At 56.5% G+C, this 56,680-nt stretch carries 61 protein-coding genes (1 of these 61 only partly in view); 44 read left to right on the plus strand and 17 right to left on the minus strand.

Features of this window, described 5'->3' with window-relative positions:
* Positions 1-87: 87 nt before the first annotated feature.
* Positions 88-1,044, minus strand: coding sequence for an AraC family transcriptional regulator (locus tag AB8804_RS01450; RefSeq protein WP_371182260.1), 957 nt, complete (start codon positions 1,042-1,044; stop codon positions 88-90).
* 116 nt (positions 1,045-1,160) lie between these two features.
* Here AB8804_RS01450 and AB8804_RS01455 point away from each other — a divergent pair, with 116 nt between their 5' ends.
* From AB8804_RS01455 to AB8804_RS01465, 3 genes are all read left to right on the plus strand, one after another.
* Positions 1,161-2,348 carry an MFS transporter gene (locus AB8804_RS01455; protein ID WP_371182262.1) on the plus strand — a complete coding sequence of 396 codons (1,188 nt, stop codon included), beginning with the start codon at positions 1,161-1,163 and terminating at the stop codon, positions 2,346-2,348.
* Between the two features lie 167 nt (positions 2,349-2,515).
* Positions 2,516-3,472, plus strand: coding sequence for a fatty acid desaturase (locus tag AB8804_RS01460; protein WP_371182264.1), 957 nt, complete (start codon positions 2,516-2,518; stop codon positions 3,470-3,472).
* Entirely contained in the window at positions 3,465-4,265 is an 801-nt protein-coding gene (locus AB8804_RS01465; protein ID WP_371182266.1) for a phosphate/phosphite/phosphonate ABC transporter substrate-binding protein, read from the plus strand. Before AB8804_RS01460 ends, AB8804_RS01465 begins: the two co-directional genes overlap by 8 nt.
* Before the next feature lie 90 nt (positions 4,266-4,355).
* On the opposite strand, the gene AB8804_RS01470 is transcribed toward AB8804_RS01465, so the two are convergent.
* A complete protein-coding gene (locus AB8804_RS01470; protein WP_371182268.1) occupies positions 4,356-5,648 on the minus strand; it encodes a hypothetical protein in 1,293 nt (430 codons plus the stop codon).
* A gap of 249 nt (positions 5,649-5,897) precedes the next feature.
* Between AB8804_RS01470 and AB8804_RS01475 the strand changes: the two genes are divergently transcribed.
* From AB8804_RS01475 to AB8804_RS01520, 10 genes are all read left to right on the plus strand, one after another.
* A complete protein-coding gene (locus tag AB8804_RS01475) occupies positions 5,898-6,431 on the plus strand; it encodes a fimbrial protein (RefSeq protein ID WP_371182270.1) in 534 nt (177 codons plus the stop codon).
* 49 nt (positions 6,432-6,480) lie between these two features.
* Positions 6,481-7,038 (plus strand): fimbrial protein, encoded by a 558-nt coding sequence (locus AB8804_RS01480; protein WP_371182272.1) that lies wholly within the window; start codon positions 6,481-6,483, stop codon positions 7,036-7,038.
* Entirely contained in the window at positions 7,038-9,539 is a 2,502-nt protein-coding gene (locus AB8804_RS01485; RefSeq protein WP_371182274.1) for an outer membrane usher protein, read from the plus strand. Before AB8804_RS01480 ends, AB8804_RS01485 begins: the two co-directional genes overlap by 1 nt.
* 75 nt (positions 9,540-9,614) lie before the next feature.
* Complete coding sequence (locus AB8804_RS01490) at positions 9,615-10,373, plus strand: fimbria/pilus periplasmic chaperone (protein ID WP_371182802.1); 759 nt, start codon at positions 9,615-9,617, stop codon at positions 10,371-10,373.
* Between the two features lie 5 nt (positions 10,374-10,378).
* On the plus strand, positions 10,379-10,972 hold the full coding sequence (locus tag AB8804_RS01495; protein ID WP_371182276.1) for a fimbrial protein: 594 nt from the start codon (positions 10,379-10,381) through the stop codon (positions 10,970-10,972).
* Between the two features lie 10 nt (positions 10,973-10,982).
* Positions 10,983-11,480 carry a fimbrial protein gene (locus tag AB8804_RS01500; protein ID WP_371182278.1) on the plus strand — a complete coding sequence of 166 codons (498 nt, stop codon included), beginning with the start codon at positions 10,983-10,985 and terminating at the stop codon, positions 11,478-11,480.
* Positions 11,481-11,489: 9 nt separating this feature from the next.
* Positions 11,490-12,011, plus strand: a complete 522-nt coding sequence (locus AB8804_RS01505) for a fimbrial protein (protein WP_371182280.1) — start codon at positions 11,490-11,492, stop codon at positions 12,009-12,011.
* 9 nt (positions 12,012-12,020) lie between these two features.
* Entirely contained in the window at positions 12,021-12,575 is a 555-nt protein-coding gene (locus AB8804_RS01510; protein ID WP_371182282.1) for a fimbrial protein, read from the plus strand.
* A 10-nt stretch (positions 12,576-12,585) separates the two neighbouring features.
* Positions 12,586-13,509 (plus strand): fimbrial protein, encoded by a 924-nt coding sequence (locus tag AB8804_RS01515; protein ID WP_371182284.1) that lies wholly within the window; start codon positions 12,586-12,588, stop codon positions 13,507-13,509.
* 631 nt (positions 13,510-14,140) lie between these two features.
* Positions 14,141-14,926, plus strand: coding sequence for a transcriptional regulator (locus AB8804_RS01520; RefSeq protein WP_371182286.1), 786 nt, complete (start codon positions 14,141-14,143; stop codon positions 14,924-14,926).
* A gap of 131 nt (positions 14,927-15,057) precedes the next feature.
* Here AB8804_RS01520 and AB8804_RS01525 read toward each other — a convergent pair whose 3' ends face one another.
* The 8 genes from AB8804_RS01525 to AB8804_RS01560 are packed head-to-tail and all read right to left on the minus strand — an operon-like array spanning position 15,058 to position 19,854.
* Positions 15,058-15,555 carry a lytic transglycosylase domain-containing protein gene (locus tag AB8804_RS01525; RefSeq protein WP_371182288.1) on the minus strand — a complete coding sequence of 166 codons (498 nt, stop codon included), beginning with the start codon at positions 15,553-15,555 and terminating at the stop codon, positions 15,058-15,060.
* Positions 15,556-15,597: 42 nt separating this feature from the next.
* The gene (locus tag AB8804_RS01530; protein ID WP_371182289.1) at positions 15,598-15,972 is read right to left on the minus strand and encodes a type III secretion system protein; all 375 of its coding nucleotides are present in this window, start codon (positions 15,970-15,972) and stop codon (positions 15,598-15,600) included.
* Positions 15,959-16,651: a type III secretion protein gene (locus AB8804_RS01535; RefSeq protein WP_371182291.1), complete on the minus strand. Its 693-nt coding sequence runs from the start codon at positions 16,649-16,651 to the stop codon at positions 15,959-15,961. The genes AB8804_RS01530 and AB8804_RS01535 overlap by 14 nt, the downstream gene beginning before the upstream one ends.
* Positions 16,632-17,129, minus strand: coding sequence for a type III secretion protein (locus AB8804_RS01540; protein ID WP_371182293.1), 498 nt, complete (start codon positions 17,127-17,129; stop codon positions 16,632-16,634). Before AB8804_RS01540 ends, AB8804_RS01535 begins: the two co-directional genes overlap by 20 nt.
* A 56-nt stretch (positions 17,130-17,185) precedes the next feature.
* Entirely contained in the window at positions 17,186-17,953 is a 768-nt protein-coding gene (gene sctJ / locus AB8804_RS01545; RefSeq protein ID WP_371182295.1) for a type III secretion system inner membrane ring lipoprotein SctJ, read from the minus strand.
* Complete coding sequence (gene sctI / locus AB8804_RS01550) at positions 17,953-18,276, minus strand: type III secretion system inner rod subunit SctI (RefSeq protein ID WP_371182297.1); 324 nt, start codon at positions 18,274-18,276, stop codon at positions 17,953-17,955. The genes sctJ and sctI overlap by 1 nt, the downstream gene beginning before the upstream one ends.
* 50 nt (positions 18,277-18,326) lie before the next feature.
* Complete coding sequence (locus tag AB8804_RS01555; protein ID WP_371182299.1) at positions 18,327-18,596, minus strand: type III secretion system needle complex protein; 270 nt, start codon at positions 18,594-18,596, stop codon at positions 18,327-18,329.
* Positions 18,589-19,854, minus strand: coding sequence for a PrgH/EprH family type III secretion apparatus protein (locus tag AB8804_RS01560; RefSeq protein WP_371182301.1), 1,266 nt, complete (start codon positions 19,852-19,854; stop codon positions 18,589-18,591). The genes AB8804_RS01555 and AB8804_RS01560 overlap by 8 nt, the downstream gene beginning before the upstream one ends.
* 444 nt (positions 19,855-20,298) lie before the next feature.
* Between AB8804_RS01560 and AB8804_RS01565 the strand changes: the two genes are divergently transcribed.
* The 22 genes from AB8804_RS01565 to AB8804_RS01670 all read left to right on the plus strand — a co-directional run bounded on the left by AB8804_RS01565 (position 20,299) and on the right by AB8804_RS01670 (position 42,372).
* Positions 20,299-21,162: a helix-turn-helix domain-containing protein gene (locus AB8804_RS01565; RefSeq protein WP_371182303.1), complete on the plus strand. Its 864-nt coding sequence runs from the start codon at positions 20,299-20,301 to the stop codon at positions 21,160-21,162.
* The gene (gene sctC, locus AB8804_RS01570; RefSeq protein WP_371182305.1) at positions 21,155-22,918 is read left to right on the plus strand and encodes a type III secretion system outer membrane ring subunit SctC; all 1,764 of its coding nucleotides are present in this window, start codon (positions 21,155-21,157) and stop codon (positions 22,916-22,918) included. The genes AB8804_RS01565 and sctC overlap by 8 nt, the downstream gene beginning before the upstream one ends.
* Before the next feature lie 11 nt (positions 22,919-22,929).
* Entirely contained in the window at positions 22,930-24,048 is a 1,119-nt protein-coding gene (sctW, locus tag AB8804_RS01575; RefSeq protein WP_371182307.1) for a type III secretion system gatekeeper subunit SctW, read from the plus strand.
* A gap of 44 nt (positions 24,049-24,092) precedes the next feature.
* Positions 24,093-26,144, plus strand: a complete 2,052-nt coding sequence (locus AB8804_RS01580) for an EscV/YscV/HrcV family type III secretion system export apparatus protein (RefSeq protein ID WP_371182309.1) — start codon at positions 24,093-24,095, stop codon at positions 26,142-26,144.
* An 11-nt stretch (positions 26,145-26,155) separates the two neighbouring features.
* Entirely contained in the window at positions 26,156-26,563 is a 408-nt protein-coding gene (locus AB8804_RS01585; protein ID WP_371182311.1) for a hypothetical protein, read from the plus strand.
* Between the two features lie 17 nt (positions 26,564-26,580).
* On the plus strand, positions 26,581-27,876 hold the full coding sequence (gene sctN, locus AB8804_RS01590; protein WP_371182313.1) for a type III secretion system ATPase SctN: 1,296 nt from the start codon (positions 26,581-26,583) through the stop codon (positions 27,874-27,876).
* A complete protein-coding gene (locus AB8804_RS01595; protein ID WP_371182315.1) occupies positions 27,860-28,321 on the plus strand; it encodes a type III secretion system protein in 462 nt (153 codons plus the stop codon). Before sctN ends, AB8804_RS01595 begins: the two co-directional genes overlap by 17 nt.
* Positions 28,302-29,285: a hypothetical protein gene (locus tag AB8804_RS01600; RefSeq protein ID WP_371182317.1), complete on the plus strand. Its 984-nt coding sequence runs from the start codon at positions 28,302-28,304 to the stop codon at positions 29,283-29,285. The genes AB8804_RS01595 and AB8804_RS01600 overlap by 20 nt, the downstream gene beginning before the upstream one ends.
* On the plus strand, positions 29,282-30,208 hold the full coding sequence (locus AB8804_RS01605) for a FliM/FliN family flagellar motor switch protein (RefSeq protein WP_371182319.1): 927 nt from the start codon (positions 29,282-29,284) through the stop codon (positions 30,206-30,208). Before AB8804_RS01600 ends, AB8804_RS01605 begins: the two co-directional genes overlap by 4 nt.
* The gene (locus AB8804_RS01610) at positions 30,201-30,869 is read left to right on the plus strand and encodes an EscR/YscR/HrcR family type III secretion system export apparatus protein (protein WP_371182804.1); all 669 of its coding nucleotides are present in this window, start codon (positions 30,201-30,203) and stop codon (positions 30,867-30,869) included. Before AB8804_RS01605 ends, AB8804_RS01610 begins: the two co-directional genes overlap by 8 nt.
* Positions 30,866-31,120 (plus strand): type III secretion system export apparatus subunit SctS, encoded by a 255-nt coding sequence (gene sctS, locus AB8804_RS01615; RefSeq protein ID WP_044243276.1) that lies wholly within the window; start codon positions 30,866-30,868, stop codon positions 31,118-31,120. Before AB8804_RS01610 ends, sctS begins: the two co-directional genes overlap by 4 nt.
* 12 nt (positions 31,121-31,132) lie before the next feature.
* On the plus strand, positions 31,133-31,897 hold the full coding sequence (gene sctT, locus AB8804_RS01620; RefSeq protein ID WP_371182322.1) for a type III secretion system export apparatus subunit SctT: 765 nt from the start codon (positions 31,133-31,135) through the stop codon (positions 31,895-31,897).
* A gap of 9 nt (positions 31,898-31,906) precedes the next feature.
* The gene (locus AB8804_RS01625; protein ID WP_371182324.1) at positions 31,907-33,004 is read left to right on the plus strand and encodes an EscU/YscU/HrcU family type III secretion system export apparatus switch protein; all 1,098 of its coding nucleotides are present in this window, start codon (positions 31,907-31,909) and stop codon (positions 33,002-33,004) included.
* Between the two features lie 137 nt (positions 33,005-33,141).
* Entirely contained in the window at positions 33,142-33,696 is a 555-nt protein-coding gene (gene sicA, locus AB8804_RS01630; RefSeq protein WP_371182326.1) for a type III secretion system translocator chaperone SicA, read from the plus strand.
* Positions 33,696-35,714 (plus strand): type III secretion system translocon subunit SctE, encoded by a 2,019-nt coding sequence (gene sctE, locus AB8804_RS01635; RefSeq protein ID WP_371182328.1) that lies wholly within the window; start codon positions 33,696-33,698, stop codon positions 35,712-35,714. Before sicA ends, sctE begins: the two co-directional genes overlap by 1 nt.
* A gap of 48 nt (positions 35,715-35,762) precedes the next feature.
* On the plus strand, positions 35,763-36,995 hold the full coding sequence (locus AB8804_RS01640) for a hypothetical protein (protein WP_371182330.1): 1,233 nt from the start codon (positions 35,763-35,765) through the stop codon (positions 36,993-36,995).
* Between the two features lie 59 nt (positions 36,996-37,054).
* Positions 37,055-38,191 (plus strand): IpaD/SipD/SspD family type III secretion system needle tip protein, encoded by a 1,137-nt coding sequence (locus AB8804_RS01645; RefSeq protein WP_371182332.1) that lies wholly within the window; start codon positions 37,055-37,057, stop codon positions 38,189-38,191.
* 18 nt (positions 38,192-38,209) lie between these two features.
* Positions 38,210-38,650, plus strand: coding sequence for a hypothetical protein (locus AB8804_RS01650; RefSeq protein WP_371182334.1), 441 nt, complete (start codon positions 38,210-38,212; stop codon positions 38,648-38,650).
* 86 nt (positions 38,651-38,736) lie between these two features.
* Complete coding sequence (locus AB8804_RS01655; RefSeq protein ID WP_371182336.1) at positions 38,737-40,641, plus strand: hypothetical protein; 1,905 nt, start codon at positions 38,737-38,739, stop codon at positions 40,639-40,641.
* Complete coding sequence (locus AB8804_RS01660; RefSeq protein WP_112011594.1) at positions 40,634-40,882, plus strand: acyl carrier protein; 249 nt, start codon at positions 40,634-40,636, stop codon at positions 40,880-40,882. Before AB8804_RS01655 ends, AB8804_RS01660 begins: the two co-directional genes overlap by 8 nt.
* A 73-nt stretch (positions 40,883-40,955) precedes the next feature.
* Positions 40,956-41,750, plus strand: a complete 795-nt coding sequence (locus tag AB8804_RS01665; RefSeq protein WP_371182340.1) for a hypothetical protein — start codon at positions 40,956-40,958, stop codon at positions 41,748-41,750.
* Between the two features lie 73 nt (positions 41,751-41,823).
* Positions 41,824-42,372: a hypothetical protein gene (locus tag AB8804_RS01670; protein ID WP_371182342.1), complete on the plus strand. Its 549-nt coding sequence runs from the start codon at positions 41,824-41,826 to the stop codon at positions 42,370-42,372.
* 83 nt (positions 42,373-42,455) lie between these two features.
* Here the strand turns inward: AB8804_RS01670 and ychF are convergent, their stop codons facing one another.
* Entirely contained in the window at positions 42,456-43,550 is a 1,095-nt protein-coding gene (ychF, locus tag AB8804_RS01675; RefSeq protein WP_371182344.1) for a redox-regulated ATPase YchF, read from the minus strand.
* Positions 43,551-43,676: 126 nt separating this feature from the next.
* Positions 43,677-44,261 (minus strand): aminoacyl-tRNA hydrolase, encoded by a 585-nt coding sequence (pth, locus tag AB8804_RS01680; RefSeq protein ID WP_008499504.1) that lies wholly within the window; start codon positions 44,259-44,261, stop codon positions 43,677-43,679.
* A gap of 275 nt (positions 44,262-44,536) precedes the next feature.
* Between pth and ychH the strand changes: the two genes are divergently transcribed.
* Positions 44,537-44,812 (plus strand): stress-induced protein YchH, encoded by a 276-nt coding sequence (gene ychH / locus AB8804_RS01685; protein WP_371182349.1) that lies wholly within the window; start codon positions 44,537-44,539, stop codon positions 44,810-44,812.
* Positions 44,813-44,868: 56 nt separating this feature from the next.
* On the opposite strand, the gene dauA is transcribed toward ychH, so the two are convergent.
* From dauA to lolB, 4 genes are all read right to left on the minus strand, one after another.
* Positions 44,869-46,548, minus strand: coding sequence for a C4-dicarboxylic acid transporter DauA (dauA, locus tag AB8804_RS01690; RefSeq protein WP_371182351.1), 1,680 nt, complete (start codon positions 46,546-46,548; stop codon positions 44,869-44,871).
* Positions 46,549-46,672: 124 nt separating this feature from the next.
* Entirely contained in the window at positions 46,673-47,620 is a 948-nt protein-coding gene (gene prs, locus AB8804_RS01695; protein WP_003856663.1) for a ribose-phosphate diphosphokinase, read from the minus strand.
* 126 nt (positions 47,621-47,746) lie between these two features.
* Positions 47,747-48,616 (minus strand): 4-(cytidine 5'-diphospho)-2-C-methyl-D-erythritol kinase, encoded by an 870-nt coding sequence (gene ispE, locus AB8804_RS01700; RefSeq protein ID WP_371182361.1) that lies wholly within the window; start codon positions 48,614-48,616, stop codon positions 47,747-47,749.
* Positions 48,613-49,224 (minus strand): lipoprotein insertase outer membrane protein LolB, encoded by a 612-nt coding sequence (gene lolB / locus AB8804_RS01705; protein ID WP_371182364.1) that lies wholly within the window; start codon positions 49,222-49,224, stop codon positions 48,613-48,615. Before lolB ends, ispE begins: the two co-directional genes overlap by 4 nt.
* Before the next feature lie 232 nt (positions 49,225-49,456).
* Between lolB and hemA the strand changes: the two genes are divergently transcribed.
* The 6 genes from hemA to kdsA are packed head-to-tail and all read left to right on the plus strand — an operon-like array spanning position 49,457 to position 54,757.
* Positions 49,457-50,713, plus strand: a complete 1,257-nt coding sequence (gene hemA, locus AB8804_RS01710; RefSeq protein ID WP_371182366.1) for a glutamyl-tRNA reductase — start codon at positions 49,457-49,459, stop codon at positions 50,711-50,713.
* 41 nt (positions 50,714-50,754) lie between these two features.
* Positions 50,755-51,837: a peptide chain release factor 1 gene (gene prfA, locus AB8804_RS01715; RefSeq protein ID WP_371182368.1), complete on the plus strand. Its 1,083-nt coding sequence runs from the start codon at positions 50,755-50,757 to the stop codon at positions 51,835-51,837.
* On the plus strand, positions 51,837-52,667 hold the full coding sequence (prmC, locus tag AB8804_RS01720; RefSeq protein ID WP_371182370.1) for a peptide chain release factor N(5)-glutamine methyltransferase: 831 nt from the start codon (positions 51,837-51,839) through the stop codon (positions 52,665-52,667). Before prfA ends, prmC begins: the two co-directional genes overlap by 1 nt.
* Entirely contained in the window at positions 52,667-53,053 is a 387-nt protein-coding gene (sirB2, locus tag AB8804_RS01725; RefSeq protein WP_371182373.1) for an invasion regulator SirB2, read from the plus strand. Before prmC ends, sirB2 begins: the two co-directional genes overlap by 1 nt.
* A gap of 3 nt (positions 53,054-53,056) precedes the next feature.
* Positions 53,057-53,866: an invasion regulator SirB1 gene (sirB1, locus tag AB8804_RS01730; RefSeq protein WP_112011611.1), complete on the plus strand. Its 810-nt coding sequence runs from the start codon at positions 53,057-53,059 to the stop codon at positions 53,864-53,866.
* 36 nt (positions 53,867-53,902) lie between these two features.
* Positions 53,903-54,757: a 3-deoxy-8-phosphooctulonate synthase gene (gene kdsA / locus AB8804_RS01735; protein ID WP_006175888.1), complete on the plus strand. Its 855-nt coding sequence runs from the start codon at positions 53,903-53,905 to the stop codon at positions 54,755-54,757.
* 116 nt (positions 54,758-54,873) lie between these two features.
* On the opposite strand, the gene AB8804_RS01740 is transcribed toward kdsA, so the two are convergent.
* Positions 54,874-55,119: a hypothetical protein gene (locus AB8804_RS01740; RefSeq protein WP_371182377.1), complete on the minus strand. Its 246-nt coding sequence runs from the start codon at positions 55,117-55,119 to the stop codon at positions 54,874-54,876.
* 280 nt (positions 55,120-55,399) lie between these two features.
* On the opposite strand from AB8804_RS01740, the gene AB8804_RS01745 reads away from it, so the two are divergent.
* Positions 55,400-56,320 (plus strand): SGNH/GDSL hydrolase family protein, encoded by a 921-nt coding sequence (locus AB8804_RS01745; RefSeq protein WP_371182379.1) that lies wholly within the window; start codon positions 55,400-55,402, stop codon positions 56,318-56,320.
* A 153-nt stretch (positions 56,321-56,473) separates the two neighbouring features.
* Positions 56,474-56,680, plus strand: the 5' portion of a protein-coding gene (locus AB8804_RS01750; RefSeq protein ID WP_371182381.1) for an iron-containing redox enzyme family protein. The gene runs 1,914 nt beyond the window's last position; the window shows 207 of its 2,121 coding nt (coding positions 1-207); it begins with the start codon at positions 56,474-56,476; the stop codon falls past the right edge of the window.

Below are 56,680 nucleotides of genomic sequence, written 5' to 3' on the forward strand. Positions count from 1 at the left end.
TTGTCAATCACCTGAAAACCTTAGACGAATTTGCGCGGCTTCGCGTGTTCCATCTCCCATTTTGCGCACAACCAGACGATTTCCCGCTCAGATTTCCTCCGCGGATGGGATCGATTCCCGCAGCGCGCCCGGCGCGTGCCCGACAATTCGCTTAAACGCCCGGCTAAACGCGGCCAGCGATCCGTAGCCCAGGCGCAGCGCCACGGTTTCGATAGGCTGATGCTCGTGGCGAATGTACTGCACCGCGAGGCGCATTCTCAGCTCGCTAAGGTATTTCGCCGGGGTGGTTCCCGTAGCGGAGAGGAAGCGCTCCGCAAAGACCGAGCGCGATGTCCCGGCCTCCCTGGCCAGATCCGCTACGCTCCAGTTGACGCCGGGCTGCTGGTGCATGGCGTAAATCGCCCGGCTCAGGCGCGGGTCGCGCAGCACCTGCACCCAGCCCGCGGCTTTACCGCATCCCGCCTCTACCCAGCCGCGCACGATAAGCGCCGCCACCACGTCCGCGAGGCGCGCGAGGATGCCCGCATAGCCCACCTGGCGCGTCATCGACTCGCGCTCCATCGCGGCCAGCAGCGGGTGGATCTCCGGCCAGGTCGACATTAACCGGCTGACCAGCATCACCTCCGGCATCGCCTTGATTAACGGCTGCATGCCGCCTAGCTCAAAGTCCATGCAGCCGCTGAAAATCACCGTGTTCTCGCGCTCCGGGCACGGCTCGCAGGAGATGGCGCAGACCGTATTGCAGATGGCCTCGCTGGGAAAGGCGTTGACCGGCGTCACCTCGGCCTGTTCGTCCGAGAGCAGCACGTGGGCGTTGCCGTTGGGGATAAACAGCGAGTCGCCGCCGCCGAGCGCAAAGGTCGCGCCGCTCTCCATGCGCAGCAGCGCCGTGCCGTGGCTCACGAAGTGAAACTGCGCCCTGCCGGACGCCTGGTGAAACGCCACGCCGAACGGCGCGCTGGCCTCGATCCGCCGGTATTTCACCCCCGACAGGCGCATGCCGCGCAGAAGTTCGCTGATCAAATCGGGTGAATGGGCGGTCATGAGGGTAACTCCGGACGAATTATCAATAAGTGAAGATTATATGTCATAGATCGTCCACGGGGAACGCTCTATGCTTTTGCGACATTAGTCACATTTTTATAACGGGAGTACAACAGATGAATCAATGTGTCGCGGCGAGCGAGGCGATTGCGCCTGCAAAGCCCGCCTGGCGGGCCGTCTATTCACTGGGGCTGGGCGTGTTTGGCCTGATCACCGCCGAGTTTCTGCCCGCCAGCCTGCTGACGCCGATGGCCGCAAGCCTGGGGGTATCGGAAGGCATGGCCGGGCAGGCGGTAACCGCCACGGCGCTGGTGGCGCTGGTCACGGGGCTGCTGATTACGTCGGCGACCAAAAGCATTGACCGCCGCTGGGTGCTGATGTTCTTCTCCGTGCTGCAAATCATCTCCAGCCTGCTGGTGGCCTTTGCGCCGACGCTGCACGTGCTGCTGCTGGGACGGCTGCTGCTCGGGGTCGCCATCGGCGGGTTCTGGGCCATGTCCACCGCCACGGCGATGCGCCTGGTGCCCGCCGATAAGGTGCCGAAGGCGCTGGCGGTGATTTTCTCCAGCGTCTCGATTGCCACGGTGGTCGCCGCGCCGCTCGGCAGCTATCTCGGGAGCCTGATCGGCTGGCGCAACGTCTTTATCCTCTGCATCGTGCCGAGCATGGTGGCGCTGCTGTGGCAGCTGTGGGTTCTGCCGTCGATGAAGCCGGAGAGCAGCGGCGGGCTGGCGACGCTGTTCCGCGTGCTGCGCCGTCCGGGAATGATCGGCGGGATGCTGGCGACCATTCTGATCTTCAGCGGCCATTTCGCCTTCTTTACCTATCTGCGCCCGTTCCTCGAAACGGTGGGGCAGGCCAGCGTCGAAACCATCTCGCTGATCCTGCTGGGCTTTGGCGTGGCAAACTTTGTCGGCACCTCAATCGCCGGGCATCTGCTGGCGCGCAACCTGCGCCTGACGCTGGCGCTGGTGCCGTTCGCCATGGGCGTGCTGGCGCTGATGATGGTGGCGTTTGGTCATCTGGCGATGCTCGACGGGCTGCTGGTGGCGATGTGGGGCTTTGCCTTTGGCCTGGTGCCGGTGGGCTGGTCGACGTGGCTTGCGACCACCGTGCCGGACGAGGCTGAAAGCGCGGGCGGCCTGCTGGTGGCGTCTATCCAGCTGGCGATAAGCGCGGGCGCGGCGGGCGGCGGAGTGGTGTTCGACCTCAACGGCGCCAGCGGCGTGTTTGCCGGAAGCGGCCTGCTGCTGGTTACCGCAATGATCATCGTCTTTACGGGCGTAAAGGTCAAAGCGGCGTAAACGGCTGGCCCGGTCGCTAAGGGGGGCCGGGCCGCAGGGCGGGGCATTTCACTCGCGCGGCTTCACCGCTTTTCGGCAAAGCAACGCGATATAAGTTCGTTGTGCATTCAGGCGCGTTCCCGGATCGTCAGAGGCTATTGTCACTGACGGGAAGGGCACCTGAAGGAATGAGCCACTATGTAGACGAGCAGCAGCGCAACGAGATCCACCGGCTTTACCGCCGCTTTCTGTGGCGCACGGAGCTGCCGACCTGGGGCGTGATTATCACCGTTTACGGCGGCTGGTTTGCCACGCTCGCCTTTTGGGAAACGCTGGGGCTGCTGCCCGCCACGCTGCTGCTGATCGTTCTTACCGCCTGGTACATGGCGCTCCAGCACGAGCTGATCCACGGCCATCCGACGCGCAATCCCCGTTTTAACCAGCTGTTCGGCACGCTGCCGCTGGCGGTGTGGTATCCCTACGGGCTGTACCGCGATTCCCACCTGGCGCACCATCGCAATGAAACGCTTACCGTCCCGGAGGACGACCCCGAATCCTACTACTTCACCGAGCGGAGCTGGACGGGATTTTCCCCCTGGCGCAAGCGGCTCATTCGCGCGCGCAATACCTTCCCCGGACGCCTGCTGCTGGCGCCGCTGCTGGATATTATCCAGACGCTGGGCAGCGCCGCGGCGGCGTTTCGCCAGCGCGACGGGCGGGGGATCGCGATGTGGCTGATCCACCTCGGGCTGCTGGCGCTGCTGCTCGGCGGAATGGCGCACCTCGGCTTTTCCCCGGTCTGGTACCTGCTGGCGGTGAGCTACCCCGCGCTGGCGCTGACCAAGGTGCGATCCTTCATGGAACACCGCGCGGCGGACGATCCGCTGGCACGATCGGCGATCAACGAGGCGGGGCCATTCTGGCGCGTGCTCTTTCTCAATCTCAACTACCATTCAGTGCATCACGATCTCCCCGGCGTGCCCTGGTACGGGCTGAGAACGGTATACGAGCAAAACCGTGAGGCGTACCGGCGGCGTAACCAAGGGTTCGTCGTCAACGGCTACAGCGAATGGGCGCGCCTGTTCTGGGGAAAACCGATCGACGTCACCGTTCATCCCGGAGTGAAAAAAGACCACCATGAGTAGCGTGCTCGCCTTTCCCATGTACGCGGTGAACCGCAGCGAGACGCTGGCGCTGCGGCAGGCGGTTTTCGCCCTGCTGCGGGCGCGCGGCGTAATCATTCCCGAGCGCTCCCCGGCCTGGCCGGAGGGCGACCTGCTGAGCCACTGGCGGCAGCCGGATCTGATCCTGAGCCAGACCTGCGGCTACCCGCTGGTGACCGCGCTGCCGGATGTTCAGGTCGTGGGCTGCTTTGAATACACCGCGCCCGGCTGCGAGGGCGTTAACTACCGGAGCCTGCTGGCGGTGCGCGAGGAGGATAAGCGCCTCACGCTTGCCGACTTTCGCGGGCGGCGGGCGGTGTGCAACTCGGCGGACTCCCAGTCCGGCTACAACGCGCTGCTGAAGACGATCGCGCCGCTTGCGGTGAAGGGGCGCTTTTTCGAACGCGTTCACCTAAGCGGCAGCCACCGTCAGTCGCTGATCGACGTAATTAGCGGGCGAGGGGATATCGCCGCCGTTGACTGCGTCACCTGGGCGCTGCTGGCGCGGCATGAGCCGCAGCTGCTTGACGGACTGGCGGTGATGGGGCAAACGCCGCCCGCGCCGGGGCTGCCGCTGATTACCTCCGGGAAAACGTCGCCTGAAACGCTGGCGATCCTGCGCGATGCGCTGCATACGCTGGCCAGCGCGCCGCGGTATGAAGATGTGTGTGACTCAATGCTGATTGGCGGCTTTAGGGCGATGTCGCGCCAGCCGTACTCGCTTCTGCTCGACTGGCGCGGCGAGGCCGAAAAGCAGGGGGTGACAAGGCTTTAGCGCTTAATAAGCGCGCAGGGTAATTAACAAAAAAATCCACGCCGGGGCGTGGATTTTAAACGTGACTCTCGTGGAGAGGGTCAGGCGCGGTTAGACGTGGCTTTCGTAATCGCTACCGCTGTCGGATTCAACGTCGCTGACGTAGTTATTACCGGTTTTTGCCGCCTCAACGAGCCGCTGGTAGCTGTTTTCCAGCTTCTCTTTCTTGACGACGAGCCTGCTGATGCTGTCATCATGACGCGCGGCTGACTGTTTAACTTCAGGGTCGGCCATACGCTCGGCTTTTTCTTCGATATCCTTCTTCAGTGCGGTTGTATCCTTAATGGTGCTATCGATAATATTAATTCGCTTCGCTAACGTGTTCAGCGCGCGGCTACCGGTTTCACCCATCTCCTCGAAACCTTCCTGATATTGCGCAATTCTTGCGTCATATTTTGACTGCAGCGGCGAACGTTCTTCAGCCTTAATGGCCGCGATGCGCGTGTCTCGGGCTGATTCCAGGCGGCGAATATCCTGCTTAATGTTCGCGACCTCATGTTGCGCACTATTATATTTCTTCATGCGGGTAAGGAACGCTGAGCCGCTGTCGCTCAGCACCTCTTTTGTGGTCGTAGCAGAATAGGAGCGTCGACCCTCAACCACGATGGTCTTGGTGCCAAACATCTTTTCAGCATATTCAGGCGTAGCCATTTTCCCCTTAAGAAATTTATTGTTTTGCGCTTTGGCCAAATCATTTAATACGTCGGTTTTTCCATATTTATTCAGGAAACTAACAAGCTCAGGCTCGCGTTTATTAATTCTGCGAATGTCTACCTTCAGCCTGTCAATATCGCTGTTCATTTTTTTGGTTAATTTATCAATACGCTTTTCCTGATCTTCGGTAATCTGCTGTGGAGTGATCTGCTCTAATTTTTGCTTCTCGACAGCCACGAAATCTATTGCTTCATTTCGTTTGTCAATCATTTCATGCACCAGATTTTTATCAGATTTGGCGCTTTCTACATGGCTGTTTGCCACTTTCGTCTGGTATGCGATCTCTTTGCTAAGGTGATCAACCTCAATTTTTTGGCTAGCCTGGAAAATACGGTCGCCAATATTGTTCAGCTGGGTGAGCTTCTTGTCGTGGATCTTTGATTCCTGCTTCTCAAGCTTGACCTTAACATTTTCAATGAATGACTCGACGTTTTTAGAATCTTTAATGTCGAAGTTATTACGCATTCGGTCGCTCAGGCTGGCGAGTAATTCTTTACTGTTAGCCACGCCGCCCATTTTATCCAGCGTTTTATTAACGGTTTTAAGATCGCTTTTATGCACCCGTTCTGAAGTTCTTAGGTTATCAAGGGCAGCAATAAATCGATTTTGTTCACGTACGGTTAACGACATAATTTCCTCGCTTGGCATTAATTCAAAATATAAAACCGTTCACAGGAGCGGTTTAGCTGACGGGTTGTATAGTGTCATGCGCTATCGTGAGCTTCTTGCAAAAAACGCTTTTTACTGAAAAGGGCATATTTTTGCGGTGTCGTTTTTTGAAAGTCGTGCCAGTAAAAATTAAGTAGATTAAAGCCACTCACTCTATGCGAATAAAGTGTGTGTTGGTGTATCTATTAACTTTTACAGGAATGAACAACGATGCAATTAACCAAATGGGCCTGGGCGCTCGGCATGACGACCACCGTACTCGCCTGTCAGGTACAGGCGGCCGATCAGGGTCACGGCAAGGTCACATTTACCGGCGCTATTATCGACGCCCCTTGTTCAATTACCCCCGATACCATTGAACAGACCGTTGACCTCGGTGAAATTTCCAACAAAGCGCTGGCGAACGGCGGGAAATCGCGTCCACGTCCGTTTGATATCAAGCTGGAAAGCTGCGATCTCGCTGGCCTGACGGATAAAACGGTCACCATCACCTTCACCGGTTCAGAATCCAGCGCCCAGCCGGGCTACCTGGCGCTGGTCGGCACGGCCAGCGGCGCGGCCATCGGCATTACCAATGACAATGGCACCAGCATCCCGCTTGGCACGCCGAGCTCGGCCACCAAAACCCAGCAGGGTGATAACACCCTGACCTATGCCGCTTACCTGCAGGGGAACGGCGCCACGTCCTCCGTGGTGCCGGGCGAGTTTACCTCGGTTGCCAACTTCACCCTGGCTTACCAGTAAGACGACGTTGGCCTTGCGGCCGTCTGGTTCGGTTTTTTGCGGGAAATCTATGAAACGTAGCGCTTCATTTGTCACGCCTGTGCGGCTGCTGTGGCTGACGTTGCCCTTCGTCTGCGCGGGCGCAGCGGCGGCGAACGCCACCAGTCAGGGGCATGGCAAGGTCAGCATGCAGGGGGCGATTATCGATACGCCCTGCGCGATCAAGGTCGATAGCCGCGATCAGGCGATCGACCTCATCACGATGCCGTTGGATCAGATCATCAATGCTGGGGGCGGGCCATCAAAGCCGTTCAGCATTCACCTCGAGAACTGCGCGCTGGAGCCGATGCTGCCAAACCATCCTGACTGGTCACATTTTCGCGTCACCTTCGACGGGGCCATCACCGATGGCTCGCTCTTCGCGCTTCGCGGCGAGGCCCGCGGGATCGGTCTGGAAATTATGGACGCCGCAGGCAACCGCATGCTGCCGGGTATCGCCTCTTCGTCGGGGCAGCTACAGCCCGGCGCCATGCGCCTTGATTACAGCCTGCGGCTGGTGGGTAACCACCAGAAGCTGCGCGCGGGTGCGTACCAGACGACGGTGCGTTTCAAACTGGATTATTTTTGATGAGGCACGTTTTTAACTATTCGGGCATTGCGGTGGTGGTCAGCCTGGCCCTGCAGGGAGGAATGACTAAGGGGTATGCGGCGCAAAGCATTCAGTTTAATACCGACGTGCTGGACGTCAGCGATCGGGCGCATATCGACCTGAGTCAGTTTTCCCGCGCCGGTTTTATTATGCCGGGAAAGTACCAGATGGTGGTTCGCCTGAACAAAACCGAGCTGCCCGAACAGCCGCTCGGTTTTCTGGCGCCGGACGATGACCCAAAGGGCAGCGAGGCGTGCCTGACGCGCGACCTCGTGGCGCTGCTTGGGCTTAAATCCGCGCTGCAAAGCTCGCTGACCTGGTGGCATGACGGCACCTGCCTGCAGCTGGCGAGCCTGCCGGGAGCCAGCCAGCGCGCGGACCTGGGATCTAACACCCTGTACCTGAGCATTCCTCAGGCCTACCTCGAATACACCGCCGAGAATTGGGATCCCCCCGGCAGCTGGGACGAGGGGATTGGCGGGGCCATTTTTGACTATAACCTCAACGGCCAGTCCTCGCGGTATGCCACGGGAAGCCGCCGCGAGATGAAATCGCTGACGGGCAACGGCACCACCGGTTTTAACGTCGGCGGCTGGCGGGTGCGCGCCGACTGGCAGGGGCGCTACAGCCACAGCGACGGAATGTATCAGGACAGCCAGCGCGAGTGGGCGTGGAGCCGCTACTACGCGTGGCGGGCGCTGCCGTTGCTGAAGTCGAAGCTGATGATGGGGGAGAACTACCTCAACTCGGGGCTGTTTGACAGTTTCCGCTACACGGGAAGCAGCCTGGAGTCGGATGACAATATGCTGCCGCCCAACCTGCGCGGCTATGCGCCGGAGGTGGTCGGTGTCGCGAGGACCAACGCGAAGGTCACGATTAGCCAGCAGGGACGCGTGCTGCACGAAACCACCGTGGCGGCGGGGCCGTTTCGCATTCAGGATCTGAACACGGCGGTTTCCGGCACGCTGGACGTGGAGATACAGGAGCAGGACGGCACCGTTCGCCATTTCCAGATGGATACCGCCAACATTCCCTATCTGACGCGGCCGGGCATGGTGCGTTACAAGCTGGCGCTGGGCAAGCCGTCGGACTACCGCCACAACAGCGTGGGGCCGGGATTTGCCACGGGGGAGTTTTCGTGGGGGATCAACAACGGCTGGTCGCTCTACGGCGGCAGCCTGCTGGCGGGTGACTATAACGCGCTGGCGACCGGCGTCGGGCGTGACCTGCTGGCGCTGGGGGCGGTCTCGTTTGACTTCACCGAGTCGCGGGCGGTATTGCCGCAGACGGGCAGCCGGTCCGGCGGCTCCTGGCGCCTCAGCTACTCCAAGCGCTTTGACGAATACGACAGCCAGGTCACCTTTGCGGGCTATCGCTTCTCGCAGCGTAACTTTATGAACATGGCCGAATATTTAAACGCGCGCTATCACGGCATCGCGGGGAGTAACAACAAAGAGCTCTACACCATTGCGTTTAACAAGCAGTTTCGGCAGCTGGGGCTGAGCGCCTACGTGAACTATAGCCACCAGACCTACTGGGACCGCCCGGATAACGATACCTATAACCTCTCGCTATCGCGCTTTTTCGATGCCGGACAGCTTAAAAACCTTGGCCTGACCCTGTCGGCCTACCGCACCCTTTATAACCATACGCGCGACGATGGCGCTTATCTCAGCCTCTCGGTGCCGTGGGGCAACGGGGGCACGCTCAACGTCGACGGCCAGGCGGGTAGTTCAGGCAACGGGGCGACGGTCGGCTATTTCGACACCATTGACGCAAACAATACCTATCGGATTAAGGCCGGGGTTGTCCGGCAGGGCCGGGCGGTCAGCAGCGGGTACTTTACGCACAAGGGCGACGTTGCCGAGATGACCGCCAATACCACCTATGAGGAGGGGCGCTACCGCTCCTGGGGCGGCGCGATTCAGGGCGGCCTGACGGCGACGCCGGAGGGCGTGGCGATGCACCGGGTGAGCAGCATGGGCGGGACGCGCATGATGGTTGATACGGCGGGCATCGCCGGGGTACCCGTTCGCGGATACGGCGCGGCAACGCAGACGAACCGCTTTGGCAAGGCGGTGGTGGCGGATATCAGCAATGGCTACCGCAGCAGCGTCAGCGTGGACGTGAACAACCTGGCCGACAACGTCGAGGCAACGCGGTCGGTGGTGCAGGGGACGCTGACGGAAGGGGCCATCGGCTATCGCCGCTTTGGCATGATTGCCGGTGAAAAGGCGATGGTGCGGCTGCGTCTTGCGAACGGCAGCGTTCCGCCGTTCGGTGCGACGGTGCTCAGCCATCGCGAGGGCCAGGCCGGGATCGTCGACGATGACGGCATGGTGTGGCTCACGGGGATGGTCAGCGGGGAGTCGATGCGGGTGATGTGGGATGGGCAAACGCAGTGCGTCGTGACGCTGCCGAAGCCCCTGCCGACCGGCGTCCGCATTCTGCCGTTAACCTGCCAGCCGCTGCAGATATAGCATTTCAGCCATCCGCGATCGCGGGAAAAACAACCGGGCCACCGTACTCTGCGGTGGCCCAACAACAGCGAGTATATCCGTATGAAACATCATTTATCGCTCACGGGGATCGGGACAGCGCTGATCGCCGGGCTGGTTTGCCAGAGCGTGCAGGCTGCCGTTACGCTCGACCGCACGCGGGCCGTTTTCAACGGCGCAAACCGGTCGATGAGCCTGAACATCACCAACCAGAACAAGGCGCTGCCCTACCTGGCGCAGGCGTGGATTGAGGATGAAAAGGGGAACAAAATCAGCGGGCCGCTGGCGGCGCTGCCGCCGCTGCAGCGGGTAGAGCCCGTGGCGAAGGGGCAGGTGAAGCTGCAGCTTACCGACGATGCCCGGTCGCTGCCGCAGGACAGGGAATCCATCTTCTACTTTAACCTGCGCGAAATTCCGCCCAAAAGCAGCAAGGCCAACACCCTGCAGATTGCGCTGCAAACGCGCATCAAGCTTTTCTACCGTCCGGCCGCGCTGCAGCTCGACCGCGACAAGGCGCCGGATCTCTGGCAGAAAAAGCTGGTCCTGACCCGCCACGGCGAAGGCTACCGCGTCAGCAACCCCAGCCCGTACTACGTGACGCTGGCCGCCGCGTACAATCAGCCGGGCGGCGCGCCCATTGCCGGATTTGACCCGGTGATGATTGCCCCGTTCTCTGAATCGCCGCTCACCGTAAAGGCGGGTGCGCTCGGCAGTAAGCCCGTCATGACCTGGATTAATGACTACGGCGGTCGTCCAAAGCTGATGTTCAGCTGCGCGCACGACGTCTGCCGGGTTGTGGACAGCAGGGCTGGATAAGCACCATGAATGAAACGACAACATGCGCCGCGGTGCTGCTTATCGCCAGCGCCCTCGGCCCGGCCATGCCCGCCTTCGCCGACGCGGACAGCTGGGATGTGGAAGGGGCGCACGGCGAGCTGCACGTCTACGGCGAGTTTGTGGAGGGCGCCTGCCGCCTCGAGATGGTCTCGCAAAATCAGGTGATCGATCTGGGGCGCATTACCGCGTCGCTGCTGCAAACGGTGGGGGCACGCGGGGAAGCGCAGGCGTTTACCCTGCGGCTGCGCGACTGCGTCCACGTCGGCGGCAACATGCTTGATTTGCGCACGGGCAACCGCTCCTGGGATCGCGTGCAGCCACTGGTCAGCGTGACCTTTACCGCCCCCGCCGATCCGGATACGCCCGAGCTGGTTAAGGTCACCGGCGTCAGCGGGATGGGCCTGCGCATCACCGACAGCGCGGGCCGCGACGTGCGTCTTGGCCAGCGCGGCGTACCGCATTTTATCGTGCCGGGAAACGGTGCGCTGCTCTACCGCGTGCAGCCGGAACGCACGGCGCAGGCGCTGTCGTCCGGCGAGTGGCGCGCGACGGTAGGATTTGAACTCGACTATGACTAAGGAGCGCGTCATGAAACGTCTGAGCCGCGGCGCCAGCGCGCTGATGCTGCTGGCCACCGCCGGCGCGACCGCCGGTCCGGGGTCCAGCAACGTGGACATCGCCATTACCGGCGAGGTGATTGCGACCGCGTCCTGTACCTTCTCCAGCAGCGAGCCGATTAAGGTCGAATTTGGCGATGTGTACATTAATGAGATCGTGGGGACCGCGTATCGCCAGGCGATCCCGTATCAGGTGAGCTGCAAGGGCGACCCGGACGGCAAAACGGTGCAGATGCAGGTATCCGGCACGGCCGCGGGCGGCGATACCAGCAGGCTGCAAACCGATGCCAGCGGGCTGACGATAAAGATCCAAAACGGCAGCGCGACCCTGCCGCTTAATCGCTGGATCGATTTTGACAGCAACAGCCCGCCCTCGCTGTATGCGGTGCTGGAAAAAGAGACCGGCGCCCGGTTTCAGGACGGCCAGGCGTTCAACGCCACGGCAACCCTGAAAGTGGCCTACAACTGAGGCGAGACGATGATTCACACCCCCTTTATTCGCAGCCGGACGCGTCTGCGCGGCGCTATTTGTACCCTGGCGCTCTGCGCCTGCGGGCCTGCTTTTGCCGCCGCGACCGGGGACAGCAGCGACATCGCGTTCCACGGCACGTTGAAAATCCACCCCTGCCACATCAATAACGACCGTGACCTGAGCATTCATTTCGACAATGTCGGTATCCACAAGGTGGACGGGCAGCGCTACAGGCAGACCATTAGCTACCAGCTGGTTTGCGATGACATCGATCCGACCTGGCGTTTGACCATGATTGTGAAGGGCAGCGCCGCCTCCTTTGACGCCAGCGCGCTGAGCACCAACGCCGCGGGGCTGGGGATACAAATCCTGCAGAACGGGCAGCCGTTTGAGATCAACAAGGCGCTGGATATTACCTATCAAAATCCGCCAACCCTGGAGGCGGTGCCGGTAAAAGATCCGAACGTCGGCGAGCTGAGCGAAGGCGCGTTTAGCGCTACCGCGACGCTGCTGGCGGAATACCTGTAAGGAAACAGCATGAACACACTCTACACGCGGCGCGGGGCGCTGGGATTACTGGTGCTCATCGCTACCCACGCCGCCTTCGCGGCGGAGGGCGGCCTAAAAGAGGTGAGTAACAATCTGCGGTTTGACGGCCAGCTGGTGGCCGATCCCTGCGAGCTCGATCCCGCCTCCACGGCCGTTACCCTCGATTTTGGTACGGTAATCGACACCTACCTCTATTTACATACCCGCACCCACGCGCAGCCGTTCGTTATCAGGCTCAAAGAGTGCGACCTGACGCTGGGCAACCAGGTTGAGGTGACCTTCAAGGGCGCGGAGAGCGGGGAGCTCCCCGGCCTGCTGGCCGTGACGTCTCCTGCCGATAGCGGCCTGGCCATCGGCATGTCGCTGCCGGACGGCACGCCTTTACCGTTTAACAAGACGGTGCCTGCGTTTTCACTCCAGAGCGGCACCAGCGAGCTGACGCTGGAGGGGTACGTGATGGGTGAGCCGGGCGCGCTCGCCAACAAAACCCTGCGCCGCGGCGAGTTTAGCGCGCTGGCGACGTTTGAGCTTAATTATCCTTAGGGAAAATCTTATGAAGATAACATTGCCGCTGCTGGCGCTTCTGCTGCTGAAAAGCATGGCGGCGTCGGCCTATGAATGCGACACGATTGGCTGGCACGGCGGCGACGCCGATATCCATATTAACGTCAGCTCCGATGTGAATACCGGTAAAAACAGAATCGTCGACCTGGCGCCCCAAATTACCTGCAAAAATACGGCGGGGCAGGACGGCTGGATCGACACCATGTGGATGGGAGCCGACGGGGTAAAGCTTGAAAGCGGTATTTTTAAAAACCTTAAATATGGCGTCACGATTTCGGGAAGCGATCATCCTGCGCCGGTAGCCGAAACGAAAATCTTCGATCTGAACAATGGTGAATCCAGACAATTACCGGTGGTGCTCTATTTTGAGCTGACGTCGCTCGGGGAGGAGATTCACATCAAAACCGGCGATAAGCTGGGGAGCCTGCGATTCGTGCAGACCAATAATAAAGGCGAACGCCATAACTATACCTGGACACTCTACGCGTCAAACGATGCGGATATTAATACCTCAACCTGCAGCGTGATGTCGGGTTCGACCTTTAACGTCGATTTAGGTCAGATTGAGCGTGGGGATATTGTCTCAGGCGGGACGTCATCGCAAACGGTGAGAAAAGATTTCAATATTGTTTGTGACGCGGCGCACGCTGTGGATTTTGATGTCAAGATGAGCCTGATGTCGCCGTCGTGGAATAATAAGGCTATTAAAACCAATAATGATAATCTGGCCGTGGAAATGCGCTGGAATGGAAATGCGGTCGCCAACGGCGATAGCCAGAAGATCAGCGTCACGAATGGCAGTATCACCGTGCCGCTAAGCTTTACGCCGGTGAAACCGGCTTCGGTCAGCTACGAGAATATTTCTACCGGAACATTTTCCGCTTCGGCGACGATGATTCTGACCCAGTACTGAGAGGCTAAGTGGCGTTTTTTGATAGAGTGATTTCCTGGATATATGTTAAATTTTCGCCCATGGATTGAGTCGGGGAAAAGGAATCACGGTTAGCGACAGGTTCGACTCCGAAATGAAGTGACTATTCATGTAGCGTGAGGACATTGCTTTATTGGCGGACAGGGATGTTCCGCAATTTTTTTAAACGGCACGCGATAAGGTGCCTGCCAGCGTCAGATTTAGCTTAATTTAAAGATGTGAACCATATACTATTTTTCAGCGTGCTGAAGCAGTATATGAAGATGATTTTAATTGCCCTAAAATAAACGATGTGATTTGTTTTGACGATTAACGTATGGGCATCGATCGTTTAAATCAATTATAAAACTATGGATTTACTGTGCTAAGATAATACTTTCACAGGGTAAAATGTTATCTATAATATTCATTCTGACACCTATTAATACCGCGGGAAATTATATTGGCGAGCTGACAATGTAATTATCCGTTGAGGTATCGTTTACTAAAATTAATGTGATATGAACTAATCAGTTGTCGATTAAATGTCTAGAGGCGTGGGTTGAGGCTTTCGGCCATGCATTTTCTTGATGGTATGTTCACTCATGAAATGAAATGACTGAGGGATCTGAAATTGAAAAATAGCTCAACAAAGCAAGGAAAGATTTTCTTTCTTGATTACACTTTTAATCCAGCATTAAGAACCTTACAGCGCGATGATACAACCCTGCAGTTGAGAAAAAAACAGTCGGACGTTCTGGCCCTGCTTTGCGCGAAATATCCCTCACCGGTTTCTCAGGACGAGTTTCTTTCGGAAGTCTGGGACGGTAGCTATGTGACCTCCCAGAGTATTGCGCAAATGATTCGCTCATTGCGCATTAGCCTTAAAGATGAATCCAAGAACATTATCGTCACTATTCCAAAATTAGGCTATCAGCTCACCGCCGAACCCACCTGGGAGGCGTCGCTAACAGAGCCAGAGCTGATGCCGGATACGCTAAGCGAACGTGCTCCGGCGGCAGGCAAGCTCGAACTGGACAACATCTCTTATTCAGCTAACCCCGTTATTAACTACCAGCCCGCGCCTCCCACTACGTCAATGACGGTTGTCACCTATGCGCCTCGGCACAGGCCGGTCGAGCGAAAGCTGACGTCAAGAAAGTGGTTTTTTTTCGCCGTCGCGACGCTAAGCATTATTCTGGCGGGCGTGGCCATGGGGGCACGGGGATATGCTCAGGACCTGTTTGAAGAAAAGAAGGTATTTTTTTCTGGCGCGCTGCTGGCGCAGTACAGCAAGACCCGGCTGGTGGATAATTATTTATACTGCTGCAAAACGGATCACGGACTGGTTTGCAGCCCGAAGGCGTCAATGCTTTCAGGAAAATGCACGCTGAATACCGAAGCGATTAAAACAGAATAACCTCAGGCTCTGCCTATTTTCCCCGTTACGTCAGCCTTAATTTAAGATAAGTAACGGCGTTATTTACCCGACTATTTCCGCATACTGACTAAAACAATAACGCAGGCCAGCGCCTGCGTTATTGCTTTACCTTACCTGCATGAGAAGAGCGTTGGGACGCCGGGCGAGGGAGGAACCGCAATTTTGTCCAGGGTGGCCGTCTTATGGGCAATCAGTGAGACAATGTTCCGCACATACTTTTCACGCTGCGCCGCTGTTCGCGAATGGTAGCTGCCAATCCCGTCCCAGGTATAGCCATACTGCTCAATCTTCTGCTTCAGTATCCATGTCCCCGAGAACACGTTGGCGCAGCTGTCCCGGCGCAGGCGCTGCTCGTCAATTCCCAGGCTTTTCAGGCTGCTAAAGTGCACCGTGTTAATCTGCATGATGCCGACGTCCACGGTTTTATTCTTATTGATATTCAGCGCCTGCGGCTGATTCCTCGATTCGTGCCAGATTATCGCTTTAATAAGCAGGGGATTAACCTGGAAACACTGCGCGGCCTGCGTAATACAATCGCCGCCTTGAGCGAAAGCATGAAAAGAGAGAAGGAAAGGGCTGGCGAGGGCAATAACGGTTTTAATCTGCATAGTGTCAATACCCGGCGCTACGCCGGGTCTGGGCTGAATGAATTAGAGGGACGTGTCGTCGTCGGTTTTGGTGAAGCTTTTGTACAGCATGGTGTTGTAAAACATATTCACGCCGAGCATCTGGGTCGTCATTCTGTCGAGGGTGCTGTCGGTGTAGGTCTTATATTCCTCGTCCTTGCGCAGGGTGCCGTCAGCGATGAGGATCGCCGAGTTCAGCTGCTGCATTGAGATCTTTTCGCCCGGGTCGGCCAGCTTTTTAAGCTGCGCGATCACCTCGTTCAGCGAACCTTCAGGCTGGTTCTGCTTAAAATAATCCAGCACCTTATCGTTAAAGCTGCTGCCCGTTGCGTTTTCCTCATCGGATGCGCTGGCGTATGCGGCAAGCGCCGCGGGGGAGACCGGGTTAATCTGACTCATCGTGTTCTTCCTGTTGATGTTCTGAAAAAGTGGAGGTGAGGGGGAGTTGATTGCTGAGGCCAATAAGGTGGCTGGCGATATCTCGCAGCACGTCAGGGGCCAGATGCGCCATCACCGCTTCGGTGGGCGCGACCTGCTCATCGGCATGATGCAGCCACTGGCGGCAGAGTGATTCACTGGGAAAACGGATGGCGTCCATGTCATTTTGCACGGTGATATGGTTGTCATCGGTGAACTGATAGTTTGAGGCGTCGGCGCCTTCCGGCAGCTTCACGGCAGTGGGGATGATGATCCGCAGCGCCTTCTGGTGACCGCACTTTTCCTGCAAATGGTGAATGATTCGGTTAACGATCATCGTATCGTGCAGCGCGCTTTTCAGCGCATTGCCGACCTGCTCGCGGAACTGCGTCTGGTGCTGGCGCTGCAGGCGCTGGTAATCATCAATCAGCGCCACCAGCTGGTCGAAGAACAGGCGAAACCCGGCTTCAAAGCCCTGTTTTTCACAGCTCTCCCGCAGCCTGATGGTCTGTAATTCATATTCCGCGTGAATTTCACTGCAGCGGCTGAGGGTGCGCTCGAGCGCTACGGTCATTCGCTGATGGCGAGTCCGTTCACCGGACTTAACCACCACCTGATTATCGATATCTTCAGGCAGGGTATCAGTAGTAATGGTTCGCATAGGTCAGGGCCATTCGGAGTAGATTGATATGGTTAAGCGTTTTTCCCGTCGGCAGCGGTTCAATCGACATTCCCGCGGGGAAGTGCAGCAGCAGGCGCTGGCGAAGCGCCTGGGGCAGGCCGGGGAACTGGCTCAGAATAAACGCCAGCCCGCAGGAGGTGGTTGCCACTGAGGTCTGGCCGCCCGGATCGGGCGCGACGCCGTGAGGCATCGGCAACGAAATAAAGGCCAGAAGCCGCGGATCGGACATTAGCAGCGCCCCGCGCTTCAGCAGATGATTTCGCATGAGATAGCCGCCGACCAGGTGCGCCGTTTCCGGGATCAGATGCCAGCACGACAGCATCTGCGACAGCGTTTCATTATCGGACCGCCACGCTGGCGAAAGATGGCTGAGCTTACCCTGGCGGAGAAGCCACAGGTTACGCAGCGTCGGGCAGTCGATATCGCCACCGGCTAGCGCCGGCGGGAGATGGCTCATGTGGGCGTACCCGGCCGGCGCATACAGGATGGACATCATATGCCGATCGTCGGCTCTCATGGTTCTGCGGTCTCCGGCGTTTGCGGCTCTGGGCTGTGCTCTTTTTCAACCGGCGGGCGGCGGCTCACGCGGTACAGCATGTAGCCAGAGGTGACCGCTCCGCACAGCGCCAGCGCAACGAGAATCAGGATCCAGGTGGCCGGCAGAGTATCCGGGACCTTGGTTGGCGTGACGTACTGGATCATCGGCGCCGGGAAGAGCACAACCGAGATGTTTTCATAACGCACGTCGTCAAAGCTGTTTTTAATCAGCGACTTAATCTGCGAAATGAAGAGGTTGTCATCAATTTCACCCTTGTAGGTGATGATCACCCCGACGTGGCCGGTTGGCGCTTTGCCGCTGTCATTGTTGAACGCCGGATAGCTGACGTGAACGCGCGCGTTAACCACCTGCGCTATCATGCGCAAAGATTGCTCAAGCCTCTGCTCCTGGAGAGAGAGAACGCGCGCCTGTTCGGCGTTGGGGGAGGAGACCAGCGCGCCCTCGGGAAAGGCCTGGGCTATCTGCACGTCAGCGGACCACGGCAGCTGGTACTGGTTGATGATTGACAGCGCGGCGGTGCTTTCGGACTTGTTCACCGCAACGGTATAGCCCGCCTTGAGCGTGCCATCCTTACTGGCAGAGATGTTGTGCTGTTGCAGGACGGCCAGCACCTGATTGGCCTGTTCCTGGGTCAGGTTGAACAGCAGCTTTTCGTCATTGCAGGCGCTTAGCATCAACGCAAAAAGGACTACCGCCAGGGCGCGGAAATATTTATTGCTCATTATTGCGATTTTCCCAGGGTTTCAATTGTGCTCACCCCCTTACGCGCCAGCGTGCTCACCAGAGAGACATAGTTGCTGTACTCGCCGATATAGCTCTGCAGCATCAGTAGCTTTTGCGGATCGCTGGTGAACTGAGGCGACTGGCTGAGCGTGTTAATAACGTTCTTGAACTGCATGTCGGTGTCGCTGATCTTATTAAACGTGCTGGCAACCAGATTGTTGAAATACTGGTCATGTACCGTGACGGAGGTTGTGTCCTCTGGATTAATACCCTTTGGGCTCAGGCGAGTTAATGCTTGCAATGCTTCGATTGGCTGACTCATAAAATCTCCAGTAAAAGGAAAGGGTACGAAAAAATTCGTACCTCTTATAATTAACGGAAGTTCTGAATAATGGCTGCGCCAATATCCTTATAGGCTTTAACCGTACTGGTTTGGGCGTTACGGAACAGCGTATATTCCTGCAGCTTCGCCTGATAGTTTGCCAATACGGCGGGATCGGATGGGTCGGCTTCAAGCGCCGTTTGGGCAGCCTGAAGCTGCGTCATCATGTCGGCCGCGCCGTTTTCAAACGCGACCGAGACGTCATCAAGAAAATAACCGTTGCTCGTGGGGGTGGTTGGGTTTGGGTTTGTATCAGCCATTTATATCTCCTTGCTTTAATGGAAAGTACCAGTGACGAGGGTTTAAAAACAAATAACCGTTCGATGAGTCAAGGTAAGATTTATTCTCTAACCAATTCTCATTGAGGTTAATTGAAAAATTAATGATGTGCGTTCCCCATTGACGATTGAAATCATTGATAAAACGCTGCAGCGCCGAAAGGGCATTATCACTGAGCGCATCGCGGATCACTAAGGCGTAGCCGCTAGGCGATGATATTTGGCGATAATGAATGTGCATGCGGTCTAATCCCTGACGGGCGTCCTGCAGCAGCTGCTGTTTGCTTTTAATAAATACCTGGATATCAAGCGCAAACGGTATTTTCTGCAGGGCCAATGACGTTAGTTGCTCCCGCTGAACGGGAGAAAGATCCTGCCAGAGAATAATGACGGGGTGCTGGGGCTTGCTGTAATCAATCTGCACCACCGGATAGCCGGACTTGATCAGCGCTTCGACCGTGGCTTTCTGGTGCTGAACGAGCCATAGGGGAATAACGTTATTATTCTCACCCAGCTTGAATAAGGCCTCTTTAACCCACTCCAGCGCCTGATATTTGCTTGCCAGAACGTAAATGGTGCTGTTCTCACGGCCACGATAAATATCGATAGCCGCGGGCGCGCCGGCGAGGGCCTCATTCAGGCTAACTACCTGACGATCGCTCTCCAGCTTTTTATACCAGATAACGCCAGCGGTAATGAATAACACCAGCAGAATGGCCGCGCCAACGATCAGCGTATGGTGCTTTTTCGCATTAAACTCGGCAATCGTCTCCTGAGCGTTAAATTCTGCGTCAGCATTGGGCGGGAGGGCAAAATTACGCACGCTTTCCGGCCACTCGTCTTCGCTGCGCTTCAGGGCGAAACGAATATGCTCGCGGGTAAATATTTCGTTTTCATTAACGGTGGTCGGGAAACTGTTATTTTCATCCTGAACCTCAACCCGAAAGCTGCCCGGACCTTCGCCGTCTTCTGCTGGCGCCGAAAGGCGTAAAACCAGATTCGGCGATGGGCGATCGCAGGGTATATAGAGCGTATTATGGGTGTACGCCGCGGCATGCTCACCGCTTGATATCGCTGCGCTGCCGGCGTCATCGATAGCAATGCCTTGATTAATGATGATAAAATAGTCATCTGCTGGCAGGTTAAGTTCACAGCCAAACATAGGGCCAAACAGCACCTTCAGTGTGTAGCTTTTCTTTGTCTCTGGCACAACAGGCATCGCTTCAGTTATTTCATTCATGTCGCTGTTCATCGAAAAGGACCATTCAATATAAAAAAACAATCAAACGGATGCGGCATCCGTACGATTGTATATTTAATCTGCTACCGTTAAATTGTTTTGCTACCGGTTTCAATATACGGGCCAGTTGCTGTCAATAGACTATTGGGTCAATCAAAATATAAATGATGTTTGATTATCTATTGCATCCCGATTGCATCGCGTAACAACAGACGTCTTCGGGAAAATGAATATACGGATGCCAGGAATAATCCGCAACAATTCGTTTTGATCTTTTTTTGAAGTTTTTATAATAAAAATTATTAAAAATTTAATCTTATTTTACGCCGTTGACGGTACGGAATTTTCTGATAAGTTTACGGAAATTCTTAAAACCCGTGCTCGTTCATTTGTCTTTATCTGATTCATTAGTATTTATAGACATGCTTACTCATGTAGGGTGCAATGATGATAAATAATCATAAACAATGCCATCTGGAGCAGAAATCACAGCAGCTGTTGTCTGACGATCTGCTCAGAGGGAAAACGCATAAAATTGAGTGTAAAGATATTAAGTGTCACTCAGCGATTCTATTTGCACGGCCGGTTAATCAACATTCCGTTATGTCGCTCTCTGTCGACCAGACGGAGGAAGAGAGTGCAGTGGCGTTAGGTGCTATTCGTCATGCAGTAATAATCGCTACCCTGAGCGAAATGCATTTATGTTTTTCCGGGGAATGGCTTGTCGAAGTTATGTCAATGTCCCAGGCAACGACGTTATTCTCTTTTCTCGACTATCAGGCGAAATGCCCGGAAGCCGGCGGCGAGAATAGCGTGGGGCAGGATAACGTTATGCTGCTTACCGCATCTCATCTGGTATTACGGGTTGAGCAAGACAATAAATCGCTGATGGCGCTGCTTATTTCATCTTTATTAGATCCGCAGGACCGACGCCTGGAAAGTTTGTTTACCTTTGTGCGTAACGTTGAGAGTTACTGGATTGCGCATTTCTTGCTGTCGCAGGTCATGAATGAAGATAAAGAGAGCGAAACGCACAAAATTTATAATGCCAGTCGAATTTATGGCGTTTCAGAATCTTATTTCAGAAAGCTTTGCCATCACGCCTTTACCCGAGGCCCCAAAAAACAGCTGCGCCTGTGGCGCGCGGCGAATAGCGCATTGCAGCTGATTGAGAATGACCAGTCTATTGCCACCATTGCGGGTGACAATGGCTACGCATCGTCTTCACATTTTTCCAGCGAAATAAAGTCGCTATTTGGCATCACCCCCAGGGAGTTTAAAAAATTGGAAGGTTTGCTTCATGAATAAGTTTGTTCGCAAAACGCTGAATAGCAGAGTGCGCTGTCTCCTGCTGACGGTATTATCCTGTGCGCCAGCAGGGGCCAATATGCTGAATACCTCCTCAGCGCCCGCGACGTCCATTCAGTCGACGGCGGAAAATACCTATGTGGCGAGCAACAACAGCGTTCAGCAGCTCTTTTTTGTCGTTGGCGGCGCGCTCCACAAGCCTTTTATCGTTAGCGTCGAGGCGGCGAAAAAGCGGGTATCCGGCAATTTTGACCTCAACGATCCGAAGTCGGTGCTCGATACCGTGGCCGCCCGTACCGGCCTTATCTGGTATGACGACGGCAGCTCGGTCTACATCTACGACACCAGCGAAATACAAAGCAGCGTCGTGCGCCTGGCCTTTGCGCCCTATGACCGGCTGGTCGCTTACCTGCAGTCCTCGGGCCTGTACGATCCGCGCTTCCCGCTGCGCTCCGACGGGCGCTCGGGGTCGTTTTACGTGTCGGGCCCGCCGGTATACGTCGAGCTGGTCTCCGCCGCGGCAAAGTACATTGATGCCACCTACGCCAGGCCGGGAACCGGTGAGACGACGATCCGGGTGATCAAGCTGAAAAATACCTTCGTCAACGACCGTAACTATACCCAGCGCGACGTGCCTATCACCGTGCCCGGCGTCGCGACGGTGCTGAATCAGCTGTTAAACAACACCAGCAGCCGCGAGGGCGGGCGTTCAGCGCCAGCGGGCGCGAATATTACCGTTGATAACGATACGCGCAGCGCGCTGGAGGCGGCGTCGGCGACGCAAAAGGGCAACTTTCCACCGCTGCCGTCATTTAATTCGGCGCCTGCGGCGAGGAGCGGGGCGGTAGACAGGGATCTTCCCAGCCAGCAGACCATCAATATCGTGGGGTATTCCGACACCAACAGCCTGCTCATTCAGGGCTCCGAGCGTCAGGTAAGCTTCGTTGAGGATTTGGTGAACGCTATCGACATTCCCAAACAGCAGATCCAGCTCTCCCTGTGGATTATTGATATCTCAAAAGACGATATCAACGAGCTGGGCATTCGCTGGCAGGGCGCGGCGAAGCTGGGCAATACCGGGGTAACGTTCAACACCAGCTCCCTGACGCCGGAAAACAGCCTTCATTTCCTGGCGGACGTCACCGCGCTGGCGAAAAAAGGCAGCGCGCAGGTGGTGTCTCGCCCTGAGATCCTCACCCAGGAAAACGTCCCGGCGCTGTTTGATAACAACAGCAGCTTTTACGCGAAGCTGGTTGGCGAACGCACCTCGTCGCTGGAGAAGATCACCTACGGCACGATGATTAGCGTGCTGCCGCGCCTCGCCCAGCGTCAGCAGGAAATCGAGATGATCCTCAACATTCAGGACGGCGGCCTGCCGCTGAACGCCGATGGCTCAACCGAAAATGTCGACAGCCTGCCGATGGTCAATAACACCCAGATCAGCACCGAGGCGCGCGTGCCGGTCGGCTATAGCCTGCTGGTCGGCGGCTACAGCCGCGATCAGGATGAGCACCACAGCATCGGGATCCCGCTGCTGCGCGACATCCCGTTTGTCGGCAAGCTGTTTGACTACAGCTACACCAGCCACAAGAAGATGGTGCGCCTGTTCCTGATCCAGCCGGGCCTTCTCGCCAGCGGCGAAACCTGGCACGGACGCACGGAAAACAATCCGGTTCTGGGACGTACCTGGACGGGCAACGAGGTGACCCTGAAATCGACGGTCTCCATGCTGCGCGAAACGATGAAAAATAATTAAGGGCCGCTCTCGTGATTAATATTCGTTCTGTCCCCGGCATTGATTTTAAACGCATTGATACCCCGGCGCCGCAGAGTCACTCTGGGTCGCTGATGGCGGACGGGGGAGAGGAAGTACAGCCTCTGAACCTGCAGCAGGAGCTGAGCAATGCCGCGGAGGAGATGGCGGACATCCTCAGCGCCTTTGGTCGATTCAGCAAGATGGGGCGAAAAAACGACAGCACGGACAATGATTTCGTCTCCGCCATGCTGGAGGATCAGGCCGATGAGAAGCTGGATACGCTCATTCGTCAGGTGGCAAAACTGCGCGACGTTAATACGCTGATTAACTTTGCCCGCCAGCTGTTCCCCAACGACAGCGATTTGATGCTGGCGCTGCGGGAAATGCTGCTGAGCCGCCAGCTGTCGGAGCTGCAGAAAAAGAAAATCAAAGAGGCGATTGCCGATCTGGAGAAGTTCGGCGACAGCAAAAAGATGCAGTCCGGGATAAACGTTGGCCGTCTGGCCAGGCGTTTTAGTCAGGAGAGCGAGGGCAAGCCGCTGTCGGCGAAAGATCTGCGCAACAGCTACCTCAACTTTCTCGAGCTGGATATGCCGGCGGGGTTTATCTACAAAGACTGGGTGGATGTGTACGGCTATGAAAACCGCACCCGGCTGCTCACCTTTACCCTGGCCGCGCTGGTCGCGGATATGAAGGCGAACGAGCCGGGGGTGCACTCTTCGGAGTTCGGCCCGCTGAGCGCCAAGCTGTCGGACGCGCGCGTGTTAAACACCCTCGATAAGCTGCTGAATGAGAACTTTGCGCAGTTTGCGTTTCGCGAGCAAATGCGAAACCAGCACCTCCTGGCGGGGGAGGCCGAAATCGTCGCGCTGTATATTACGGGCCTCGTGGATACTGATGAATTTAAGAGCGTCCTTAAGCGATTCAGTAAAGAATTTATGTCCCTGCTGTTGCTTAAACAGCGGGCGACGGTGATGCAGGCATTGCGCAATATTTTTAACCTGACGCCTGAATTTCTTTTTGCAGACATTAAGTATCGCGAAATTATTGTGGATCATTTATCCATGATATTACGCAAAATGGCTGAAAAAGAGAAAACCACGGGCATCTGGAACGAACACTATAAATAATTGCCGATGCTGAACCATCGCCTTCAACTTAATGCGTAACTAAAATGATTGAAAAGTTTATTCTGCAGCTTCGCAGCCGGCCAGAGCTCATTATCCTGTCGATAATGATCATGGTGGTGGTGATGTTGATTATTCCTTTGCCAACGTACCTGGTGGACTTTCTTATTGGTCTTAACCTGACCATGGCATTATTGATCTTCATCGGCTCGTTCTATATTACGCGGGTGCTGGAGTTTTCAACCTTCCCGTCAATATTGCTGATCACGACCATATTCCGTCTGGCCATTTCGATCAGTACCAGCCGCCTGGTGCTGACCGATGCCGATGCCGGTGAAATTATTGCCAGCTTCGGTGAGTTCGTGATTGCCGATAACCTGGTGGTCGGCTTCGTTATCTTCTTCATCGTGACCATCGTGCAGTTTATCGTGATCACCAAAGGGTCGGAGCGTATTGCCGAAGTGGCGGCGCGCTTCTCCCTTGACGCGATGCCGGGCAAGCAGATGAGCATTGACGCCGATCTGAAGGCCGGGGTCATCGATGAAAAAGAGGTGAAGCGACGCCGCAGCGACCTTGAGGCAGAAAGCCAGCTGTACGGCGCGCTCGACGGGGCAATGAAGTTCATCAAAGGTGACGCCATTGCCGGGATCATTATTATCTTCGTGAACCTTATCGGCGGTATTTCCGTCGGGGTGCTGCAGCACGGAATGGATCTCTCCCACGCCATGTCGGTCTTCACGCTGTTGACCATCGGCGATGCGCTGGTGGCGCAGATCCCGGCGCTGCTCATCTCGATAAGCGGCGGGCTGATCGTGACCCGCGTGAATAACAGCGAAAACAGCAACCTGGGGGCAAGGATCCTCCAGGACATGTTCTCCAATAAATTTATTCTGCTGGTTACCGGCGTGCTGGCCATCGCGCTTGGCCTGCTGCCGGGGTTCCCGCTGCCCGTCTTTTTGCTGCTCGCGGCGATTTTGTTTGGCATCTATATCAAAGACAAAATCGACGAGAAGCGGGGCAAAAAGCCGTCCGCACCGGCAGAAGAAGAGGATGAACAGCCGGTATTGAAAAGCAAGCCGGTGATGATTGACGGTGAATATATTCCGGAAACCATTCCACTGATTATTTCCGCGTGGAAAGGCTACGAGGAATATTTTAAAGAGCACAATCTCTGCTCGCTGCTGAAGCGTAATTTCTTTATCGAGTACGGCGTCCGCCTGCCGGAAGTGGTCATGAACTATGACGAGCACATCGAGCGCGGCAGGCTGACCGTGGCCATAAACGAAATTCGGGTTGCCGCCTACGATATTCTGCCGGGAATGTGCAAAGTGCTGCTGCGCGGCGAAGAGCTGCAGGTTATGGACGACAGCGTGCAGGCGGTGGAGACCGCTCAGGGCGTGGCCTACTGGATCCCAGAGTCACATAGCCAGACGGCGCTGGAGCTTGGATTTTACTCCCGCTCGGCGGTGGATGAGTGTTATGCCTGCATATCCACCCTGCTGGTGCACAATATTTCGGAGTTCTTCGGCATTCAGGAAGCCAAAACGCTGCTCGACGATCTGGAAAAGAAATACCCTGAGCTGCTGAAGGAGTGCTATCGCAACAATACCGTTCAGCGCATTACCGAAGTATTCCAGCGCCTGCTGCAGGAGCGTATTTCAATCCGCAATATGCGCCTGATCCTGGAAGCGCTGGTGCAGTGGGCTCCTAAGGAAAAGGACCCGATTATGCTGGTTGAGCACGTTCGCGGCGTCTTATCGCGCTATATCTCCAACCGCTTTGCCGCGAATGGGCGGATCCGCACGCTGGTGATGTCGCATGATATGGAAGGCCTGGTTCGCGGCGGCATTCGCCAGACGTCCGGCGGCACCTTTATTAATCTGGCTCCGCCAGAAACCGAAAATATTATCCAGAGTCTTGAGAGCTGTATTCGCAGCAACGGCGTGAACGCGCGCGACATTATTTTAATGGTGTCATTAGATATCCGTCGTTTTGTGAAGAAAATAATTGAAGGCAGCTATCCAGAAATGGAAGTGCTTTCTTATGGTGACGTCGCTTCCGGTGTGGATGTTGATGTAATTGGTACATTAGAGAAATAACAGAGGTAAGAATGAAATACGATATCGTCGAATTACTGTCCAGATTGCTAAACGATGCAGGCATTAGCGATATTCTGGACAGTGATTTAAATAATCATTCGACAATTTCGCTGACCATGAAAGACGACATTCCGACTATTCATATCCGCGAGGAAAATGATGAAGTCTGGGTATGGGCGAAAGTCATGGAAAATGCGCCCACCAGTCTGGCCTACTGCAGCGCCAGCCTGCTGCCGCTGATGATGAATCATCAGGAGGATTTCTTCCATATTGGCCAGCCGTGCCTGTACCCGGTTGACGGCCACCTGGAGCTTCGCGCGCAGGTCAAAGAGAAGCATATGTCCAGCCCTGATGCGTTCCTGCCGCTGCTCGACCACTTCCTGACCATCCTGCAGGACTACCGGTCCGTGCTCGTTTAACTCCGGAGGCTAATTCGATGGTTGCGCAATGTCTGGTTCATCTCGCACACCCGCTGCGTATTCAGGGGAATGTCATAGAAGCACATTTGCCGGGAACGCGCATCGGGGAGGTTTGTGAGATTCAGAAATCCCTGCTCGAGCCGCAGGTTATGGGCTTTGCCCAGGTTATCGGGTTTAACAAAGAACATACGTTGTTAAGCCTGCTTAATGACAATCAGGGGTTTTCCCGCAGCAATGTGCTCTTGCCTACCGGTAAGCCGTTTCGTATCGAGGTGCATGAGAACATTGCCGGGGCCATCATTGACGCAACCGGCACCATCCGTGGTCGGCTGGATGAAACCGTCCAGCCGCCGCTTACGGGCGGCGTAAGCCTTGATGCCAGCGGCGCGCCGCGAGACTTCACCCAGCGCAAACCGATTGCCGACGCGCTGGCGACCGGGGTCCGCGCGATCGACGGGCTGCTGACCTGCGGCCAGGGCCAGCGTATGGGGATCTTTGCCGCGGCGGGCTGCGGCAAGACCTCGCTGATGAGCATGATAATCGAACATTCAGAAGCGGATATTTACGTTATCGGCCTGATCGGCGAGCGCGGCCGCGAGGTGACGGAGTTTGTTGAGGAGCTTAAGCGCTCCTCCCGGCGTTCGCAGATTATCCTCGTCTACGCCACGTCCGACCGATCCTGCGTGGAGCGCTGCAACGCGGCGCAGATCGCCACCACGATTGCGGAGTTTTTCAGCGAGCAGGGCAAAAACGTTCTGCTGTTCGTGGATTCCATTACCCGCTACGCGCGCGCCCTGCGCGACGTGGCGCTGAGCATGGGCGAGCTGCCCGCGCGAAGAGGGTATCCGGCCTCGGTGTTTGAGGCGCTGCCCAAGCTGCTGGAGCGCCCGGGGCGCTTTCTGAAAGGCTCGATAACCGCGTTCTATACCGTCCTGATTGAAAACGAGGAAGAGTCGGACGTTATCGGCGATGAGGTGAGGTCAATTCTGGATGGCCATATTTACCTCAGCAAAAAGCTGGCGGCCAAGGGGCACTATCCGGCCATCGACGTCATGCAAAGCATCAGCCGCGTCTTTACCCAGGTGACCAGCGAGGATCATCAGGTTCTGGCAACGCGTTTTCGCGAGTTCCTCGTGCGCCAGAAGGATATGCAGCTCTATCTCGACCTGGGGGAATATCGCCGGGGTGAGAATACGGACAACGATGCCGCCTTCGATCGCAAAGACCAGATGGAGGCTTTTCTGCAGCAGCGGATGAGCGAAAAAACGGGCATGCAGGCCTGTCTGGAGGCGTTATATGGAAGCGTGGCGTAAAGGCCGCGAATTTGTCGGCATGCTCGAGCGCAAGCAGCAGGTATTACAGCAGGATATTGTTAAAACCGAAAATAGCCTGGCCCAGGTAAATATGCAGATACAGCAATATCAGCAGGAGTTTTCGGATATCAATCAACAAATAAAAATGCTGACCCCCGCGGGGGTGATGAGCCGGGCGGATATTTATAAAGGCATAAGGCAGCAGGGCGCGTTACTTACGCACCAGCAATATGTCTTCCATAAGATAAATCAGCTCGAGAGTGAACAGCAGAAGCTTGAGCACAATAAAGAGCAGCTGCGCGCCTCAATGACCCGGCTGGATAAGAAGCATTACAAACTGAATTATTATTTGCAGCCACTGCGCCGCGATTATATTCGCCGCTGTGACAACGCTGCTGAAAATGAGATCCAGGAGATGGCGGGATATGGTCGAAAAAGTTTCTGAGGTTAAGGTGAATACCGCGCTTAATAGCGGCTCCGCGTCGGATGACAGCGCGCTGCTTGAATGGGTGGATAAGAAGAAAAAGCAAAACCGGCTTGATCAACAGCCGTCGTCAGCGGCGGTCACCGCGCAGATGCTGGTGCAGGTGCTCAACGGCGCGCTCACCGGCGGCGGATGGCAGCAGAAGGAGAATAAGGCGGCCAGCGCCGCGGCGCTGCCAGAGCCAGCGCGGCCGCTGGGCCGCAGCGATGACGGCCTGCGCCAGAAGGTGATGCTGGCGGCTTCCGCCCGCGCTGAAGCCACGCTTATCAGGCCGCTGGCATCCGGCGACAGGCCGACTGTCGCAGCCGCTCCGACGAAAGAGAGCGAATCTGCGCCTCGCGCGGCGATCGCCCCGGTCAGGCAGGCGGTGGCCAGGGCGATCGCCCAGCCGGTGGCCGTCGAGGCCGCGCGGGCAGAGACCGCCGTCATTTCTCAGCCGCTCACCGCGCGGGTGACGCAGAGCGAGGGCGCGAGCCATGACCCTGAGAGCAGCCCGCGGCGTAAGGATGAGCTGAGCGAGGAGAGGCCGATTTTAGCGCCGGGCAGGGCGGTTGATTTCCGCACAAACGCCCAGAGCGAACGGCAGGTGCAGGCCAGGGCCGTACCGGCGACCCTGCAGCAGCTCAAGGGCCAGGTGAACGCCGCGACGGCCGCGCCGTCGGCCAAAGAGGCGCAAACGCTCGAGGTGGATTATTCGTTCCAGCGCTGGTCAGGCGACCACTCGGTGAAGGTGACCATTCCGGCGCAGGCCCTGCGGGAGGGCAACATGACGCTGCTGCCGTCGGACGCCCGCGCGGCGGATGCGCTGTCGCGCAATCTGGGCACGCTGGCGGGGCATTCGCCGGAGCTTTTACAGCCGAGGCATGAACGGGACGAACAGCAAAGGCGCGAGCAGCAGCCCCAGCAGGATGAGGAGCAAGAATGAGTTTACGCCGCCATTTGCGCACGCGTTGTGAAGACCAGCAGCAGCTGCTGCAGCTGCACAACCGGCTTCCCGGCAGTGAGGTTTCGCACCCGGCACCGGATGCGCGCTACCTGCCGCTGAGGCTGCGTAACGAGAACGACGACCGGGCGCAGGCCTGGTTTGACGTCGACGCCTGGCTCAGGCAGATGAACCTTCATCTCCCCGCCATCCCGTGGAAGGAGGTGCCGGTGGACTATCTGGCGAGCTGGCTGGCCAGGCTCGGGCTGAATTTTTATTTCGCCGAAACGGTCTGGTCCGTTGAGGCGATTACGCCAGCGGTGGCTGAGCTTCCTCCCGCCGCGCTCATGCTGCACGCGGATCCCTGCCCGCTGTGGTGCCTGGACTGGCCGGAAGATCCGCTTGCGCGGTACCGCACGCCGGGCATCCCGGCCTGGCTTATTCCGTACCCGCTGCAGTTTAGCCTGGGAAGCAGCCTGCTCAGCCTGTCGCAGCTGATGGACGTTGCGCCAGGCGATCTGCTGTTAATCAAGCGCCCCAAGGCGTATCTGACCGTCGGCGCGCGCCGCATTTATCGAGTGAGCTATACCCTGAATCAGGAGGTTGTTGTGGAAGAGCAGTATGTTGAACATGAAGAAGAGTACCGCGATGAGGACGAAACGCTGTACGAGTGGGCCAGCCTGCCGGTTGAGATTGAGTTTGTTCTCGACGGCAGCAGGGTGACGCTGGTCGAACTGGAGGATATCCGACCCGGTGCCGCGCTGCCCCTGCCGCAGGATGCGGAAAAAAACATGAAGATTTACCTGAACAAGAAGCTCTTTGCGCGCGGCGAGCTGGTGGCGCTGGAAAATGGCACGCTGGCCGTCGAAGTGAATCACGTCAACGCTGGGCTTATCGGGAATATGGGCGCATCCGATGCTGAGTAACGATATTTCCCTTATTGCCCTGCTGTCGTTCTTTACCCTGCTGCCTTTTATTATCGCAGGGGGCACCTGCTTTATTAAGTTTTCGATTGTCCTGATCATGGTGCGTAACGCGTTGGGGATCCAGCAGGTTCCCTCAACGTTGACGCTAAACGGCGTGGCGCTGATCTTAAGTGCCTTTGTGATGATGCCGGTGTGCCAGCGCATCTCCGAGTACATCGAATCGAACCATATCGACTTCAACAGCAGCGCGTCGGTCACGCAGCTGATGGAGCAGGGGCTGGGGAGCTACCGCGACTATCTGGTGCGCTACTCGGATCACGACCTGATCCGCTTCTTCAATAAGGTCCAGCAGCAGCGCAGCGGCGAGCCGGTGCCGGAAGTGGAAGATCATGAGCTGAGCACGCTGTCGCTCATGACGCTGATGCCCGCGTATGCATTAAGCGAAATTCAGAGCGCGTTTAAAATTGCATTCTACCTGTACGTGCCGTTTGTCGTGATTGATATGGTGGTCTCCAGCATATTGCTGGCGCTCGGGATGATGATGATGAGCCCGGTGACGATCTCCATTCCGATTAAACTTATCCTGTTTGTGTCGATGAACGGCTGGGCCTTATTAACCAAAGGATTGATCGCTCAATATGCCGATCTGATGACATCATGAATAACGTTTTATTTATTGGAAATACGGCGCTGATCGTGGTGCTGAAACTAACCGCGGTACCGATTGCCTTTGCCACCGTGGTCGGCATTATTGTTGGCTTATTCCAGACCATTATGCAAATTCAGGAGCAGACGCTGCCGTTTGGCCTGAAGATGCTGGCGGTCTTCGCCAGTATTTTTATGCTGATTGAATGGTTCTCGGCAGAAATGATGAACTTTGCTAACCAGGCTTTTTATATGGCTTTTCGCTAACACGGAATCACTATGCTGTTTGTTGCGTTGTATCTTAATTTTCAGCACAGCGTGCTGACGTTTGTGATGGTGTACGCACGGCTGGCAATCGTTTTTTATATGCTGCCAGCGCTAGGCGAACGGGTCTTATCCAATTTAGTTATCAAGAATACGATTATTGCGCTGACGATTATCGGGCTGTGGCCGAGTTTTTCCACGGTAGTTACGCCGGAGCAGGGCTGGTTTATTATTCTGATAAAAGAGTTCGTCGTTGGATTAATTCTGGCGGTCACGCTGTGTATTCCTTTTTGGATCGTCACTGGCCTGGGGGAAATACTTGATAACCAGCGCGGGGCCACCATCAGCGACAGTATCGATCCCGTAAACGGCGTGCAAAGTTCAATATTGTCCGGCTTTCTCAGCTTTGCTTTTGGCGCGATTTTCTTCGTCAGCGGCGGGATGCTGAAGCTGATGGAGGTGATGGTCCAGAGCTACGAGATGCTGCCGAGAGGCAGCTCGCTGGACGGCATACGCTGGGAGCATGCGGGCGTGCTGCTTCAGGTGCTCATGCAAAACAGCATCATGCTGGCAGCGCCGATCATGCTGGTGATGATGACGGCGGAAATGCTGCTGGGCGTCTTTGCGCGCTACTGCCCGCAGCTCAACCCCTTTTCGCTGTCGCTAACGGTGAAAAGCACCATCGCCTTTATCGTTTTTCTGTTTTACGGTTTCCAGGCCTTAACCGAGAAACCGCTGCAGCTGTTTTCCATTGCCGACTTCCGTCAGTTTATTTCCTGAGAGGGCGCAATGGCTGAAAAAACAGAACAACCTACCAGTAAAAAGCGTAAAGATTCGGCAAAAAAAGGGCAGACGTTCAAAAGTAAAGACGTCATTACCACCGTTATTTTGCTGGTGGGGATTTATTTTCTGGCGCATGCCGTGAGCTTCGGCCCCTTTATCTCATTTTATACGCATCTTTTGCAGTATCCGACCCGGCCCGGCATGGGCGTATTCCTGCTGGAGCTCGCGAGGATCTTTTTCACCCTGGCGTTGCCCTTTATTGCGGTCTGTACCCTCGTCGGTTTTGCCGCCACCCTGCTGCAAACGGGATTCACCCTGGCGACCGAAGCCATCAAGCTGAATTTCAAAGCGCTGAACCCCGTCGAGGGGGTGAAGAAAATATTCAGCATGCGCACCGTTAAGGAGCTGGTGAAGTCGATATGCTATCTGGTGGTGTTCGCCGCCACCTGCCATAGCCTGATTCAGCAGGATCTCCGCCAGGCGTTGACGCTGTATCGCGCCGACATGCCGGGGCTGGTAGCTGTGTGGGTGGCGCTGGCGGTGAAGGCGGTGATGGTATTTATCGCCTGGTCCCTCTTTGTGCTGCTGGCCGATCTCCTGGTTGAGTACTTCCTCCATTTTAAAGATATGAAAATGGATAAACACGAGGTGAAGCAGGAGCACAAGGAGAGCGACGGCAACCCGCAAATTAAAAGCGCGCGGCGCCGCGCGCATCAGGATCTGCTTTCCGGCGAGGAGATGGCGGCGGTACGCAATTCAGAAGTGGTGCTGGCGAACCCGACCCACATCGCCATGGCGGTCTATTTTAACCCCGAGGTCGCGTCGCTGCCGTTTATTGCCCTGCGCTGCACCAACCTGAAGGCGAAGGCCGCGATTGCCTACGCCGAGAAAATTGGCGTGCCGGTGGTGCGTAATATCCCGCTGACGCGTCGGCTTTATCACACCTACAGCCAGTACAGCTTTATTTCGCTGGAAGATGATGTGCTGATGGACGTCATGGACGTGCTCATCTGGCTGCGCCAGGTTGAAGCGGCAGGAATTGCCCCCCTCGATGCGGATCCCACCCCAGCAAAGCCTGACGCCGAGAGCGGCCCCCTTCAGTAGTTCAGCCCGGGAGCTGTGCGGTTTTTTTGTATTAACGACCCATGGACAACAGTAAGATGTTTATATCTTCTTGGCTGTCTGTCCATACGTCAATTGCGTGACTTATACGTTGCTTATTAATAAGGGAAGAGACACAGATGGTTGATAAAAATATGCTTGAATTTCTCACCGACGATGAGACTTATAAAACGGATGAAGAGTTGGACGTTTATTCCGACCGTTTGCTGGATGCCCTTCAGAATGGCGCAACGATGAAGGATATCCACGGCGTATCCAGCGACACGATGCAGGATGTTTATAAACTCGCATATGATTTTTATCACCAGGGCAAGCTGAATGACGCAGAGTCATTGTTCCGCTTCCTCTGTATTTATGACTTTTACAACCCGGAATACGCGATGGGGCTGGCAGCGGTGTATCAGCTGAAAAAGAATTATGCGAAAGCCATTGATTTCTACGCGCTCGCCTACTCCTTGTCGAAGGAAGATTATCGACCGATGTTTTACGCCGGGCAATGTAATTTAATGCAGCGTCAGGCGGCGCAGGCCCGAAAATGTTTTGAAATCGTTATGGAGCGCTGCCGCGATCCATTATTAATCGAGAAAACTGCAGCTTATCTTTCCGCGATGAATAAATTAAAGCGCGACCAGCCCAATGAGATGGAGCAGAACAATGAATATGAGGAATTGTAATGAATATGCGTGTCGATAGCCAGGATGCCGGGAGTTATCACCAGGTCAGTCTGGAAATAGGAAAAGACGAACTTAAAAAGCAGTCTGAACAGGCCCGTCGTCTGGGCAATGACGGCTACAAAAACCACGCGCAGGCGGGAAGCGTCAAAAGCGCCGTGCAATCGTTACAGCCGGAGCAGCTGCTGGCGGTGCTGAAAAATACCCAGCAGGCGCTGGGGGGCAATGGCGGCAAGGCGGCTGTTAACGCCCAGGAGATGCCGGTGCTTCAGTCGCCGCAGGGCGAAGAGGCAAAGGCGGCGGCCAGCGGCGGCGGCCAGCGCTCCAGCGCGGCCGAGCTGACCGAGCTGCTCGGGAAAATTACCCAGCTCACGGCCAACACCTCGCTTGAGAAAATGCTCTCTCAGCTCAACAGCTTCAACGCGATGATGTCGGGCGCCACCAGCGCATGGTCTGAAATGGCCGCGATGCTGGAGCAGCAGGGAACCCAGTGGGCCGCCGATTCCGACGCCCTGAAGGCGGCGCAGCAGCAGGCCGACGGGCTGTCCAGCGGCGTCGATGCCGCGCAAAAGGCGCTCGACAGCGCGCAGGCGGAGCTGGACGCGCTCAAGAATCAGGCCGCCGGGCAGGATCCGGTGCCGGACGATCTGCAAAAGCAAATCGACAAGGCCCAGACGGCGGTGACCAGCGCGCAGCTCGCGCTCACGACGGCGACCGGTCTGTACAACGGTTTTGTCGAAAAGACCCTGAACCCGGCCAAAGCCGCTGAATCGAACTCGCGCATGGCGCTGGAGGCGACGCAGAGCAAATCCCAGGCGCTGGTTAACACGCTCACCCCGCAGCAGCAAAGCGCCGTGGAGTTCCAGCGCAAGCACAACGACGACCAGTCGAAAAGCCTCAACTTCCTGATGGCGCTGATGTCGCAGCTGATTGCCAAAAGCTCCAGTGACGATCTGCAGGCTACCGCAGAGCTGAAGCAGAAGCTGGCGGAAGCCTCGGCCAAGGACGCGGAGAAAAAGGCCAAAGAGTACGAAGAAGAGGTGCGCAAGGCCGAGGAAATGCAAAAAACGATGGGCTGTATCGGGAAGGTCCTCGGATGGCTCATTACCGCCGTGAGCTTTGTTGCCGCCGCGTTCACCGGCGGGGCTTCGCTGGCGTTGGCCGCCGTCGGCCTGGCGCTGGCGATCGGTGATGAGATTAACCAGGCGATCACCGGCAACTCCTTTATGGCCGACGCGATGAAGCCGCTGATGGATGCAATCGTCAAGCCGCTGATGGAGCTGATGGGCAAGATGTTCGCCGGGATCCTCGAGGCGATGGGCGTCGATAAAGAGACGGCCGAAATGGTCGGCAAGATCCTGGGCGCTATCGCCGCCGCCGCGGTGCTGGTCGCCGGGGTGATCGTCGCGGGCAGCGCGCTGAGCAAGGTGTTTGGCGTCGTGATGAAGAAGATCGGCCTCGAAGTGGGTGAAGAGGCCAGCAAGACCATGGGCAAAAGCGTAGCCGCCGAAGTGCAGAAAGAGGTGACTCAGGATCTGGCGAAAACCACCCTGCGCACCGCCGCGAAGGAGGTGTCTGAAGAGGTGGCGAAAGAGGTGACCGAACAGGCAACCAAAACCACCATGCAGCGGCTGATGGACAGCGCCTTCGCGCAGGCCTTCAAGCGCGTGTTTCAGGGCTTTGGCCGCGCGGCGGGCATGGACGAAGTCAAAATGGGCACCATCTACAACCGTACGCAGATGGCGGTGACCGGCGCGGCGGTGGTGAACACCTCCATTCAGGTCGCTGGCAGCATCGTGGTGGCCGACATGATGGTTGAAGCCTCTAAGACCAAGGCTCAGATGATGAAAGACGCCGCGCTGCAGGAGCTGCTCAACGAGATGATGAATCGTGCCATCGACACCTTCACGCACCGCATGGAGACGGTTAACCAAATCGTGAAAAACATTTCTGCCGTGGCCGACACCCAGATGCAGGCCGGTCGATACATCACCAAACAGATGAGTGCCGTTGCCGGTTAAGCAACGTGCATTTTTACAGAGCGATTCATAACAGGAGTAATTAATTCAATGACCACGTCTATTTCTAACGTATCTGTACGTCCCGTCCAGATTGACTTCAACGAGAGTCAAAGGACGGAAAATGCGAAGCCGGAAACGCGCAGCCTGCAGACCGTGTCCGAGTGGGCCAGCGAAAAGGGCATGCTCTCATCCGTGATGGATATGCAAAGCGCCCGACGCGATGAGGCCCAGGCCGCCGCCGTGGCGCAGCGCAACGGGGGTAACGATGTTAACAGCCAAAGCGCGATGTCTACCGTCACGCTTTCCGCCGCCGGAGAAGGGGACGCGAATAAGTCTGAGCGTATGGCGTCCGCGATGCCGAGCGTGATGGCAGCGCAGACCAACATCACCCAGCCCAATAACAAAGCGGCAGAAAGCAAAAGCGCGGTTGACACCACAGGGAACACCACCACCAACGCGGTGGGGCAGACCCGCTCCCAGCCAACGGTTGCTGGCGGCACGGATATTACCGGTGCCGATTCGGTCAAGCCGACCTTTATCAACGTCGTTGGCCCGATGAGCCAGATCGTGCTGAGCAATAAGCTGACCGTGGCGCTGCTGGAAAGTGAAAATACGCAGAACATGTCGGCGGCGAAAGCCTCGAACCGCTTTATCGAATCCACGGCGCGCAGCGCGCAGAAGGGGATTGAAGCCGCGGAAGAGCGCCGTGATGGCGCCATCGTGGGCGGCGTAACCGCTGCGGTTGCCCAGGGCGGCATGGCGGTGGCGTCCACCAACGCGCTGCGTAAGGAGAATGCGTCGCTGAAAAACAACGTCGCCGTAGCGAAAAACCAGGAATTCGGTATTACTCAGCAGAAAAATGCCATCGGCAGCGCTGGCGACAACATGGTTATGAAAGGACAGCGCATGGACGGCAAGGTCAAAGAAACCATGAGCAAAACCCAGGGCGAAGAGCAGCTTTCCGCGTCGCAGAAGCACCTCAAGCACAATGAAGTGCAGAACAACACGCAGAAAGTGCGCGTGGTCACCGAGCTGGGCAACCAGCTGGCGAATACCACCCGCAATATTACCGAAGGGGCATATAACGTTAACGCCGCCGAAATGCAGGGCGAGGCAGATTTAGCCCGCGCCGACGGCAACCAGAACAGCGAACTGGCCAATACCCATAAAGAAGTGGCGAAAAAAGCGGCGGATACCCGCGCCGCGCTTGCCCAGGCTGCTGAAAATGTGCTCAACGCTAACAACAGCGCGGCCTCAACCATCGCCGAGCGCATGCGTTAATTATCGGCTCACTTTCCCGGCGGGAGTCATCCCGCCCTTTTCGTAAAGGATATAGAGATATGCTTCCAGTTAGCGGCAGCGCGACAGCGCCCGTTCGTCCTTTAGTTGTTGAAACGCCGATGATTTCTGCTTCGCAGGTTGCGGAAGTTGGCGTGGGCTCAACCTCGGAACTGAATACGGTGTTATTAAAACAGCTTATGTCCGCCTTAACCTCTACGGACAGTCATAATCAGCTTGAGGATGTAAGAAACGTGCTGAAGCAGCACGGCCTGGACGACGGCGATGCGGATTTACTCAAAACCAAGGTGGGCACCGCGCTGGCAGACATAGAGGCGGCAAATGATAAGGTCGGCACGTTAGCCAGCGATGACAAGGCCACCGTGGCAAAGATGATCTCCGCCCAGTACGAGCAGGTTGATAAAACGGCCACCGCCCTGGGGACGATTAAAGATGAGCTCGATACAAACCGCATCAAGGCCAGGCGTTCTGAGAACCAGCTCAACGCGACGATCCAAACCTCGCTCCACGACATTGCCGAAGCTGAAAAGGACGCCAAAGCCAGGACGGGCGATAACGAGATTTCGGTGCATACCAGCTACAGCAAGCTCTGGGCGGTAATGGCCGAGGCCATTAAAAATATCAGAACTAACTACGTCGATTTCTATGCTGGCCTGATGCAGAAATATACGGAGATGTATGAGGCCTACAACGAATATGTGCAGAAAGCCAGCGCCGATGCGGTAAAGGCCGGTGAGGATGGTAATAACGTCGACTTTAATAACAACACGATGAAGGGGGGATACGATAAATTTGATAATGCCGTTAAGGGCATGGATCTCGGCAGCGTCGACAACTGGGATAAAATGACCGATGCGCAAAAGGCCAGCATGACTGCCACGCTTGAGCCTGCCTTTAAGGTTGACCAGAGCACCGGAAAAATAAGCTTCAATCTCGATCAATATAACGGCCGTCCTTATTATCCAAGCGATGGCGGCGGAAAAGTCTCTACCTCCAGCTACCAGGCATGGCTGGCGTCCTTTAACGCCGTTGGCACCGGGCTGCAAAGTAATATGCAGTCGTTCGCCCAGCGATATACGCAGGCCAACAGCACCTTCGATAACCTGAATAAAGTGCTGAGCGGCGCCATTAGCTCAATGGCCGACAGCGCTAAAGACGTGCTTAAAGCACTGGGGTGAGTTAACAGGTGAACAGCCATGCCAGTGAATAATGACTATTCAAACGCGACTCTTGCATGCCTGCCGGGGCAGGGTGTTTGTGAAACCGCATCTGCATATTATGCCCGCATGGGCGGTCTTAAATTTAGCGCGGCAATCAGCACCGAAACGCTCGCATGGTCTGATAACGAAGACGCAAAGAGAGAGGAGGTGCGCGTACTTAGCTATTGCACCGGTGCAAAATTGCCGCCCGCAGCGCGCGAACCACAACACATGATGATGTTTCCGCAGCAGCGTTTACCCGCGCAGTTATTTTCGGCGCACGTCCAGCCGGAACAAACGTGGCGCGAATCAATCGCGCCCCCGGAGGTTCATCATTATAAAGCCCCGGAATGCAGCTCAAAATCTAAATCATTTTTTCAGCGTTTCTGGCAGGGGCTGCTGCAATGTCTTTTACCCTGCGTCAAGTTTCAAAAATAACTCACTGGGAGAATAACTGAATGCGCGGAATTACCCGAAGTTACTCGCAAATAGAATTAATACGCCCAAACGCGCAAAGCAACGGGGTGGCAAAAAACGCCATGCAGCAGCACGAGCTGCTTGCGAAGCTCAAGCACGTTAATAACTCGGCGCGCGAGAGTTTTATTACGCAACCTCATGACGAAACGCTCGCTCGCGACGCCCTGCGCTCTGAAATTCAATTAGGCGTGCCGGATAAACTGCACAATGCCAGCCTGACCTATAACGGGACGCGGGCAAGGGATCTTATCGGATTGATCTCTGAACAGGTGAATGAGCACGGCACGCCGGCGGATAAGGCAAAGCTGGAAAGCGTCAGCAACAAGCTGGCCAATCTGGCCGGGCGCGAGAGGGATGAGAAGAAAATCGCCGGTCAGCTTGACGATCTGGTGTCCAAATTTTCCCGTGGCGCGGGTGAAAAGTTCATTAATAACTTTATGGAAACGTACTGTTATCCGGCGTGGCTCAAGTATCACGAAAGCCAGGGCATTGACGTCAAGGATAAAGAGACGTTTAACGAACAGCTCAATGCCTGCAGCACGGTGTTGAACCGGCGTCTGGACGTGATGAGCGAGCCGGGTAAGCCCTGGGAATTGCTGGTTCAGAATATGAGCATGCTGATAGACGAATGCGCGGCCGTCTCTAAGGCGCTGATCAGGCATGACTTCGATGCACCGCCCGCTGACGCTGAGCCCGAAAAGCCAGCGCCTGAACCGGTAAAAGCGACGCCGGATGGCCGCAGATACGACATTTACGGTGGAGCAGACAAGGGCGGCGTGACGCTTCACATTAATAACTCTAACTCGAACCGCAACGGTGATATTTCCAATGCCCCGGTGTACCCGGGCGGCCAATCTGCGCCCGTCGACCCTCACACCAGAAGGCTTGAAATCCTCGGGAAGCTAGACATTAGCTCAAAGGAAAAGGGAGAGCTGGCTTCGCTCATTCTCCGCTCGCAATATGGTTCTCGCGTTATCGATCATATCGAAAGCGTCAGGGTGGATAATCAGGATAGCGTGACCGAACCGCCTCCGGTCATTCCTCCTTTCGCTCAGCAAAGCGAGGCTCCGCCCGTCGATGATAGCGTAAACAGGCGCACTGACGACGTTGACTCCCAAAGGACGCGCGCGCAGGAGCCGAATGCGCGGATCCAAGACCCGGCGAGGGACGTTTCTACCCGTGGGCAGGAAACGCCGCCGCGAGTGGACGAGCCCCGCACTCGCCCGCAGGATGAGCAGCCGTCGCGCAACGTAGCAACCCAAACGCCAGCAGCCCGTTCTGCCGGTGAAAATAAGACGACCCAGATCTACACCACCGAGCGCACGCTGGACCCGTGGAGCCGACGTGAGCCGAAGGTGCATCACTTCGTGCCGATGAATAAGCCGGTGGAAGCGTTCCCCACCCTGAGGCCGGTAAATGGTCAACGTCCGGTAGCATCGCCGACGGCCGGACAACCTGTGACGCAGCCGCCCGTGGACGAGCCCATGATATCGACCAGTGACGTACTGCGCGACGGCCCGACAGTTCGCCAGGCGGTCAGGGTTACGTCTTCACACCTGCCTGAGCCCAGCGTAGCCGAACGTTTCACCCTGGGCGACGCGGGGCCAGATGAGGCGTCAGCCTCCGCGTCCGTCGACGAAGCGGATGGCCGCGTGCAGACTGCCGCGACGGGCATTCCGACGCCGCGGGCGAATACCGCAGATCCATTTAGCATCGCCGGGCGAATCAAATATTTCGAAGAGGCGCAGAAGGCCGGGGCGCAGCCCGCGTCTGCCGGCGCATCCCGACCGGCCAGCAGCACCGCGCCGGGGCAGGTGTATTCCACGGTAAGAACGCGCAGCCGGTGGAATTTTGACGTCCCTCAACCCAAATCCTTCGTGCCCAGAAATACCGAGGCGACAAACGTCAGCGTGACGAACGCTAACCCGGCTGGAGAGCGCGACGATGAGTGATGTGGTAGTGGATAACCATGCAGAATCGCTGGTCGCCAACCTTATTTATCAGGTGAACGGCGTGCTGCCGAAGGATATTTCATTACACCATAGCCTTGTGAACGACCTGCTTATGGATTCGATTGAGCTGATCGACCTGCTGATGCGTCTTGAGGAAATAGGCGTCGCTATTCATGAGTCTGAAATAACGAGCGAGCTGACGGTGGGGGATATTGTCACCCACGTGGCGTCAGTTCACTGATGCTATTTTCACCGTCGCCATGTTCTCTGGGTGGCGACGTTTTTCACTAACTAAAGGTATATTTATGGCGTCCATGTCAATTAACTCCGGCTTTGAGCCGAGAAAAATAGATCATAGCGTTTTACATTCCGTGACAACCGCCGTGGGTGAGGGTCTCAGAACCATTAAACAAGGCTTTCTTTCCTGTCTGGAACGCGTTGCAAACTCGCTGGAAACGATGGGCAGGTCCATTCGCTCCGGTCTTCAGCATGTTGCCTCGGCGCTGGGCTCGCTTGTGCCGAATAAGTGTATGGCTGCGGGTAACCAGAAGCTGAATACTATCCAACCGGCTGCGGCGAAAGCGCTAAGCCTGGCCATGACGGAACGCATGGATAAAGATCCGGATTACATGGCCGGTATGTTCAGGGAAAGCCTTGAAAAGGGTGAAATTCGGACGATTAACGCGGCGCTGAAGAAGCCGGGCAAAATAGCCGATGCTATCCAGAACGGTGACGTTTCGGGCACAAACGCCTCGGCCTGCATCAAGCGCTGGCTAGGGGAAACGGTCGGTGAGAATAAGCTCACGGCGGCAGATATTGAGAGTATTAATCATTCCAAAGACGATCCGCAGGCCGTAAAAAAGCTGATCGCCGAACGACTGGGCGCGGATGCGCAGCGTTACGATACCTTCTGTTCATTACTTTCCGTTCCTCAGCGATATAAAGAGATCTGCGAGGCGAAAGGGGTGAATACAAAATCTCCCTATAATCACACCGTGCTGACGAACGCGGGATTGCCGCTGCAGATTTTTTCGCCAGAAGCCTATATGCGTAATCCGGCGAAATGCAACGACGCTTTGTTTGTCCTGATGAAGCATTGCTCCATGTAGTCTTTGATGTAATCACACAAGGCGCCTCTGCGGGCGCCTTTCTATAATTCAGCAAATTTAAACGGACGGACAGGTGCGAATTATTTCAAATGATAACTATTTTATCGGGGGGCTGAAGGCTATCGCGGAAGAAATGCCGGCTGTGAATACCCGCCATCTGGTCATTTTTGATACCGGGTTGCGCTCGGCCTATATTTTTGATTCTGGCGAATTGCGTAGAAACAGAATATTCGATCCTTACAGCGCGTTGCTGCACTGCCGCAGTTTTTATTTTAAGCGCGATGTTCCCCTGGAAACCTATGCCTATTACCTGTCTGGCCATCGGATTAATGCTCTGGGCAGACCACGCATAACCGAGAGAGAGGAGTGGGCGATCAGGGTAATGTGCGAAGAGTCCGATGCCGACGACATGGCCGAGCTGCTGTATTTCAACCGAAAAACCTATAGCTCGCATAAGGTCAAGGCGCTTCGTAAGCTTGGCATCGGAAACGCGCTCACGCTTCATTCGCTGCTGCGGGTGTGGAAGGACAACTGGCCGGCCCTTTGCCCGGAGGCGCCGCGGGAAGGGGATTATTCCCGCTACCGGGTCGTGAACGGAGCGTCTCGCGTCTCTAACGTGTAAAAAAAATCCACGCGCTGGCGTGGATTTTATATTTTGGCTGCTTTATGAGGCGCTGAAGATCCTCATAAACGCCGTTTTGTTTTTTAGACGTTGAACAGGAAGTTCATAACATCGCCATCTTTTACGATGTAGTCCTTACCTTCAGCGCGCATTTTGCCCGCTTCTTTCGCGCCTTGCTCACCCTTGTAGGTGATGAAGTCTTCGAACGCGATGGTCTGCGCGCGGATGAAGCCTTTCTCGAAGTCGGTGTGGATTTTACCCGCCGCCTGTGGAGCGGTCGCGCCAACCGGGATGGTCCATGCGCGCACTTCCTTCACGCCAGCGGTGAAGTAGGTTTGCAGGCTCAGCAGCTCGTAGCCCGCGCGGATCACGCGGTTCAGGCCCGGCTCTTCCAGACCCATTTCGGCCATGAACTCTTCACGGTCGGCGTCGTCCAGCTCGGCGATGTCCGCTTCTACGGCTGCGCACACGGCAACCACCACGGAACCTTCCGCCGCCGCGATTTCGCGCACTTTGTCGAGGTACGGGTTATTTTCAAAGCCGTCTTCGTTGACGTTGGCGATGTACATGGTTGGCTTCAGGGTCAGGAAGCTCAGGTATTTGATCGCCGCTTTGTCTTCGTCCGTCAGGGTTTTCAGCGCGCGCAGCATGCCCGCGTTTTCCAGCTGCGGCAGGCATTTTTCCAGCGCGGCCAGCTCGGCTTTCGCGTCTTTGTCGCCGCCCTTAGCGCGTTTCTGCACGCGATGAATCGCGCGCTCGCAGGTGTCGAGGTCGGACAGCGCCAGCTCGGTGTTGATGACGTCGATATCGTCAGCCGGATCCACTTTGTTGTTGACGTGGATGATGTTGTCGTTTTCGAAGCAGCGCACCACGTGGCCGATCGCTTCGGTTTCACGGATGTTGGTCAGGAACTGGTTGCCCAGGCCTTCACCTTTGGAGGCGCCTTTTACCAGGCCCGCGATGTCTACGAACTCCATGGTGGTCGGCAGAATGCGCTGCGGCTTAACGATTTCCGCGAGCTGGTCCAGACGCGGATCGGGCATAGGGACAACGCCGGTGTTTGGCTCAATGGTACAGAACGGGAAGTTTGCCGCTTCGATACCGGCCTTAGTAAGCGCGTTGAACAGGGTGGATTTGCCGACGTTAGGCAGACCGACGATACCGCATTTGAATCCCATTTCTAAATCACCTTAATGTCTTGATAATCAATCCGTTAGCGTTAACCGATTGATGAAAAGTAAATAACTACGCCTATTATACACGTAACCCGCACGGCGCGCGGTAAAAAAGCCCTGACGCGCCGATTATTGCGCTTTGAAGGCGTGCAGCCGGTTTGTCGCTTTGGTTAAGCCGTCCTGGAGCCAAATTTCGGTGCAACGCGCCGCTTCGTCTACCGCTTCGTCAATCAGTTTCTGCTCTGAAACCGGCGGTTTACCGAGGACAAAACCGACAACTTTGTTTTTATCGCCCGGATGGCCGATTCCAACGCGCAAACGGTGGAAATTCGGGTTATTCCCCAGCTTGCTGATAATGTCTTTTAAGCCGTTGTGGCCGCCGTGGCCGCCGCCAAGCTTGAATTTTGCCACGCCGGGAGGAAGATCCAGCTCGTCGTGCGCCACCAGAATTTCGTCCGGATTGATGCGATAAAACGTCGCCATGGCGGCCACGGCCTTGCCGCTCAGGTTCATAAAGGTTGTGGGAACCAGAAGGCGGACGTCCGCACCTGCAAGATTGATGCGTGAGGTGTAGCCGAAGAATTTTGGCTCTTCACGCAGAGGCGCGCGTAACCGTTCGGCGAGCAGGTCAACGTACCATGCTCCGGCATTATGGCGCGTTGCGGCGTATTCTGCGCCCGGGTTGGCAAGGCCGACAATCAGTTTAATCGTCACGATTCAATTCCTAAGGGGTTCCAGATTTGGCGCGTAGTTTACTGTCTGACGCGCCGCTTGACAAAGTTCCGCGCCATAAACATCAAGAGATGAATAATGACCGATGTGAACCATTACAATTTCATGTTGTTCAGTCAGTTATTTGTAAACTTTTGTCTGGGCGGGTTACATAATTGTGATCGTTCCCGCAACTCATTAAAGCCGCGTTGTCTATACTTTACACACAAGGATTAGGGGCTTTATCCCTTACAACCCAAAAGTTCCGGAGGTGACACATGAAACGCAAAAACGCTTCGATACTCGGTAACGTGCTGATGGGGTTGGGACTGTTCGTGATGGTCGCCGGGGTTGGATATTCTATTTTAAACCAGCTTCCACAGCTTGACCTCCCACAATACTTCGCCCATGGCGCGGTGCTGAGCATCTTCCTCGGTGCCGTATTGTGGCTTGCAGGAGCGCGCGTCAGCGGCCATGAGCAGGTAAGCGACAGATACTGGTGGGTGCGCCATTACGACAAACGTTGCCGCCGCGACCAGCACAAGCATAGCTAACAAAACGGATTGATGAATACGCGAACGACTCCTTTCGGAGTCGTTTTTTTTATGGGTTACAGATCGGCGAGCGCGGCTTCACGGTTTGGATAAAAGGCCAGGCGGCCCGGAATGGGCTGCACGCCCGCGCGCGCCATCGTGCGCAGCGGCTGAAACTCCAGGTTACTGACCCGCAGCTCGCAGCCTTCCGGCAGGCGCGCAACGAAGCGCTGGAAGGCGTCCAGCCCGCCTGCGTCCAGCACCGGCACGGCATCCCACTTCAGCACCACGACGCGTTTACCCGCGATGCGGGACTCCAGATCGCCAAACAAGCCTTCTGCCGCCGCAAAGAACAGCGGACCAATCACGCGCAGCACCAGCACGTCTTCCGCCACGTCGACGTTCACCGGGGAGAGGCGCGTCATCTGCGCAATCCGGCGCATAAACAGCAGGGACGCCAGCACGATCCCCACGCTGATGGCGATGACCATATCAAACAGAACGGTCAGCGACATGCAGATCAGCATGACGATGATGTCGTCTTTCGGCGCGCGGCGCAGCAGGTGAACAACCTTATGCGCTTCGCTCATGTTCCACGCCACCATCAGCAGCAGCGCCGCCATGGCGGACAGCGGCAGCCAGGAGAGCAGGGGCGCGAGGATCAGCAGCGCGAGGATCACCAGCACGGAGTGGATCACTGCCGAGACCGGGGAGGTTGCCCCCGCGCGCACGTTGGCCGCGGAGCGGGCGATGGCCGCCGTGGCGGTGATGCCCCCGAAGAACGGCGCCACGATGTTGCCGAGGCCCTGGCCCACCAGCTCGCTGTTGGCCTTATGCTTGGTGCCGGTCATGCCGTCCAACACCACCGCGCAGAGCAGCGATTCAATCGCGCCCAGCATCGCCATCGAGAACGCCGCCGGCAGCAGCGCGCGCAGAGAGTCCCAGCTCAAGGTGAAGGTGGAGCCGGGCATATCCCACGGCAGCACCAGCTGCGGCAAGAGCTGCGGAATACCGCTGCCCTGCGAACCGTCGGCCAGCACGTAGTGGAACTGTGAGCCGATCGTGGCCACGTGCCCGCCGAGCAGGTTGACGATAGCCATCACCGCGCAGCCCAGCAGCAGCGCGGGCAGATGCCCCGGCAGACGAATACCTAAGCGCGGCCAGACGATCAGCGTGCCCAGCGTGACAATCCCGATGGCGGCGTCGCCCAGGTTGGCGGTGGGCAGCGCCATAAACAGCGCCCCGACCTTTTGCAGATAATGCTCGGGAACGTGCGCCATATGCAGGCCGAGGAAATCTTTTATCTGCATCGTCCCGATGGTGATGCCGATCCCGGAGGTGAACCCCAGCGTCACGGAAAGGGGAATGTACTCAATCAGGCGGCCAAAGCGGGCCAGCCCGAAGAGAATTAAAAAGATGCCGGACATCAGGGTGGCAACCAGCAGCCCTGCCAGACCAAACTGCTGCGATACCGGATAGAGGATCACCACGAAGGCCGCGGTCGGGCCGGAGACGCTAAAGCGCGAGCCGCCCGTCAGCGCAATCACGATCCCGGCGACGGCCGATGTGTACAGGCCATACTGCGGAGGCACGCCGCTGCCAATGGCGAGCGCCATCGCGAGCGGGATCGCGATGATCCCAACGGTAATCCCGGCGATCAGGTCGCGAATAAAGCGCGACGAGGTGTATTTCTCTTTCCAGCAGGCGTCGATGAGGGCGCGGAAGGGGAGAACTTGTGAGGAAGTAGCGTTTTTCACAATAATCTTTCATCCATGGGCGCATCATCTGTCATGTGAATGGCAGGTGAAGGAGGCATTAGTCATACAAATAAAAATTATAAACAAAAAAACCCGCCGCAGCGGGTTTTTTGGCCGTGTTCGATCAGTGTTCGAACATTGCGGAGATGGATTCTTCGTTGCTGATACGACGAATCGCTTCGGCCAGCATCCCGGACAGGGTCAAAGTGCGCACGTTTGGCAGCGCTTTGATTTCGTCACTCAGCGGGATGGTATCGCACACGACCACTTCATCGATAACAGAGTTGCGGAGATTATTCACCGCATTACCGGAGAAGATAGGGTGAGTTGCGTAAGCAAACACGCGCTTGGCACCACGTTCTTTCAGCGCTTCAGCGGCTTTACACAGCGTACCGCCGGTGTCGATCATGTCGTCAACCAGCACGCAGTCGCGGCCTGCAACGTCACCGATGATGTGCATCACCTGAGAAACGTTAGCACGCGGACGGCGTTTGTCGATGATTGCCATGTCGGTATCGTTCAGCAGCTTGGCAATAGCACGCGCACGCACTACGCCGCCGATGTCCGGAGAAACCACAATCGGGTTGTCCAGGTTCAGCTGCAGCATGTCTTCCAGCAGGATTGGGCTGCCGAATACGTTATCAACCGGAACGTCGAAGAAGCCCTGGATCTGCTCTGCGTGCAGGTCCACGGTCAGGACGCGGTCAACGCCGACGCTGGAGAGGAAATCAGCAACCACTTTCGCGGTGATTGGCACACGCGCGGAACGGACGCGACGGTCCTGGCGAGCATAGCCGAAGTAAGGAATAACAGCAGTGATACGGCCTGCGGAAGCACGACGCAGGGCATCGACCATAACAACCAATTCCATGAGGTTGTCGTTGGTTGGAGCACAGGTGGACTGGATGATGAAAATATCACCACCGCGTACATTTTCGTTAATTTGTACGCTGACTTCGCCGTCGCTAAAGCGACCTACAGCGGCGTCGCCGAGGGAAGTGTACAGGCGGTTGGCAATACGTTGTGCTAGTTCCGGGGTGGCGTTACCAGCAAAAAGCTTCATATCAGGCACGAGAAGAACCTCAGGCATGCGTCCAGTGGTGGATAGCGTTCGCCGCAAACTGTGCGGGCCAGGCGAATAGCTATCCAGGCGGTGTATTAAAGAGCGCGATGCAACGTCTGGAACAGGGTGACGTTGTCACCGAAACTCAGTCTGCGCCAGAATGGCCTGCTGTAGAGGGGAGGTGTTCATCCCGCGTGCTACAAAACCATGCAGCCAAACCGGCGCTTGCTCAAGCACCTGACGAGCGGCGGACTCGGTGTCAAATTCAGCAAAGACACAAGCCCCTGTGCCAGTCAGGCGCGACGGCGCGTATTCTAACAGCCAGGAAAGCACCGCATCAACCTCGCGAAAACGTTTTCTTGCGATAACCTCGCAATCGTTGCTGAATTCACAATTTAATAACGTTTCTATTGACCGCACCGGGGTATTTCGCGGGAGGTCCGGATCGTTAAAGATAACCGGGGTTGGAACGCTGACGCCGGGGTGGGCGACCAGGTACCATTTCTCGGGCGGTTCCACCGGTGAGAGAATCTCGCCCACGCCTTCGGCAAACGCCGCATGGCCGCGCACGAAGACGGGAACGTCCGCGCCCAGCGTCAGGCCCAGCGCCGCCAGTTCGTCCGTCGACAGCCCGCAGCCCCAGAGATGGTTCAGGGCAACCAGCACGGTCGCCGCATTGGAAGACCCGCCGCCCAGGCCGCCGCCCATCGGCAGACGTTTCTCAACGCCAATATCCGCACCGCTCCCCGCAGGCAGGCGGTCGGAGCCGGCCGCCGCTTTCATCAGCAGAAGCGCGGCGCGCACGATCAGGTTGTCCTCATGCTCAACGCCGTCAACCGGCGTGAGCAGGCGGATCTGCCCGTCCTGGCGCAGCCCGATGGAGATCGTGTCGCCATAGTCAATAAACTGAAACAGGGTTTGCAGCGTGTGATAGCCGTCGGCCCGCCGCCCGGTAATGTATAAAAACAGGTTCAGCTTTGCTGGAGAGGGCCACTGGGTCATCATTTAACGATCCAGTTGTCCATTTTAAGCTTGATGCGCTGGGTGCCCTGGGTCAGCTCCATGTTGGACGGCAGGGACGGTTTGCTCTTGCTGTCATAGGCGCTGTAAACCACCTTCCAGGTTTTGCCGTTTTGCGCGTAGTTGACCTGGCTCAGGCGGTACTGATCGTCGAGCGTATAGTCCGTCGCGTCGCCCGGCAGGCCGAGGATCCACTGGCGCAGGCTGTTGAGCGGAATAGGCATCCCGGTCAGCTTGCCAATCATCTCTTCGGCATCGGTCGCGGTATAGTGCTGGCCTTTGTTGTCGGTGATCTGCGCTTCGCCAGGCTTGGCAATCAGCTCAAGCTCGGTGCTGCCCAGCGGGTTCAGCAGCAGCAGGCGATAGTTATCCTGCCCCGTCTGCTGCCAGAAGAATCGGGCATACACTTTTTGTTCATCAGACAGATAGGCAAACGCGCCGCGCGTCTGATACTGGCTCAAATTGCGCACGTCCTGCTGGTGCTGACGCCACTGAGGCGAGTCAGGGCTTTTACCCGGGCCTTTCGGCGGGGTGATGGAACACGCGGTCAGGACGAGAGCCGCCAGAGGCAGCAGGCGAATCATTCGGGTCATAATGATGACAAATCCTTGAGATACGTTGCAGTTATAATTGTTAATGCTAGCGCCCCGTTGTTGCAGCGTCTACGTTCAAATTATCTCAAAGCGTTGTCCGGGCCGTAAATAATTTGAGCTACATGACGGAGATAGCGATTACTCCGAAAGGATGCAGTCTCTTTTATTGATCTCGCGCATCCTGTATGATGCCTTCGCTAACCTTATTAACGCTGGTACTACTCCCGCTCACATGACCCTATTAGCACTCGGTATTAACCACAAAACAGCCCCGGTTTCTCTGCGAGAACGCGTTACGTTTTCGCCGGATACGCTCGACCTGGCGCTGGACAGCCTGCTTGCACAGCCGATGGTGCAGGGCGGGGTGGTGCTCTCGACGTGCAACCGTACCGAGCTTTATCTCAGCGTGGAAGAGCAGGATGACCTGCACGAAGCGCTGATCCGCTGGCTCTGCGACTACCACAACCTCAACGAAGAAGAGCTGCGCAACAGCCTGTACTGGCATCATGACAACGATGCGGTCAGCCACCTCATGCGCGTGGCCAGCGGTCTGGATTCGCTGGTGCTCGGCGAGCCGCAAATTCTCGGTCAGGTTAAAAAAGCTTTTGCAGATTCGCAAAAAGGGCATCTGAAGGCCAGCGAGCTGGAGCGTATGTTCCAGAAATCCTTCTCCGTCGCCAAGCGAGTGCGAACCGAAACCGACATTGGCGCCAGTGCGGTTTCCGTTGCCTTCGCGGCCTGTACGCTTGCGCGTCAGATCTTTGAATCCCTGTCGACGGTTACCGTTCTGCTGGTTGGCGCGGGTGAAACCATCGAGCTGGTGGCGCGCCACCTGCGCGAGCACAAGGTTAAAAAGATGATTATCGCGAACCGTACCCGCGAGCGCGCGCAGGTTCTGGCGGACGAAGTGGGTGCGGAGGTCGTGGCGTTAAGCGATATCGATGAACGGCTTAAAGAGGCGGACATCATTATCAGCTCGACCGCCAGCCCGCTGCCGATTATCGGCAAAGGCATGGTGGAGCGCGCGCTGAAGTCCCGCCGCAATCAGCCGATGCTGCTGGTGGATATCGCCGTTCCGCGCGACGTCGAGCCGGAGGTCGGCAAGCTGGCTAACGCCTATCTCTACAGCGTCGACGACCTGCAAAGCATCATTTCGCACAACCTTGCCCAGCGTAAAGCGGCGGCGGTGCAGGCGGAAACGATCGTCGAGCAGGAAACCAGCGAGTTTATGGCCTGGCTGCGCGCGCAAAGCGTCAGCGAGACCATCCGCGACTATCGCGGACAGGCGGAGCAGGTGCGTGATGACCTGACCGCAAAAGCGCTAGCGGCTCTTGAACAGGGCGGCGACGCGCAGGCAATCATGCAGGATCTGGCATGGAAACTGACCAACCGCCTGATCCATGCACCAACCAAATCTCTTCAGCAGGCAGCCCGAGACGGGGATGATGAACGCCTGACTATTCTGCGCAACAGCCTCGGGCTGGAATAGCGCCCCCTACCCATTTTCTATTACAAGGTGCATTTACGCCTATGAAGCCTTCTATCGTCGCCAAACTGGAAGCTCTGCACGAGCGCCATGAGGAAGTCCAGGCGCTGCTCGGCGATGCCGGGACCATTGCAGACCAGGAACGTTTTCGCGCGCTGTCGCGCGAGTACGCGCAGTTAAGTGATGTTTCTAAATGCTTTACCGACTGGCGACAGGTTCAGGAAGATATTGAAACCGCGCAGATGATGCTCGACGACCCGGAAATGCGCGAGATGGCGCAGGAAGAGCTGCAGGAGGCGAAGGCGCGTTCTGAAGAGATGGAGCAGCAGCTCCAGGTGCTCCTGCTGCCGAAAGATCCTGACGATGAACGCAACGCGTTTGTCGAAGTTCGCGCCGGGACCGGCGGTGACGAAGCGGCGCTGTTTGCGGGCGATCTGTTCCGCATGTACAGCCGCTACGCCGAATCCCGCCGCTGGCGCGTGGAGATCATGAGCGCCAACGAAGGCGAGCACGGCGGCTACAAAGAGGTGATCGCCAAGATCAGCGGCGACGGCGTGTACGGCCGCCTCAAGTTTGAGTCAGGCGGTCACCGCGTGCAGCGCGTGCCGGCCACCGAATCCCAGGGGCGTATCCACACCTCGGCCTGTACGGTTGCGGTGATGCCCGAGCTGCCGGAAGCGGAACTGCCGGACATCAACCCGGCGGACCTGCGTATCGACACCTTCCGCTCGTCAGGGGCGGGTGGTCAGCACGTTAACACCACCGACTCCGCTATCCGTATTACCCACCTGCCAACCGGCATCGTGGTGGAGTGTCAGGACGAACGTTCCCAGCACAAAAACAAGGCCAAGGCGCTCTCCGTGCTGGGCGCGCGCATCCGCGCCGCCGAGGTGGCGAAACGTCAGCAGGCGGAAGCCTCTACGCGCCGTAACCTGCTGGGCAGCGGCGATCGCAGCGACCGTAACCGCACCTATAACTTCCCGCAGGGCCGCGTCACCGACCACCGCATCAACCTGACGCTCTACCGTCTGGACGAGGCGATGGAAGGCAAGCTCGACATGCTGATCGAGCCTATCGTACAAGAATACCAGGCCGACCAGCTGGCGGCGCTGTCCGAGCAGGAATAATGGATTTTCAGCACTGGCTCCGCCGCGCCGTCAGCGAGCTGACCGAAAGCGAAAGCCCAAAGCGTGACGCCGAAATTTTGCTGGAATACGTGACGGGTAAAGCCCGCACGTACCTTCTGGCCTTCGGTGAGACGCAGCTGACCGCTGAGCAGGAAATCCAGCTTGAGGCCCTGCTTGTCCGTCGTAAAAACGGCGAGCCGGTGGCGCATCTGGTGGGCGAGCGGGAGTTCTGGTCGCTGCCGCTTTTCGTGTCGGCGGCAACCCTGATCCCGCGCCCGGACACCGAGTGTCTGGTGGAGCAGGCGCTGGCGCGTTTGCCCGCGCAGGGCTGTGACGTTCTTGACCTCGGCACCGGCACCGGCGCGATTGCGCTGGCGCTGGCCAGCGAGCGTCCGGACTGCGCCGTCACGGCGGTGGACGTCATGCCCGACGCCGTGTCCCTGGCGCAGCGCAACGTCGAGCGTCTGGGGCTGAACAACGTCACGGTGCTGCAAAGCAGCTGGTTTAGCGCGCTGGAAAACCGCGTCTTCGGAATGATTGTCAGCAATCCGCCGTACATCGATGAACGCGATCCGCATCTGGCGCAGGGCGACGTGCGCTTCGAACCGCTCACCGCGCTGGTCGCGGGTAACGAGGGGCTGGCGGATCTCGAGCACATTGTGACAACGTCACAGCAACATTTGCTGCCCGGCGGTTGGCTGCTGGTGGAGCACGGCTGGACGCAGGGCGAGGCGGTGCGCGCGCTGTTCACGCGCGCGGGGTACGGCGCGGTGGAAACGTGCCGCGACTACGGCGGCAACGAGCGCCTGACGCTGGGGCGGTGGGCGTGATGTTTTACGCGCTCCTCGGCGCGCATCTCGCGGCCGTTGCGCTGACCGTGAGCTTCTTTATCCTGCGCTACTGGTGGCGCTACAGCGGCAATCCGCGCATTGACGCCCGCTGGGTACGCATTGCGCCGCACTGTATCGATACCGTGCTGTTCCTTTCCGGCGCCGGATTGATGTGGAAGACGGGCTATCTGCCATTTACTGATAAAGGCGCATGGCTGACTGAAAAGCTGTTTGGCGTTATCATCTACATCGTTTTGGGTTTTATCGCGCTTGGGCGTCGTCGTCCGCGCAGCCAGCAGACCGGGTTTATCGCCTTTCTGCTGGGTCTGGTGGTGCTGTACATCATCATTAAACTCGCCACCACAAGAATACCGTTACTGGGGTAAGTCATGAGGTCCTTAGCCGATTTCGAATTTAATAAAGTGCCGCTCTGCGATGGCATGATCCTGATTTCTGAGATGATCCGCGACGATTTCACGTCGCAGTACGTGTACGAGGAGCTGGAAAGCCTGGTCAGCCTTGCGCGTGAAGAGATCAATCAGGCTCGCCCGCAGGACTGGCAGTTAGAGAAGTTAATTGAACTTTTCTACGGCGAATGGGGTTTCTGCGACACGCGTGGCGTGTATCGCCTGTCTGACGCGTTATGGCTGGACCAGGTCTTAAAAAATCGTCAGGGCAGCGCCGTGGCGCTGGGCGCTATTCTGCTGTGGGTTGCGCATCGTCTGGATATTCCGCTGGTGCCGGTCATCTTCCCGACGCAGATGATCCTGCGCGCCGAGTGGCTGGACGGCGAAATGTGGCTCATTAACCCGTTCAACGGCGACACGCTGGATGAGCATACGCTGGACGTGTGGCTGAAAGGCAACATCAGTCCGGTTGCCGAGCTGTTTAACGAAGATCTCGACGAGGCGGATAACGCGGAAGTGATCCGCAAGCTGCTGGATACGCTGAAGTCGGCGCTGATGGAAGAGCGGCAGATGGAGCTTGCGCTGCGCGCCAGCGAAGTGCTGCTGCAGTTTAATCCTGAAGATCCGTACGAAATTCGCGACCGCGGGCTTATTTACGCTCAGCTTGACTGCGAGCACGTCGCGCTGAACGATTTGAGCTATTTCGTTGAGCAGTGCCCGGAAGATCCGATTAGCGAAATGATCCGCGCGCAGATCAACGCGATTTCGCACAAACAAATTACACTGCATTAATCTTAATTCCGATTCACACCTGAATAAGGCGATCCTATGAAACAAAAAGTGGTTAGCATTGGTGATATCAACGTGGCAAACGACCTGCCGTTCGTGCTGTTTGGCGGTATGAACGTGCTGGAGTCCCGCGATCTCGCTATGCGTATCTGCGAACACTACGTGACCGTGACCCAGAAGCTGGGCATTCCGTACGTGTTCAAAGCCTCTTTTGACAAAGCCAACCGTTCCTCCATCAACTCCTACCGCGGCCCGGGCCTCGAAGAGGGGATGAAGATTTTCCAGGAACTGAAGCAGACGTTTGGCGTGAAGGTGATCACCGACGTGCATGAAGCGTCCCAGGCGCAGCCTGTCGCCGACGTGGTTGACGTGATTCAGCTGCCCGCGTTCCTGGCGCGCCAGACCGACCTGGTTGCCGCGATGGCGAAAACCGGCGCCGTGATCAACGTGAAAAAACCGCAGTTCGTGAGCCCAGGCCAGATGGGTAACATCGTCGATAAGTTTATTGAAGGCGGTAATGACAAGGTGATCCTGTGCGACCGCGGCGCAAACTTCGGTTACGACAATCTGGTTGTCGACATGCTGGGCTTCAGCGTGATGAAGAACGTTTCCAACCAGTCTCCGGTGATCTTCGACGTCACCCACGCCCTGCAGTGCCGCGACCCGTTCGGCGCCGCGTCCGGCGGCCGTCGTGCGCAGGTGACCGAGCTGGCGCGTGCCGGTATGGCGACCGGCCTGGCGGGTCTGTTCATTGAAGCGCATCCGGATCCGGCCAACGCGAAGTGCGACGGTCCGTCCGCGCTGCCGCTGGACAAGCTGGAGCCGTTCCTGAAGCAGATTAAAGCCATCGACGACCTGGTGAAGAGCTTCGACGAGCTGGACACCAGCAACTGATCCGCGCCCGCTACTCGCGCAGTTAACGAAACCCGCCTCGGCGGGTTTTTTTATATCTGGAATAATTGTTCGGTTTCAATATTGTTTCTTACCGTGACAATTAGCGGTTAATCCTGTCAGGCTGAAAACCCTATTAGCATCGCTAATAATGCACGGCTAATTATCACCATTAAATAAGATGAAAATATTTCATCTCGTACAGGCGTGCGGTAATTTTTCGAAGTTAAGCGAATAGTATCTGGTATAGCAATTTTAGCAGGTGAAAATTCTGCCGTCAGAGGCGAATTGCCATTAGCGTGAAATTGGCTCAATCGGCATGTTAAATTTTTGTGATTGACTTGTTTTTGGCGATAGATATACATTCAAAGCGCCCGAAATAAGGAATGCTGATTTTAAAACGATACAGAATATATTCTTCGTAAGCGCAGGCGACAGAAAAGATTAATAAGAAAATAATCTCGTCGCGCCTGGCGATGCGTAACTGCGGGTAAAATATATTTTCACAATAACGTCTGTGAGCATCAGGCGCCAGAATAATAATTGGGAGTAATGATGACTGCTGTGGAACAATTAACGCCATACATGCGGGCATATTCAGAAGAATTTGCTGACGATGGCAAGATTAATTGGCTTCCATATATCATGTACTTTCATCCGTATAATTATCGATCGCCGGTCATTAATACCGATAGCCGGGGATTCAGGTACAGCGACGCCCGCGGAGGACGTTATTCCGTCGGTGATTGCAGCCAGCTTAGCCGCTGCCGGGTTATCGCGGGAAGCTCAACGGTGTTTGGCATTGGCGCCAGTGCCGATAGCCATACGCTGGCATCGCGGCTGACTGAAAATGAGGCCTCCGGCTCGCCGTGGGTTAATTTCGGCGGGCGAAGCTTTAATTCCACCCAGGAGATGATCCTGTTTTCGCTTAACCGCCACCTGCTACCAAAGGTTGACGAGGTCGTGCTGATGTCCGGCTTTAACGATCTGGGCCTGGCGCGTTTGCCCGCGCGGCTGAGGCAGGATCATGGCGCGTTTTTCATGGGAAATGCGTACCAGAACGCCATGGAGCGCGCGGGCTCGTCGCGTTTTTCCCGCTGGCTAAGCCGTAAGGACGATAAAGCGCAGGACGATGTGCCCACGCTCGAGGCGCAAATAGCGTACGCCGTCGGCCTGACCCGGAGGAATTTAGCAAACTGGGCGGCACTGTGTGCGGATATGAAGGCACCCCTCACGTTTGTGCTTCAGCCTCTGGCAAATTGGGTGCGCAGCCGCGGATCTCAGGAAGAACAATTGCTCTTCGAGGAGCGTGAAAAGCAGGGCGGCTTTGCGCAACAGTACGGCGATATTCTGACGCAGGCGGCCTATAAAACGTATCGCGACAGGCTCACTGCGGTCTGTCATGAGCTGGATATTGCTTTTATAGACCTGACTGCGGCTATTCAGGCAGTCATTACCGATGATTTTTGGCTGTTTGTCGACCGTATTCATTTTACCGATGCGGGGCATGATTTCGTTGCCCGCATACTGCTTGAACAACTTGCAAAAAGAGAGGGGGAACCATGAAAAAACTTATCCGTGCTATCAAATCGTTGTTCCAGCGGCGAAAGAAAAATAAAAAGAAAAAAGACGATCCCTCTATTTACCCCATGTTTTAGGAACTGAATGTTCCTCGTTGCAAAGGGTTTTTGCCGTTAATTGACAGGAAAATAAGACGTTATGTGGCGCGATGTATTTGCTTATTCTAAGCGTCCAGAGATTTATCTGGATGCGGATAATATTTGCAGTTTATTTCCTGAACTCCCCCAGCCGGTCGAGAGTATTTCAGCCCAGCTGACCTCCCTCTCCGGGGCATTGCATCGATCCGGCTTACGCTGGCAACAGTTTCTTGCCCAGGCCGCACCCGGCCCGACGGTCTGGAATAGT

Source organism: Enterobacter sp. KBR-315C3_2022, assembly GCF_041399425.1.
In the GTDB taxonomy this organism is placed as follows: domain Bacteria; phylum Pseudomonadota; class Gammaproteobacteria; order Enterobacterales; family Enterobacteriaceae; genus Enterobacter.

Bases quoted from the DNA above. Each gene is read 5' to 3' on its own strand.
- AB8804_RS01450 (WP_371182260.1), bottom strand. From the start codon at position 1,044: ATGACCGCCCATTCACCCGATTTGATCAGCGAACTTCTGCGCGGCATG.
- AB8804_RS01455 (WP_371182262.1), top strand. From the start codon at position 1,161: ATGAATCAATGTGTCGCGGCGAGCGAGGCGATTGCGCCTGCAAAGCCC.
- AB8804_RS01460 (WP_371182264.1), top strand. From the start codon at position 2,516: ATGAGCCACTATGTAGACGAGCAGCAGCGCAACGAGATCCACCGGCTT.
- AB8804_RS01465 (WP_371182266.1), top strand. From the start codon at position 3,465: ATGAGTAGCGTGCTCGCCTTTCCCATGTACGCGGTGAACCGCAGCGAG.
- AB8804_RS01470 (WP_371182268.1), bottom strand. From the start codon at position 5,648: ATGTCGTTAACCGTACGTGAACAAAATCGATTTATTGCTGCCCTTGAT.
- AB8804_RS01475 (WP_371182270.1), top strand. From the start codon at position 5,898: ATGCAATTAACCAAATGGGCCTGGGCGCTCGGCATGACGACCACCGTA.
- AB8804_RS01480 (WP_371182272.1), top strand. From the start codon at position 6,481: ATGAAACGTAGCGCTTCATTTGTCACGCCTGTGCGGCTGCTGTGGCTG.
- AB8804_RS01485 (WP_371182274.1), top strand. From the start codon at position 7,038: ATGAGGCACGTTTTTAACTATTCGGGCATTGCGGTGGTGGTCAGCCTG.
- AB8804_RS01495 (WP_371182276.1), top strand. From the start codon at position 10,379: ATGAATGAAACGACAACATGCGCCGCGGTGCTGCTTATCGCCAGCGCC.
- AB8804_RS01500 (WP_371182278.1), top strand. From the start codon at position 10,983: ATGAAACGTCTGAGCCGCGGCGCCAGCGCGCTGATGCTGCTGGCCACC.
- AB8804_RS01505 (WP_371182280.1), top strand. From the start codon at position 11,490: ATGATTCACACCCCCTTTATTCGCAGCCGGACGCGTCTGCGCGGCGCT.
- AB8804_RS01510 (WP_371182282.1), top strand. From the start codon at position 12,021: ATGAACACACTCTACACGCGGCGCGGGGCGCTGGGATTACTGGTGCTC.
- AB8804_RS01515 (WP_371182284.1), top strand. From the start codon at position 12,586: ATGAAGATAACATTGCCGCTGCTGGCGCTTCTGCTGCTGAAAAGCATG.
- AB8804_RS01525 (WP_371182288.1), bottom strand. From the start codon at position 15,555: ATGCAGATTAAAACCGTTATTGCCCTCGCCAGCCCTTTCCTTCTCTCT.
- AB8804_RS01530 (WP_371182289.1), bottom strand. From the start codon at position 15,972: ATGAGTCAGATTAACCCGGTCTCCCCCGCGGCGCTTGCCGCATACGCC.
- AB8804_RS01535 (WP_371182291.1), bottom strand. From the start codon at position 16,651: ATGCGAACCATTACTACTGATACCCTGCCTGAAGATATCGATAATCAG.
- AB8804_RS01540 (WP_371182293.1), bottom strand. From the start codon at position 17,129: ATGAGCCATCTCCCGCCGGCGCTAGCCGGTGGCGATATCGACTGCCCG.
- sctJ (WP_371182295.1), bottom strand. From the start codon at position 17,953: ATGAGCAATAAATATTTCCGCGCCCTGGCGGTAGTCCTTTTTGCGTTG.
- sctI (WP_371182297.1), bottom strand. From the start codon at position 18,276: ATGAGTCAGCCAATCGAAGCATTGCAAGCATTAACTCGCCTGAGCCCA.
- AB8804_RS01555 (WP_371182299.1), bottom strand. From the start codon at position 18,596: ATGGCTGATACAAACCCAAACCCAACCACCCCCACGAGCAACGGTTAT.
- AB8804_RS01560 (WP_371182301.1), bottom strand. From the start codon at position 19,854: ATGAATGAAATAACTGAAGCGATGCCTGTTGTGCCAGAGACAAAGAAA.
- AB8804_RS01565 (WP_371182303.1), top strand. From the start codon at position 20,299: ATGATGATAAATAATCATAAACAATGCCATCTGGAGCAGAAATCACAG.
- sctC (WP_371182305.1), top strand. From the start codon at position 21,155: ATGAATAAGTTTGTTCGCAAAACGCTGAATAGCAGAGTGCGCTGTCTC.
- AB8804_RS01580 (WP_371182309.1), top strand. From the start codon at position 24,093: ATGATTGAAAAGTTTATTCTGCAGCTTCGCAGCCGGCCAGAGCTCATT.
- AB8804_RS01585 (WP_371182311.1), top strand. From the start codon at position 26,156: ATGAAATACGATATCGTCGAATTACTGTCCAGATTGCTAAACGATGCA.
- sctN (WP_371182313.1), top strand. From the start codon at position 26,581: ATGGTTGCGCAATGTCTGGTTCATCTCGCACACCCGCTGCGTATTCAG.
- AB8804_RS01595 (WP_371182315.1), top strand. From the start codon at position 27,860: ATGGAAGCGTGGCGTAAAGGCCGCGAATTTGTCGGCATGCTCGAGCGC.
- AB8804_RS01600 (WP_371182317.1), top strand. From the start codon at position 28,302: ATGGTCGAAAAAGTTTCTGAGGTTAAGGTGAATACCGCGCTTAATAGC.
- AB8804_RS01605 (WP_371182319.1), top strand. From the start codon at position 29,282: ATGAGTTTACGCCGCCATTTGCGCACGCGTTGTGAAGACCAGCAGCAG.
- sctS (WP_044243276.1), top strand. From the start codon at position 30,866: ATGAATAACGTTTTATTTATTGGAAATACGGCGCTGATCGTGGTGCTG.
- sctT (WP_371182322.1), top strand. From the start codon at position 31,133: ATGCTGTTTGTTGCGTTGTATCTTAATTTTCAGCACAGCGTGCTGACG.
- AB8804_RS01625 (WP_371182324.1), top strand. From the start codon at position 31,907: ATGGCTGAAAAAACAGAACAACCTACCAGTAAAAAGCGTAAAGATTCG.
- sicA (WP_371182326.1), top strand. From the start codon at position 33,142: ATGGTTGATAAAAATATGCTTGAATTTCTCACCGACGATGAGACTTAT.
- sctE (WP_371182328.1), top strand. From the start codon at position 33,696: ATGAATATGCGTGTCGATAGCCAGGATGCCGGGAGTTATCACCAGGTC.
- AB8804_RS01640 (WP_371182330.1), top strand. From the start codon at position 35,763: ATGACCACGTCTATTTCTAACGTATCTGTACGTCCCGTCCAGATTGAC.
- AB8804_RS01645 (WP_371182332.1), top strand. From the start codon at position 37,055: ATGCTTCCAGTTAGCGGCAGCGCGACAGCGCCCGTTCGTCCTTTAGTT.
- AB8804_RS01650 (WP_371182334.1), top strand. From the start codon at position 38,210: ATGCCAGTGAATAATGACTATTCAAACGCGACTCTTGCATGCCTGCCG.
- AB8804_RS01660 (WP_112011594.1), top strand. From the start codon at position 40,634: ATGAGTGATGTGGTAGTGGATAACCATGCAGAATCGCTGGTCGCCAAC.
- AB8804_RS01665 (WP_371182340.1), top strand. From the start codon at position 40,956: ATGTCAATTAACTCCGGCTTTGAGCCGAGAAAAATAGATCATAGCGTT.
- ychF (WP_371182344.1), bottom strand. From the start codon at position 43,550: ATGGGATTCAAATGCGGTATCGTCGGTCTGCCTAACGTCGGCAAATCC.
- ychH (WP_371182349.1), top strand. From the start codon at position 44,537: ATGAAACGCAAAAACGCTTCGATACTCGGTAACGTGCTGATGGGGTTG.
- ispE (WP_371182361.1), bottom strand. From the start codon at position 48,616: ATGATGACCCAGTGGCCCTCTCCAGCAAAGCTGAACCTGTTTTTATAC.
- lolB (WP_371182364.1), bottom strand. From the start codon at position 49,224: ATGACCCGAATGATTCGCCTGCTGCCTCTGGCGGCTCTCGTCCTGACC.
- hemA (WP_371182366.1), top strand. From the start codon at position 49,457: ATGACCCTATTAGCACTCGGTATTAACCACAAAACAGCCCCGGTTTCT.
- prfA (WP_371182368.1), top strand. From the start codon at position 50,755: ATGAAGCCTTCTATCGTCGCCAAACTGGAAGCTCTGCACGAGCGCCAT.
- prmC (WP_371182370.1), top strand. From the start codon at position 51,837: ATGGATTTTCAGCACTGGCTCCGCCGCGCCGTCAGCGAGCTGACCGAA.
- sirB2 (WP_371182373.1), top strand. From the start codon at position 52,667: ATGTTTTACGCGCTCCTCGGCGCGCATCTCGCGGCCGTTGCGCTGACC.
- sirB1 (WP_112011611.1), top strand. From the start codon at position 53,057: ATGAGGTCCTTAGCCGATTTCGAATTTAATAAAGTGCCGCTCTGCGAT.
- kdsA (WP_006175888.1), top strand. From the start codon at position 53,903: ATGAAACAAAAAGTGGTTAGCATTGGTGATATCAACGTGGCAAACGAC.
- AB8804_RS01740 (WP_371182377.1), bottom strand. From the start codon at position 55,119: ATGTATATCTATCGCCAAAAACAAGTCAATCACAAAAATTTAACATGC.
- AB8804_RS01745 (WP_371182379.1), top strand. From the start codon at position 55,400: ATGTACTTTCATCCGTATAATTATCGATCGCCGGTCATTAATACCGAT.